Consider the following 49,363-nt stretch of genomic DNA (forward strand, 5'->3'; position numbering starts at 1 on the left):
TCCGCGTAGTCGGTGATCACGAGCGAGTTGTTGCCCGGGTTCACGTTGATGGTGTTGTTGGGCGGAATGAGCGGGCGCAGCACCGGCAGCAGGCTGTTCGGCGATTCGTAGTTGAGCCTGAAGATCTGCGTGACGATCTGGTTGCCGGCCACTGAACCCGCGCTGGGCGTGGCGGTGTTGACGGTCTGGGTCTGGAGCTTGGCGTCGGCCTCGGGCACCACCTTGTACAGGCCCTCGGCCTCCACCACGGCAAAGCCCTGCAGGCGCAGCGCCGAGGCGAACTGGTTGAACGCGGCGGCCGGCGCAATGGCTCGGTCGGTGACGAGGTTCATCGTGCCCTTGACGCGCGGATCGACCACCACGTCGCGGCCGGTGACCACGGCCATGGTGCGGGCCACGGCCTCGATGTCGGCGTTGGAAAAGTTGAGCGTGATGGGCTCGCCCCGGCGCGGCGCATCGGGACTGCCGGCTTGTGCGAATGCGGGCGGCACGGCCTGCATGAAGGTGGCGGCAATCAGCATCTGCGCTGCGAGTGCAACGATGCCGAGGCGGCTGCCGTGCGAAGTCAGTGGCTTCTTCATGATCAACCCAGGGTGATGATCGAACGCGCGTTCTCGCGCCGTCCGATGATGTTCAACAAATTGGAAAGTGCGTCTTCGCGGCCGGCTGCGGCGCTGGCTTCGCCGTTGAAGCGAAAGGCGGTGCCGTTCCAGCTGCCGCTGCCGTTCAGCTGCAGGCTGCCTTCGCGGGTGCTCAGCAGCAGGCTCGGCCGGCTGCCGCCTTCGAGCGTGAGGCGGTAGCTGCCCATCGGCTTCAGGGTCGAAAGGCTCGACGACACGTCGGTGGCGTCGAGTGTGGCCTGGCCTGCGATGCGCAGCACGGGGCCGTCCCACTGCATCGACAGGGCCTTGGTGGAAAGGTCGAGCGTGCCCTCGAGCTTGAGCGTGTTCCAGGGTGCGCCCAGGCCGGCCAGCAAGGTGGCGGGCCAGCGCGAACTGCCGTCGCCCCATTGCAGCTGCATGCCGTCCGCGCGCGGGCTGGCCTTGAGTTCGAGCGGCCGGGCCGTGCAGCAGGGCAGGTCGAGCACAGCGAACATGCCGTTCCAGGTGGGCCGCATGCGCCAGTTGAGCGATCCGGGCAGCGATACCGCCTCGGCGCCCCCGGCACCGCTTGCCAGCACCACCGCCGCCGCGCCGTTCCAGACCGTGCCGCGCGGGTTGACGAGCAGCAACCGGCCCTGGCTCCAGTTCGACAATGCCGCGGCCAGCCACCGGGCGGGCGCGAACAGCACGAGCGAGAGCAGCGCGCCGATCACGATGCCGAGAACGGCCCAGCGCCAGCCGCGGCGCGATGTGGGCTCGGAAAGAGAGGAGCGCGTCACCATGGCGGGCGTGCTCAGCGGGCCGCGGGCAGCGCCATCACCAGCGTGCCCTCCCAGCGCACCTTGGCGGGTTCCTGAGGGTCCTTGTTGCCTGCTGCGGGCGGCACGGCGGCCGAACGAGTCAGGTGGGCTTCGCGCGGGACGGCGTGGGCATTGCCGCGCGCCTGCGCGAGCCACTGGGCCAGGGCATCGGCAGGCACCGCACGCAGCGTGACGGTGGCGGCGCCGTCGCCGCTGGCGGTCATGAGCTGGGCGTTGCCGCCCAGGCTTTGGCGCACCGAGGTTTCGAGGCCGCGCAGCGCGTCGTCGCGATTGAGGCGGGGCTGCGCCTGCAGGGTCTTGGCGCGGTTCTGCAGAGTGGCCATTTGCTGCAGCTGGGCATCGAGCCGCGCGTGTTCGGTCCGTGCTGCGGCCAGCGTGCGCAGCGCCGGGGCAAGCCCGATCCACCACAGCAGCGCGAGCGCCACCAGCGCGGCAGCGATGGCAACCATGCGCCGCTCGCGCAGATCGAGGGAAGCCCAGCGGGCGCGGAGTTGTTCGGCGAAGTTCATCGCGAAACCTCGGCCTGCACCAGCAGCAGATCGCCTTCGGCGCGCACGCTGTAGCCGCGCGGTCCCATGGCGCCTGAAAGCCGCGTGAGCTCCGAAGGCTGCAGGGCCAGGCCGCGCAGGCGCAGTTGACCAGCGCTGTAGTCGATGGCGCTGGGCGTGCGGCCGGGCGGAAGGTTGGTGGCGAGCGCGCCGATCATCGGTTCGAAGTCGCTGCCCGCGACGTCGCCCACCGCCTGCTGCAGCGCGGCGACCTCGCGCGCCATCTGTACCGGCGCATCGACCACGAGTTTCACGGAAGGGAAGGTTTGGGTCAGCATGGTCTTGACGGCCTGGCGCTTGGACTCGAGTGCGTTGCGCTCCTTCCAGGCCCAGGCGTTGAGGCCGATCAGCTGCGTGAGCAGCAGGGCGATGACGCCCCAGCGCGCGGCGCGCCACTCGGGTGCGTAGCGCAGCGTCTGGAACACGGATGCGAATTTCTTGCCGGCGCGGGCGCGGCCCGTCACGGCAAGGTCGAACTGCGCAAGCTCCCAGGGCGAGCGCGCAGCCTGGAGCCAGCGCTGCGGCGCTTGCACGATAGGCAGGCGCCGTTCGAGCAAATGCTCGGCGGCTTCGGCGACGGCGGGTTCGGCGGAAATGACGGCGGTGTCGAGCGGCAGGCTGCCCGCGAGCGCCAGCCCCGCACCGGCCAGCGGCAGCGAGACGACGCCATCGGCATCGCACACGGTGAGCTGCGGCGCCTCGGCAACGCCCGTGACCTGCAGCAGAGGCGGGCTGTCGGCGGGCTGCGGCGCAAATTCGGGAACGATGCGCAGCACGCGCCGTCCCGTCGATTCGAGGCCCTGCACGAGGCTGCGCAACCAGATGCGATTACAGGCCGCCACCCAGACCGGCGCGCCGGCCTTGGCCTCGGGTTCTAGCGCGAAGTGCAAGGCTTCAGGCTCATCGAGCAGTTGCTCTTCGAGCAGGCCGTCGAGCACCGCGCGCAATTTCGAGGTGCTACCCATGCTGCCCTTGGGCAGCGTGACCCGGTGCCAGGAAAGCGCCGCGGCGGGAATGCCGAGCATGACTTCCGTGCTGGCCGGCAGCAGCGTGAGCAGCGCGCGGCCGTGGCTGCGCAATGCGATGCCGTCGTCGCCTGCCTGGGCCCAGTCGTACTCGCCGGCGGTGTCGGCCGGAGGGAGGGGGGCAATGAGCAGCAGCGGTGTCATTTCTATTTGGGAAAGGGCGGGTGATTGTAGGGTTGCGCCTGCTGGATAAGTGCTACTTTATTTGTAGCGTGTGACGTAGATGCGACGCGGGCCGGACGATTTTTTGGTGCAAGAAATTCGCGGAGGATGGCGCGACTCAGGGTTTAGCCGGAGGGGCGGCCAAGCCGGCGCCGCGGTTGCGCCAGATCGTCTTCACGGTAATGCCATCGCGCTGCAGCAGCGAGCGTTCTTCGACCCAAGTGCGATCGAGCCGCAGCCTGCCGTAGACCTCGAAGAACTGGGTGCTCACGCTGTGCTGGTTGGCGTTGAACTGGGTGCCGCCGTTCGGAAGGGCGGTGTTGGCGTCGGCAATCTGCTTGAAGAACGAGCGGGTGCGCTTTTCGACCACCTGGCGCGCATCGCTGATGCTCAGCGACGGCAGGCTGGCGCTGATCGCCTCGGCACTCGCGGTGTTGATGTTGAGCGGCGTGCGCACCGGAAGAATCGTGACGTAGGGTTCGAGGGCGGCCGCGGTCGAGGGCGAAAGGCCGAGCCACACCAGCTGCGAAACCTCCTGCGGCATCAGTGGCGCCGCGCCGGCATCGCCCCCGCCCGCGGCATCGGTTCCGGTGGCGAGCGCGCGCACGAGGGAAGCGGTCATCGCGCTGAGCTCCGAGGCCGGCAGGCCCAGGATGTTGAACAGCTTGGTGAAGGTGGCGACGCTCGCCGGCACCGGCTTGTTGCCGTCGACCAGCGACAGCACGTTGAGCTTGGATTGCGCATCGACGATGCGGCCCGAGAGGAATGCGTCGGGCAGTCCTTCGAGGTTGTCGCTGGCCACGTTCTTTTCGGCCGACAAAAAGCTGGCGAGCCTCGCTTCGGCGAGCGGCACGGCCCAGGGCTCGGCCAGGTGGTCGGGTCCGCCGGTGAGCGCGTCTTCACGCAGGATCAGGCGTGACCAGTCGAGCGCGCCGACCAGCACCCACGCCGCCTGCACGCGTCCGCGCTCGGCGGCCTCGACCTCGGACGCACGCCATTGCTGCCACAGCGCGGCGGCGGAAAAAGTGGCGACCAGCATCACGGTCAGCATGGCCGCGAGCAGCGCGGCGCCGGACTGCCGCCCGGTACTTGCACGCGGGCGGTTCGCAGAGAAAGGACGAGGTGCCGTCACGATCGCGGTGCTCCCACCGTCGGCTTGACCCAGTCGCGCGTGATGGCGCCCGCCAGCCCGTCGCCGGGCGACAGGTTCAGCACCAGGCGAACGCCGTCAGGCATGTTCACGATGGCGCCCGTGGGGTTGGCCGGGTTTGCCGGATTGGGCGTGCCGCTCGGCAGCTCGCCCGCCGGGCTCCAGGTGTTCTCGCGGAAATAGAAGAGTTGCCAGCCGTCGACCGGCATCAGCGCGGTTTCTCCGCCGCCGCCTTCCTGCGCCCAGGAAGCGGCCATGTTCCAGGCCTGCTGCCATTCGCCGCGCGTGGTGAAGGGCTGCGACTGCCAGCGCCGCCAGCGGGTGCCGTCGACGCCCGAGCGCAGCGTCCACGCCACCACCAGCATGGCCGGCGCGGACGCATCGCTGCCACGGCGCGTGAGCCGCAGCACGCGGCCGTTCCAGTCGATGGGGCGGGTCTGCGCGAGCGCGGTCACGGCGTCGAGGTCGGTGCTCCATTGCGAAAGCGTGGTCTGTAGCGTCAGCACCGCGTCGGCTCGCTGCTGGTTCTGCGCGGTGGCGCGCGACATGGCGTCGAGCCCGCGCCAGCTCATGATTGCCAGCAGCGCCATGACTGCAATGGCCACCAGCAACTCGATCAGCGTGAAGCCCCGGTAGGTTTGCCGGTTCGCGACGCGGCGCATCAGAAGCGGCCCACCACGGTCGAGATGCGCAGCACCGGCGCGTTGGCCTCATCGCGCACCTGCACGTCGACGCGCCGGAAGTTCGGGTTGAGCGTCGCGATGGTGGAGGTGGTGACGTTGAATGAAACGCCGGCCTGCACGCAGATGGAACCCGAATCGCCGACGGCCGGCATTTGCCGCGCGAGCCGCGCCTTGGCAAGTTCGTTTTCTGCGCACAGGTCGGCCAGCAGCAGATCGGACTGGCGCTGCGCATTGCGGGTGAGCGACATCGTGGCCTGCGATCCGGCGGCCAGCGCCAGGGCGACGATGCCGAGCGCGATCAGCACTTCGATCAGCGTGAATCCGCGGCATGCCGATCGGCGCCCGTTCGTCGTCATGGCGAGCTCACGGAGAAGGGCCGCAAGCCGTCGGTGGCAACGCGCAGCGAACGCGCGGGCGGGCCTTCGGAATAAAGGACGATCTGCTGCGCGGCAATGATCGGATCGGGCCCCAGCAGCACGGCGGGAATCGGCGCGCCGTTGGCCAGCGCAGCCTGGGCGCTGATGCCGCTGGTGGCCCAGCCGTTGGGCAGGGCGTCGGGCGGCAGGCCCTCGAACACGAAGCTGCCGCCTTCCACCAGGCGCCATCGCACCGCGACGCCGCTGGCGCGCGACTGGGCACGCGCCGATTCGAGCAGTGCCGCGAGCCGGTCGGCCTCGCGATCGAGCCGGGCCGCGCTGCTGTCGCGCATCGCGAAGGCCACGCTGGCGGTGGCCATCGCGATGATCGCGATCACCACGATCAGCTCGAGCAGCGTGAAGCCGCCGCTGCGCCTACTGCCAGCTGCCGATGTCGGCATTCTTGCCCTCGCCACCGGCCTGTCCGTCGGCGCCGAGCGAGAGCACGTCGATCTCGCCCTTGATGCCCGGGTTCATGTATTGGTAAGGGTGGCCCCACGGATCGTTGGGCAGTTTTTCGACGTACGGCTTCCAGTTGGGCGCGGCCGGGCCGGCGGTGGGGCGCACAAGCAGCGCCTGCAGGCCTTGCTCGGCGGTGGGGTAGCGTTGGTTGTCCAGGCGATAGAGCTTGAGCGCCTGCATCAGGTTGTTGATGTCGGTTTTGGCGGCGGTCACGCGGGCGTCGTCCGCGCGCTCGATCACGTTCGGCACGATCAGCGCGGCAAGCACGCCGATGATGACCAGAACCACCATCAGCTCGATCAGCGTGAAGCCGCGCTGGGCGGTGCGGGTGGCGGCGCGAAGGATTTTTTTCATAGCTTGGGTGACGTGATGCGGAAGGCGCGCTGCATGATAATCCGCGGCCATGACAAGTCCCTATTCCGCCGCGCGCTGGCACGCCCCCGTTGCAACCACGGGACTCTGGGCGCTGGCCGCTGGTGCGGCGGTGTTCTGGGGGCTTCGGCTCGCGAGCCCGGCGGAGCCCGTGGCCGCGGCGGCCACGATGCCCCGACCTTCGGTTTCAGCCGATGCGGATGCGGTGGCGCGGCTGCTCGGGGCGGTTTCGGCATCGGAAGCGGCACCCACGATGCCGGAGGCCGCCAGCCGCTTTGCGTTGTCAGGCGTGGTCGCGGATCCGTTCAACCAGGGGGCGGCCCTGATCTCCATCGACGGCAAGCCTCCGAGGCCGTTTCGCGTCGGTTCGCGTGTTGGCGACAACTATGTGTTGCAGTCGGTGGGGGTGCGCTCGGCGACGCTCGGCGCCAGCGCATCGGGGCCGGCGGCGTTCACGCTGCAATTGCCTGTGCGGGCGCCGATCAGCGTTGGCAGCCCGGTGCCGGTGGGCATGACGCCGTCGCCACGGCCCAGCGGCCTGTTCCCAGCCACGGCGCCCGCCGTCGTGGCGCCGCCTCCCGAGGCGGCTGCGCCGCAGCCGGTGCCGCCGCAGGCGCCCGTGCAGCAACCCCCCACGCAAGCTGCGCAGTAAGCGCAGGCGCGCGACTGGGTCAGGCCTGCAAGAACAGCCGGTACGCAGGGTTCGCGGTTTCCTCGACGTAGGGGTAACCCAGTGTCTCGAGGAAGGCATCGAAGGCCGCCGCATCGCTCGCTGGAACCTGCAAGCCAACGAGGATCCGGCCGTAGTCGGCGCCCTGGTTGCGATAGTGAAAGAGGCTGATGTTCCAGTTGGGCCGCATCAGGCTCAAGAACTTGAGCAGCGCGCCCGGGCGCTCCGGAAAGACGAAGCGCAAGAGCCGCTCGTCATGGGCAAGGCCCGTTCGACCGCCCACCAGATGCCGCAGGTGCTCCTTGGCGAGCTCGTCATGCGTGAGGTCGAGCGCGTCGAAGCCGTGGGCAATGAAGTTTTGCGCGATGGTGGTTGATTCGCCGCGGGTGGATGTGGTCAGGCCCACGAACACGTGCGCCTTGGCCGCATCGCTGATGCGGTAGTTGAACTCCGTCACGTTGCGCGGCGCGCCGCCGATCGAGGCGGTTTCCTTCGACTCGGTGGCCGGCATCTCTCCGACCAGTTCGCAGAAGCGCCTGAAGCTGCCGCGCTCTTCGGGAATGGTCACCGCGAACAGCGCCTCGCGTTCCTCGCCCACCTCTGCACGCTCGGCCACGAAGCGCAGCCGATCGAAATTCATGTTGGCGCCGCACAGGATGGCCGCGTAGGTTTCGCCGTGGCGACCATGCCCCGCCACATACTGCTTGATGGCGGCCACGGCAAGCGCGCCGGCCGGCTCGACGATGCTGCGGGTGTCGACGAAGACGTCCTTGATGGCCGCGCAAACCGCATCGGTATCGACCGCGATGTATTCGTCGACCAGGTTGCTGGCGATGCGGAAGGTCTCTTCGCCGACGAGCTTGACCGCCGTGCCATCTGAAAACAGCCCGACATCGGGAAGGCTCACGCGCTGGCGGGCGGCCACCGATTGCATCATTGCGTCGGAATCGTTCATCTGCACGCCGATCACCTTGATCTCCGGTCGCACCGCCTTGATGTAGTTGGCCACGCCCGAGATGAGCCCGCCACCGCCGATCGCCACGAAGACCGCGTCGAGCGGGCCCTGGTGCTGGCGCAGGATTTCCATGGCGATGGTGCCCTGGCCTGCGATCACATCGGGATCGTCGAACGGATGCACGAAGGTCAGCCCTTGCTGCGCCTGCAGCTCGAGCGCGTGAAGATAGGCATCGGAATAGCTGTCGCCATGCAGCACGACCTCGCCGCCGAAACCGCGCACCGCGTCTATCTTGAGCCTGGGCGTGGTCACTGGCATGACCACCACCGCGCGCGTACCCAGCTTGCGTGCGCCCAGCGCCACGCCTTGTGCGTGATTGCCGGCCGATGCGCAGATGACCCCACTTGCGAGCTGTTCGGGCGTGAGGTGCGCCATCTTGTTGTAGGCACCGCGCAGCTTGAAGCTGAACACCGGTTGCTGGTCTTCGCGCTTGAGCAGCACGGTGCAGCCAAGCCTCTCGCTGAGCGCGTTGGCTTTCTCCAGCGCCGATTCGACCGCCACGTCGTAAACGCGGGCGTTCAGAATTTTTCTGAGATAGTCGGCGGGCGATAGTGCCGGAACAGGGACGTCGCGCACGGTTTTTTCCAAGGGGAGTTTCAATTGATAAATGACGATGATAAGAGGCATCGGGATTGCATACGGGCCATGACATGGACACAAATGTCATAAACCTCATCCTGAGAGCCCCAGCGGCGAACGATTCCGGTTTTTCTGAGCGCGCCTATCCCGCGATCCATCCGTCCGCCAGTCAGTTAACAAATGAGCAAAATTTGTTATCAGTTTCTGTCAGCGACCTTTCCAAAGGACTGATGCAGGCAGAAGCGGCGCGCGTACAGCGCGGCGAAATTGGGCGACCCACCTGGCAGGTGATGGGCAACAGGTTGCGAGCCCATGTCGTCCCTTTGCTGGGTGCCGTTCAAGCACAGGCGTTTGCCACCGCCGATGCGCAACGCCTGATTGACCATCTTGGAGAGCAGGGCTTCACCAGCACGACGATCGCGCAATACCTTGTATTGCTGCGAAAGGTGGTGACGCATGGCGTCAACATTGGTGTGCTTCGCAATGCGCCGGCGTTTCCGAAGGTCAAGGTGCGAAGCCAGCCACGCGGCAGCTTCAGCGTTGCGGAGTACCGGGCGGTCGTGGCAGCTGCGCGCAGATTGCGCGGACAGTCGCACCCGGTGCTCGACCAGCTGGCAACCGGCGAGCGCTTCTGGATTGCGCGCGAGTTGCTCGTCATGCCGGAGGAACTGCCCTGGTTGATCCGCTGGATGGTGAACACCTTTGTTCGTCCGAGCGATATCAAGCTCATGAAGCACAAGCACATAGAAATCGTGCGCGGCAAGCACGTCTATCTGCGAATGAACTTGCCCGAAACCAAGCGTCACAGCCAGCCCATCGTGAGCTTGCGTCCTGCTGTGCGGGTCTATGAATGCTTGCTCGATCGTCGTCGCGAGCAAGGCTCTGGCGGGCCAGAAGACTACATCTTCATGCCGCAATTGAAGAACCGCGAGCACGCGCTTGCAGTGCTCAACTTTCTTTTCCATTGGGCGCTCGAGGTGACGGCGCTCGAGAAAGGTCCGCTCGGTCAATCGAGAACGCTCTATTGCCTGCGCCACACCGCAATCACGTTGCGGCTGCTGTATGGCCAGGGCATCGACATGCTGACCTTGGCGCGCAATGCGCGCACCAGCGTGAACATGGTCGAACGGTTCTATGCGTCGGTTTTGAACGGTGAAATGAACGTGGGCCTGCTGCAAAGCAGGCGTGGCCGCGCCAGTTGAACAAAGCCAAAAAGCCGCCCGGCTTGCGCTGGGCGGCTTGACACTGAATCGACTCGAACTGGCTGGAGCCAGCATCGGATCAGACCCGTGATCGATCAGAACGCGTGGCGGATGCCGAAGTCGTAGCCGGTCGAGTTCTTCGGGGTGAAGACGTTCGCGGCGTTGTTGGCGTACGGTTGATTGCCCACGGACAGCGCTGCACCGTTCTTGTTGCTCACGCGAGCGATCGTTGCGTACAGAGCCGTGCGCTTCGACAGGTTGTGAACGTAGCCGAGAGCCAGCTTGTTGGCCTTCGGGTTGTTGTTCTGGTCGTTGAAGAACAGGTCGTCGGTGGTGTTGCCCGTCTTGTACTTCACGGCCGAATAGGAAGCGCGGATCAAGCCGGCACCCACGGGGACCGTCACGCCCAGCAACCAACCGTTGAGCTTCGTGGATGGCACGGAAGCCGGCTGCGCCACAAAGTTGCCGTCGATGTTGGTCTTCAGCTTGGCCTGCGACAGTTCGCTGAAGAGTTTGACGGGACCGAAGTCATAGGAAACGCCAAAGTTCAGCGTGTTCACGTTGCCGGTCGTGCCAGCGTAGAAGTCGTCCGCGACAGTGCTTCGACCATAGGCCAGTGCAATGTCGAGCGGGCCATTAGCGTAGCCGAAGCGGCCACCGACATAGCGACCGGCACGCGAATTGTTCGCGACGTTAGGCGTAGCGAGGCCCGGATCGTAGTTGGTCTTCTCGTGGAACGCGTACATCAGTTGGCCATAGAAGCCACCGAGGTTCGGCGGCAGGAAGTAGCCAATCGAGTTGCTGGAGCGCGTGGAGTTGAGGTTGCCACCGAAACCGCCCGCGCCGCCCGTGGGGTTGAAGCCATTGGCCGTGGAGATCAGGTTGGTGCCAACGCCATTGGTGCCGAACGGATCGAACACGGTGTCGTTCCAGAAGCTGGGGGTGTAGTCGCGGCCAAGGCGAACTTCACCGAAACCACCCGACAGGCTCACGGTCGAACGGCGAGCGAAGGTCGAAACGCCGGTGGCGCCGTCGTCATTGGTGATTGGCGCTTCGAGCCAGAAGCTGGCTGCCAGGCCGCCGCCGAGGTCTTCGGTGCCGCGGAAGCCCAGGCGGCTGGAGTTGTAGCCCGAATTGGCCAAAACGGTCTTGCTGGTCTTGACGCTGCCCTGGTTCACATAGAACGGGTTGTAGACGGGAACACCGAAAGCGTTGTACGACACGCCGTTGTTCAGGTCACGCGATGTGGACGAGTAATGGCTGATCGACGCGTCGACCACACCGAAGAGCGTGACGGACGACTGAGCCGAGGCAACACCGGCGACAGCCAGGGCAGCCAGAGCAACTGCCCTTCCGCCACAAAAACTAGAGTGGATTCCATCCTCGACGGATCGGCGGCGCCGGAAAGAAAAAAGCCCCGAGCTTTGCAGCTCGGGGCTAAATCCACCAATTGGAAGGGTGGAGGAGACAACCGGTGCGCACAGGTTCGTGCGCGATGAAATAAAGTATATCGACTGTTTGTTGCGTTGCAACAAGCAAGTGACGCTTTTCCCACACACAAGTTGATTTCAGCGACTTTTTTTGCTGAATACCCTGATTGGACCTGACGAAGATGGAATGCACAGTAACTTGGACGGGGGACGCCGGCACCCGTTCGGCCATGGGTTTTGTGGCTGAAACCGGCAGCGGCCATGTCCTGACCATGGACGGCGCGCCGGACGCCGCAAAGCCCGAAAACGGCGGCCAGAACCTGGCTGCCCGCCCCATGGAAACCGTGCTCGCCGGAACCGGCGGCTGTACGGCCTATGACGTGGTCCTGATATTGAAGCGCGGCAGGCACCGCGTAGAGCGCTGCAGCGTCAAACTGACCAGTGAGCGCGCAGAAAAGGACCCTAAGGTCTTCACGAAGATCCACATGCACTTCACCGTGGCAGGCAAGGGAATTCCGGTGGCGGCCGTCGAGCGTGCCGTCGCCCTGAGCCATGAAACCTATTGCTCGGCCAGCATCATGCTCGCGAAGACGGCGGAGATCACCACCAGCTTTGATCTGATCGAAACCTGAACCCAGAAGGCTTTCAGATCCGGTGCGCCAGGGTGGTCATCACCCGGGCGGCGAACCGCATCAGAGCCTTGGCTGGAGCCGGCAACTCCGCGGCCCCGCCATCGATCGCCTGGGCGGCATGCCGCGCTTCATCGACCTTCATTTGCTCAACCACCGCCCTTGAGGCGATGTCGGCAGCCGGTAGCCGGCCCAAATGGCTGTCCAGGTGGGCTTCCACCTGGCGCTCCGTTTCCGCGACGAAGCCCAGGCTGAGCGGATCGCCCAGCCGTCCGGCAACCAGCCCCAGCCCGAAGGCGCCTGCATACCAGAGCGGGTTCAAAACCGAGGGGCGGGCGCCGAGATCATCCAATCGCTGGCGGGTCCAGGCGAGGTGATCTGTTTCCTCGTGTGAGGCTTCGAGCAGGCGCTTCCGGAGAAGGGGGTCGCGCGCTACCGCCGCCTGCGCGGTGTAAAGCGCCTGGGCGCACACCTCGCCCACGTGGTTCACCCGCATCAGTGCGCCGGCCTCGCGCCGTTCCGAGTCGGTCATTTCACCGGGCGCTTGAAGCGGGGCAGGCATGGCACGCGTGGCATGCGGTCGAGCAAAAAGGGTGCGCAATGCCGCATCCGCCGCGGTCAAGACGGGATCGAGCGAAGAAGTCATGCCTCTATTTGAACTTATGGTGAAAAGACCAGGCGAAACACTTGCTTCATTTCACATCGTGGTTCGTGACGCAGTCCAAGCCTTTGTTGCAGGACTGCAACGAAACGCACGGGCCACCCGACTTTTCGGGCGATTTGTTTTGCCCTGCCGCAGCGGCTCTGGTGCAATAGCATCAACTTCCCAAAAGGAGGTTGGCCCGGGGTCCGGTGGGAGCACTAAGTGCCAGTCACAGTGAGCCCTTCGCACCGGAGCCCTATGTTTAACCTTGGAGAAACTTGCAATGAAAAAATCTCTAGTTGCTCTGGCTGCCCTGGCTGTTGCCGGTGTTGCCTCGGCTCAGTCGTCCGTCACGCTCTTCGGTGTGGTCGACGCGTCGATCAGCGGCTACTCGAGCACCTCGCGTGACCTGAACGGTGCCACGCTCCTGAACCCGTTCTACCTGAACCAAGGTTCGGTCAAGACGAGCCGTCGTGAACTGGCGAACTCGGGCTACAACTCCAGCCGTATCGGCTTCCGTGGTACGGAAGACCTCGGCGGTGGCCTGGCTGCCAGCTTCTGGCTCGAAGCCCCGATCTCCAACGACGACGGCCAGCAAGGTATCGCGACGTTCGCTCGTCGTTCGACCGTGAGCCTGTCGGGTGGTTTCGGTGAAGTCCGCCTCGGCCGTGACTACACCCCGACCTTCTGGAACGACACCGTGTTCGATCCGTTCGGCACCAACGGCGTTGGTACCAACCTGATCTCGACGGCGAACACCGCCTTCGGCAACTTCCTGACCCCGGCTGCTTCGACCGCTCCGTTCACCAACGTTGCCAACAGCAACTACGTGCGCTCCAGCAACAGCATCGGCTACTTCCTGCCGCCGAACCTGGGTGGTTTCTACGGCCAACTCCAGTACGCCTTCAGCGAGAAGACCAAGTACGATCCGGGCACCGCTACGCCTAACGTCGCGAACAACTCGCGCGCTGGCCGTTACATCGGTGGCCGTTTCGGCTACGCAAACGGTCCTCTGGACGTTGCAGTTGCCTATGGCAGCAGCACGATCGGCGACCAGTTCTACGTCGGCACGACCACCAAGGTCAACACCCTGAACCTCGGCGCTTCGTATGACTTCGGTCCCGTGAAGCTCTTCGGTGAAGTGTCGCGCGCCAAGAACAAGATGGACTTCGAAGTTGAGCCGTTCGCTGGCGGCCGTCCTGACGTCGACCTGACCGGCTACCTCCTGGGTGTGACCGTTCCCGTCGGTGCTGGCCTGATCCGCGCTTCGTACTCGCGCGTCAAGACCGACTTCAACGCTCCTGAAGTGCTGTTCGCACCTTCCGTTGCTGACCCGAAGGCTAGCAAGCTGGCTCTGGGCTACGTGCACAACCTGTCGAAGCGCACGGCTCTGTACGCAACGATCGCTCGCGTGAGCAACAAGAACGGCGCAGCCTACACTGTTGGCGGCCCGGCCTTCATCAGCAACAGCGTCTTCACCCCGAAGAACTCGACCGGCTACGACTTCGGTATCCGTCACGCTTTCTAATTTGAGGCTGGCTTAAGCCAGCTTTGAATCGAAAGACTAAAAAGCCACTCGACGAAAGTCGAGTGGCTTTTTTATTTGGGGTTCGCTGGTGCATCGGCTCTGGCAATGCGCACCATCGGCGTGCACCCCCGGGGAACCCCCGTGCGGGCACGCACCTTGCACTGCTAGCATGCCGGTTCACTCTGTTTGTTGAATGATTGCATTTGTCCTGCGCCGCTTGATCCAAGCCGTGATCGTCATGATCGCGGTCGCGTTCATCGCCTTTCTTCTATTTCAATATGTAGGCGATCCTGTCGTCTTTCTGCTCGGCCAAGACGCCAAGCCTGAGCAGATCCGCGATCTGCGCGCCGCATTGGGGCTCGACCAGCCCTTCTTCGTGCAGTTCTGGCACTTTCTCGTCAACGCAGCACAGGGCGAATTCGGCCTGAGCCTGCGTCAGGGTGCGAAAGTCTCGCGCCTCATCGGCGAGCGCTTTCCGGCCACGCTCGAACTCGCGCTGGTGGCTGCCGTGCTGGCGCTGTTCATCGGCATTCCGATGGGCGTCTACACGGCACTGCGCCGAGGGACTTTCCTGAGCCAGGTTTTCATGACCGTGTCGCTGCTCGGGGTGTCGCTTCCCACCTTCCTGATCGGCATCTTGCTGATCCTCATCTTTGCCGTGCTGCTGGGCTGGTTCCCCAGTTTCGGACGCGGAGAGACGGTGCAATTCGGCTGGTGGAGCAGCGGTCTTTTCCGTGCCGACGGGTGGCATCACATCATCCTGCCGGCGGTAACGCTCGCGATCTTCCAGCTGACCTTGATCATGCGGCTCGTGCGGGCCGAGATGCTCGAGGTCTTGCGCACCGACTACATCAAGTTTGCACGTGCCCGTGGCCTCACGAACCGGGCCATTCACTTTGGCCACGCGCTCAAGAACACGCTGGTGCCGGTGATGACCATCACTGGCCTGCAGCTCGGCGGTCTCATTGCCTTTGCCATCATCACCGAGTCGGTGTTCCAGTGGCCGGGCATGGGGCTGTTGTTCATCCAGGCCGTGACCTTTGCCGACGTTCCGGTGATGGCGGCCTACCTGTGCCTCATTGCCTTGATCTTCGTGGTGATCAATCTGGTGGTCGACCTGCTTTATTTTGTGGTCGATCCGCGGCTGCGAGTCGGCAAGGCGGGAGGACATTGAGATGACGGGTGCCAACGCAGCCCCTCGGCTGCAAGCTTCCGGACGCGCATTTGCGCACATCGCGAGCTTCTATCCGGAGATCACGGCGTTTCGCCGCGACCTGCACGCCCACCCAGAGCTCGGTTTCGAAGAAATCTACACGGCCGGCCGCGTGCGCGAGGCGCTGCGTGCCTGCGGCGTGGACGAGATCCACGACGGCATCGGCAAGACCGGCGTGGTGGGCGTCATCCGCGGCAAGTCCACGGCAAGCAGGCGAATGATCGGCCTGCGCGCCGACATGGATGCGCTTCCCATGCGCGAAGACAACGACTTCGGCTGGCGCTCCGCCAACGACGGGCTGATGCACGGCTGCGGACACGACGGCCACACCGCCATGCTGGTCGGCGCCGCGCGCTACCTTGCCGAAACGCGCAGCTTCGATGGCACCGCGGTGCTGATCTTCCAGCCCGGCGAAGAAGGTTTTGCCGGCGCACGCGTGATGATCGAAGACGGCCTGTTCGACCGCTTTCCGGTGCAGTCGGTCTATGCGATGCACAACTGGCCCGGCATGCCGGCCGGCACGGTGGGCATCAACCGCGGCGCCATGATGGCCGCGGCCGACCGCGTCACTATCGAGATCAAAGGCAAGGGCGGGCACGGCGCCCATGCTTACCAGACCATCGACCCCGTCGTGGTGGCCGCGCACATCATCACGGCCGCGCAAACCATCGTCTCGCGCAGCGTGCGGCCCATCGACGCGGCGGTCGTCAGCATCTGCGCGGTGCAGGCCGGCGACCTGGGCGCGATGAGCGTGATTCCGGGCGAGGCCACGCTCGTCGGCACCGTGCGCACCTTCAGCGCGCGCGTGCAGGCGCAGGTCGAGCAGCGCCTGACCGAACTGTGCACGGCCATCGCCGCGGGCTTCGGCGCCACCGCCACCATCAAGTACGAGCGCATCTATCCGGCCACCATCAACACCGCCCCCGAGGCGATGTTCGCGGCCGACGTGGCCGAGTCGCTGGTGGGCGCTTCCAACGTCGATCGCAGCATGGAGCCCAGCATGGGCGCCGAAGATTTTTCATTCATGCTGCAGCAAAAGGCCGGTGCCTACCTGCGCATCGGCCAGGACGCGAGGAACGGCGCGTTCCTGCACAACAGCCGCTACGACTTCAATGACGAGATCCTGCCGCTTGGCGCCGCATTGCATGCGGGGTTGATCGAGCAGGGCATGCCGCTGGCTGCTACCCGCAGCGAGCAGCCAAGGAAAGACGCCGCTACCGCGGCGCCTTGATGTAATTCCGATTCCAACCCGAGGAGTGTTCCCAATGAGTTTCCAGAAGAAGAAGGCGGCCGCGGTCGCAGTTTTGTGCGTGCTGGGTGCCACCAGCCTGCTGGCCAATGCGCAGACCATCCGCATTGCGAACCAGGGAGATGCGCTGTCGCTCGACCCGCACTCGCTCAATGAATCGCTGCAGCTCAGCACCACGGCCAACGTCTATGAAACGCTGGTCGGCCGCAACAAGGATCTGAGCGTTGCGCCCCTGCTGGCCACCAGCTGGAAGCAGACCTCGCCCACCGTGTGGCGCTTCGAACTGCGCAAGAACGTCCAGTTCCACGACGGCACCCCTTTCACCGCCGACGACGTGCTCTTCAGCTTTGCCCGCGCCGCCGGCGAAGGCTCCGACATGAAGTCGAACACCACCGACATCAAGGAAGTCCGCAAGGTCGACGCCCACACCATCGAGATCGAAACCAAGGGCCCGTTCCCGATTCTTCCCGACGTCATCACCCAGCTCATGATCATGAGCAAGAAGTGGTGTGAAGAGAACAAGGCCGTCACGCCGGTAGACCGCCGCAAGGGCATCGAGAACACCGCTTCGTTCAAGGCCAACGGCACGGGCCCGTTCCGCGTGCGCGAGCGCCAGCCCAACGTACGCACGGTGTTCGTGCGCAATCCCACCTACTGGGGCAAGATCGAAGGCAACGCGCAAGAGATCGTCTTCACCCCCATTGCCAATCCGGCCACCCGCGTCGCGGCCCTCGTGTCCGGCGAAATCGACGTGATGGAGCCCGTGCCGGTGCAGGACGTGGCGCGCATCAACGCCAGCCCCAATGCACGCGTCATTTCCGGCCCCGAGCTGCGCACCATCTTCCTGGGCATGGACCAGAAGCGCGACGAGCTGCTGTACTCAAGCGTCAAGGGCAAGAACCCGTTCAAGGACAAGCGCGTGCGCCAGGCCTTCTACCAGGCCATCGACATCGTCGGCATCCAGCGCACCGTGATGCGCGGCGCCTCGCGTCCCACCGGCCTGATGGTCGGCCCCGGCATCAACGGCTGGACCGAAGCGCAGGACAAGCGCCTGCCCTACGACGTCGAGGCCGCCAAGAAGCTGCTGGCCGAAGCCGGCTATCCGAGCGGCTTTGAAGTGACGATGAACTGCCCGAACGACCGCTACGTGAACGACGGCCAGATCTGCCAGAGCGTGGCTTCCAACCTCGCAAAGATCGGCGTCAAGATCAATCTTGCCGCGGAAACCAAGGGCACCTATTTCCCCAAGATCCTGCGCCGCGACACCAGCTTCTATCTGCTGGGCTGGACCCCGACCACCTACGACTCGCACAACGCGCTGACCGCGCTGACGGCCTGTCCGGACGACAAGACCGGCGCCGGCCAGTTCAACCTGGGCGCTTATTGCAATCCCAAGGTGGACGAACTGACCAAGAAGATCCAGTCGGAAACCGACAAGCCCAAGCGCGACGCAATGATCAAGGAAGCCTTCGACCTGCACGCAACAGACGTCGGCCACCTGCCGCTGCATCAGCAGGCGCTGGCATGGGGCGTGAGCAAGAAGGTGGCGCTGACGCAGATGGCCGACAACTACATGCCCTTCAAGTGGATGAGCATCAAGCCGTGACCCCGCCGGCCGCCTAATGGGCGGCCCGACCATGGGCCCGCTTCTTGCGGGCCCATCCTTTTTCCTCACGATGAAAAAAACACTTGCCCGCTGGCTCGACAGCGATGTCGGCTACAGCTTTCGCACTTCGCCCGTCGCGATGGCGGCGGCGCTCATCGCGCTGGCCTGCCTGTTCTGCGCAGTCTTTGCAGGATGGGTCTCGCCGCACAATCCATTCGACCTTGCAACGCTCGAACTGGGCGATGCGCGCCTGCCGCCCGCGTGGAGTGCCGAAGGCTCCTCCAAATACCTGCTCGGCACCGACGACCAGGGCCGCGACATTCTCTCGGCCGTGATCTACGGCGCGCGCATCTCGCTGATCGTCGGCATCGTGTCGGTGATGCTGTCGATCACGGTCGGCGTGGTGCTCGGCCTGCTCGCCGGTTTTCTCGGCGGCTGGCTCGACTCGTTCCTCATGCGCCTGTGCGACGTGATGCTGTCGTTCCCGCCCATTCTGGTGGCGCTGCTGATTGCCGGTGTCGGCCGCGCGCTGTTCCCCAATGCGCACGAGTCGCTGGCCTTCGGCGTGCTCATCATCTCCATCTCGCTGACCGGCTGGGTGCAGTACGCGCGCACGGTGCGCGGCTCCACGCTGGTGGAGCGCAACAAGGAATACGTGCAGGCCGCCCGCGTGACCGGTGTGGCGCCGCTGCGCATCATGCTGCGCCACGTGCTGCCCAACGTGATGGGGCCGGTGATGGTGCTCGCCACCATCCAGGTGGCCACCGCCATCATCACCGAGGCGACCTTGTCGTTCCTGGGTGTGGGCGTGCCGCCGACCTCGCCATCGCTCGGCACGCTGATCAGCATTGGCAATCAATATCTGTTCTCGGGCGAATGGTGGATCACCGTGTTCCCGGGCCTGATGCTGGTGCTGATTGCGCTCAGCGTGAACCTGCTCGGCGACTGGCTGCGCGATGCGCTGAATCCGCGCCTGCGCTGAAACAAAAAAGGACAACGCCACCATGACGCTGCTCCAGGTCAAAAATCTCGTCGTCGAGTTTCCGCACCGCCGCGGCACGCTGCGCGCGCTCGACGGCATCTCCTTCGACATCGCACCCGGTGAAATCCTCGGCGTGGTCGGCGAGTCGGGCGCCGGCAAGTCGCTCACCGGCGCGGCCATCATCGGCTTGCTTGAGCCGCCGGGCCGCGTGGCCAGTGGGGAAATCATTCTCGAAGGGCAGCGCATCGACAACCTGGGTTTCGATGCCATGCGCCCCATCCGGGGCCGCAAGATCGGTGCGATCTTTCAAGACCCGCTGACTTCGCTGAACCCGCTCTACACCGTCGGCCGGCAGCTGGTGGAAACCATCCGCGCCCATCTGCCGGTGACTGACGCCGAGGCACGGCGCCGCGCCATCAGCCTGCTGCAGGACACCGGCATTCCCGCCGCCGAGCAGCGCATCGACCATTTTCCGCACCAGTTTTCGGGCGGCATGCGCCAGCGCGTGGTGATTGCACTGGCGCTGGCGGCCGAGCCCAAGCTCATCGTGGCCGACGAGCCGACCACCGCGCTTGACGTGTCGATCCAGGCGCAGATCATCCAGTTGCTCAAGCGCATCTGCAAGGAGCGCGGGGCCGCGGTGATGCTCATCACGCACGACATGGGCGTGATCGCCGAAACCTGCGACCGCGTGGCCGTGATGTACGCGGGACGCATCGCCGAGATCGGCCCGGTGCACGAAGTGATCCATCAGCCGGCGCATCCCTACACCTCCGGTCTGATGGCGTCGATTCCCGACATGACGATTGACCGCGAACGGCTCAACCAGATCGACGGCGCCATGCCGCGGCTCAATGCCATCCCGAAGGGCTGCGCCTACAACCCGCGCTGTCCGCGCACCTTTGCACGCTGCTTGGAGGAACGGCCCGAACTCATGCACGCGGGTGCCACGCGCGCCGCCTGCTGGCTGCACGATGCCGCCGATCCGCACCGGGGCCAGGCTGAACTCGCGGCGCGGCACCACGATGCGCAGCGTGCCGGCGAACGCGCCACGCCCGACGCAGCCGCACCGCTCGCCGAGGTGACCCGATGAGCGCCGTGATCGAACCCCGTAAAACACTAGAGGGCGAGCCACTCGTGGTCGCCCACGACCTGGCCCGCACCTTCGACGTTTCGCCGCCGTGGCTCAACCGCGTGCTCGAGCGCAAGCCGCGCGTGCTGCTGCATGCAGTGGATGGCGTGAGCTTTTCCATCGAGCGCGGCAAGACGCTGGCGCTGGTGGGCGAATCGGGCTGCGGCAAGAGCACGGTCGCGCGCCTCTTGGTCGGCCTCTATGCACCGACGCGCGGCGGGCTGCAGTTCGACGGCCAGGACGCGCATGCCGCGTTCAAGACCGCCGAAGGCCGCAAGCTGCGCCGCCGCATCCAGATGATTTTCCAGGACCCTTACGCGAGCCTCAACCCGCGCTGGATCGTCGAGGACATCATTGGCGAGCCGCTGCGCGAGCACGGCATCCTCAAGGACAAGGCCGAGCTGCGCGAGCGTGTGGGCGAGCTGCTCAAGTCCGTCGGCCTCTCGCCGCTGGACATGAGCAAGTACCCGCACCAGTTCTCGGGCGGGCAACGCCAGCGCATCTCGATTGCGCGCGCGCTCGCCACAGAGCCCGAGTTCCTGGTGTGCGACGAGCCCACTTCCGCGCTCGACGTCAGCGTGCAGGCGCAGGTGCTCAACATCATGAAGGACCTGCAGCGCCAGCGGGGCCTGACCTATCTCTTCATCTCGCACAACCTCGCGGTGGTGCGGCACGTGGCCGACCAGGTCGGCGTGATGTATCTCGGCCGGCTTGTCGAGGTAGCCGACAAGCAGAAGCTCTTCGCCGAGCCGCAGCATCCGTACACGCGCATGCTGCTGGACGCAATTCCGCAGATGAAGCACACCGGCCGCTCGCGCACGCCGGTGCAGGGCGAAGTGCCGAATCCACTGAATCCGCCGACCGGTTGCGCGTTTCATCCGCGCTGCCCGCACGCGAATGCGCGCTGCTCGGCCGAGCGGCCGAAGCTGTTGAGCATCAAGGGCGTGCAGGTGGCCTGCCATGCGGTGGAAGAAGGGCGCATCGGCTGAAAAGCGTGCGCAAACGCACTGAAGCGCGCGGGAAACCGGTGCAGAGTGCGGTGATGACGATGAAGAAGCCCCCACGCGCAGACGGCACAGACAGCAGCCACACGATCCGGCAGGAGCTCGGCCGCCGAGGCTTTCTCATGGGCTCCGCGCTCGGGGCGACCGCAACGCTGGCCTCGCTGTGTTCGCTGTCGCACGCCGCCGCCGGTGCCTCCTCGCAGCGGATGCCGGTCATCTTCATCGGCCATGGATCGCCCATGAACGCGCTGGCCGACAACGCCTTCACGCGTCGGCTGTCCGTATGGGGACAGGAGCTTCCGCGGCCCTCGGCGATCCTGAGCGTTTCAGCCCATTGGCTAAGCCGCGGGGCCACCGGCGTCGGAATGCAGGAGCGGCCCAAGACGATCCACGACTTCGGTGGCTTTCCGCAGGCGCTTTTCGACATCGAGTATCCGGCGCCGGGCCATCCTGCGCTCGCGCGCGAAGCCTTGGGCGCAGTGCGGCAGACCTCGGTGATCGGTACGGAACAGTGGGGCCTGGACCACGGAACCTGGACAGTGCTCAAGCACCTCTACCCGAAGGCCGACATCCCCGTTTTCCAGCTCAGCATCGACTACGACAAGCCGGCAGCTTTTCACTATGCCGTCGGCCGCGACCTTGCGGCGCTGCGCGACAAGGGCGTGCTCGTGATGGGCAGCGGCAACGTGGTGCACAACCTGCGCGCCACAGACCGCGGCACGCCCGATGGGCTCAAGGCCAGCCGGCCGTGGGCGCAATCGTTCGACGATGCTGTGAAGGCCGCGCTCGCGGGCCGCGACGACCGGGCACTGATCGCCTACGAAAAGCTCGAGGGCGCCGCCACCGCGGTTGCGATGCCGGACCACTACTTTCCGTTTCTCTACGCCCTGGGGGCCGCAGGGTCGAGCGAGCGTGCGAAAACAGTCTACGAAGGCTTTCAATCAGGCACGCTGAGCATGCGCTGCCTGCAGTTCGGTTGACGGCCTACTGCTCCTCGCCCCACGAGAAGCCGTCGCGCGCAATCATCGCGCTCGATGCGCTCGGACCCCATGTGCCGGCGGCGTACGGCCGCGGTCCACCGTCCGATGCCCAGCTGTCGATCAGCGGCTCGACCCAGCGCCAGGCTTCTTCCTGCTCGTCGCTGCGCACGAACAGATTCAGCCGGCCGTCGATCACATCGAGCAGCAGCCGTTCGTAGGCGCCAACGCGCTCAGCGCCAAAGCGTTTGTCGAAGTCGAGGTCGAGCTGCACCGGCGCCAGCTGCGCGGCGCTGTGGCCGTTGCGCTGACGGTTGTCCTGCGCCTGCGCAAGCATGTGAAGCTCCAGGCCGTCCTTCGGCTGGAGGTTGATCACCAGCTTGTTGACCGCCCCGGAGGGCGCGCGATAGATCGCGTGCGGCGTGGGCCTGAAGTTGACCTCGATCCGCGCATCGCGCGACGCCAGCCGCTTGCCGGTGCGAATGTAGAGCGGCACGCCGGCCCAGCGCCAGTTGGCTATTTCGGTGCGCAGCGCCACGAAGGTTTCGGTGCGGCTCTCGGGGTCGACGCCGGGTTCGTCCCTGTAACCCGGCACGCGCTCGCCGTAGGCAGTGCCCGCCGTGTACTGGCCGCGGATTGCATGCAGCCCGAGCGTTTCGGAGGTCCAGGGCTTGAGCGCGCGCAGCACCTTGAGCTTCTCGTCGCGGATGGCATCGGCATGCGAGTTGATCGGGGGCTCCATGCCGATGGCGCAGACCAGTTGCAGCGCATGGTTCTGCACCATGTCGCGCAGCGCGCCGGTCTGGTCGTAGAAGGCGCCGCGCTTTTCCACGCCCAGGTCTTCCGCGATGGTGATCTGGATGTTGGCGATGTGTTCGCGGCGCCAGATCGGCTCGAACAGTGCATTGCCGAAGCGCATCGCGAACAGGTTCTGCACCGAAGGCTTGCCCAGGTAATGATCGATGCGGAAGACCTGCTTCTCATCGAGCACCTTGCACACCGCGGCGTTAATGGCGCGGTTGGAGGCCAGGTCGTGGCCCAGCGGCTTCTCGAGCACCACCCGCGTCGACGGGCCGTTGAGCCCTGCCGCGGCAATTTGCTCCACCACCTGGGTGAAGAGCGCCGGCGCCGTGGCCACGTACATCACCACCGTATCGGCGTTGCGCTGCTTCAGCAGGTCGGCAAGCCGCGCGTAGTCGGCCGGCTTGGACAAGTCCATGCGCAGGTAGTAGAGCATCGAGGCGAACTTCTCGAACTCTTCGGCCGAAGGGCGCTTGGCGCCTTCGACCGCATTGAAGCGCGACTGGATCAGTTCGCGGTACTGGTCGTCCGAGAGGTCGTCCCGCGCCACGCCGACGATGCGTCCGTCTTTCGGCAGGCTGCCGTGCCTGAAGGCTTGGAACAGCGCCGGCATCAGCTTGCGCCATGCAAGATCGCCAGTACCGCCGAACAGAACGAGATCGAAGCTCATGTGTCGAATTTCCTTTTGTCTTGGTGCCGAGTGGGCTTGTTTCAACCGAATGGTACTTGTACCAATTCATGAAACCTGTACGAAAGCTACGCTCCACCCCGGCCGGAAGGCCTATTTTTGTTTTCGAGGCGAGGTTTTCACATGAAGAAGCTATTTACTGCAGCGGCCTTGTTGGGTTTGTCGGCCGCCGCATCGGCCCAGGGCACGGTCAACGTCATCTGCTCGGTCCAGGCCGAATGGTGCAACGTGATTGCCACCGTGTATGCGCGCACCACGGGGACACGCATCAACATGTCGCTCAAGGGCTCGGGCGAGGCGCTGGCCCAGCTCATTGCCGAGAAGGACAACCCCAAGACCGACGTCTGGTTCGGTGGCACCGGCGATCCGCACTTGCAGGCGGCCGAACAGGGCCTCACGCTCGAATACAAGTCGCCCACGCTGGCGCAGCTTCACCCCTGGGCCCAGCAGCAGGCCAAGCAGTCGGGCTACAAGACCGTGGGCATCTATTCGGGCCCGCTGGGCTTCGGCTACAACCCCGAACTGCTCGCCAAGAAGAAGCTGCCGGTGCCCAAGACTTGGTCCGACCTGCTCAAGCCTGAATACAAGGGCGACATCCAGGTGGCCAACCCCGCGTCCAGCGGCACCGCCTACACCATGATAGCCACGCTGGTGCAGCTCATGGGCGAAGACAAGGCCTTCGACTATCTGAAGGCGCTGCACAAGAACGTGGGCCAGTACACCCGCTCCGGCACCGGCCCCATCAAGGCGGTGGCGCGCGGCGAAACGGCGGTGTCGATCAGCTTCGTGCATGACGGCCCGGGCGAGAAGATGCAGGGCTTTCCGGTCGAGACCATCACGCCCAGCGATGGCACGGGCGCGGAGATCGGCTCCATGAGCATCATCAAGGGCGCGCGCAACCTCGAGGCCGCGAAGAAGTTCTACGAATGGGCGCTGACGCCCAGTGCGCAGGAGCTCGGCGCCGCCAACAAGCAGTTCCAGCTGCCGAGCAACAGCACAGCCAAGCTCGACCCGCGCATTCCCGACTTCAAGAAGATCAAGTTCATCAACTACGACTACGCCAAGTACGGCGCCAGCGCCGAGCGTCGGCGCCTGATTGCGCGCTGGGAAAAAGACGTCAACTCGCTGCCGCGCTAAGTGGGCACCGTCGCTGCTGCCGGCGCCGTGCCGTTCAATCCGGCCGCCGCGGCTTCGGCCCGGCGCTCGCAGCGCTGGATCTGGGCATGGGTGGCGCTTGGCTTCGCGGCCTACCTCGTGCTGCCCTGGTATGCGATTCAGGATGCGACCTGGTACGAGGCCGTTCCGCAGGTGTTCGGCCAGGCCGAGGGCGCCAACGGCTTGATGCAGGCGGCCACGCAAGGCCGCAGCTGGCTCTTCATCGGCCTCGCGGGGTTGGCGATGTGCGCGGTCGGCGCCTGGCTGCCGGCCGGCCGGGCGCAGGGGCGCTGGCTGCTGGCGGGCGGCGCCATCGGCGCCATCGGCCTTGCCGTTGCAGGCTTTGCCATCGGCGCGCGCGGCTGGAGCTTCGCGGCACTCAACACGCAGTTCGGCGAACTCGCTGTCAACCAGTTCGGTATCGGCGCGGGCGGCTTCATGGCGCTCACCGCGCTCACGCTGCTAGCGGCCTTCGGCATTGCGCGGCTCGGGCTGTTCAAGGGCGACCTGTTCGTGGCTGCGGCGGTCATTGGCTGCGGCGTGCTGATGGCGCTGTTCATCGCTTACCCGGTGAGCAAGGCGCTGGCCGGTGCATTCTTTGACGAAGACGGGCGCTGGTCGGTCACCGCGTTCATTGCGCGCGTGTTCACCGAGCGCATCTGGGGGCTGGGCTGCATTGCGGGCGGGGTGCGCTGCGGCGTGGCCTGGAATACGCTGGTGCTGGCCTTGCTCACGGCCGCGGGCACAACCTTTTTAGGCACGCTGATGGCGCTGATGGCCGAGCGCGGCAGCAAGCGCGGGCAGGGCGCGCTGCGGGTGCTGGCCTTACTGCCGATCATCACGCCGCCCTTCGTGGTGGGCCTGGGCCTCATCCTCTTGTTCGGCCGCGCGGGCATCGTCAACCAGCTGCTCGAGAACGTGTTCGGCATCGAGCCGACGCGCTGGTTCTACGGCATGCCGGGCGTGCTGGTGGCACAGCTCTTCGCCTTCACGCCCATTGCCTTCATGATCATGCGCGGCGTGGTGCAGGGCATTGCGCCCAGCCTCGAAGAAGCCGCACAGATGCTGCGCGCCGACCGGCGCCGCACCTTCTTCACCATCACGCTGCCGCTCCTGAAGCCCGGGCTGGCCAATGCCTTCCTGGTGGGTTTTATCGAGAGCATTGCGGACTTCGGCAATCCGGTGGTGGTGGGCGGCCAGTTCTCGGTGCTGTCGACCGACATCTTTTTTGCCATTGTCGGTGCGCAATACGACCAGGGCCGCGCGGCCTCGCTGGCATGGGTGCTGACGATCTTCGCGCTGGGTGTTTTCGCGCTGCAGCGTGGCGTGCTCGGCAAGCAGAACTACACCACCGTGAGCGGCAAGGGCGATGCGGGCATCGCCATGGCGCTGCCCGACGGCGTGCGCCGCACCATCCAGTGCATCGCATTGCCATGGATCGCGTTCACCGCCGTGGTCTATCTGTTCGCCTTCGCGGGCGGCTTCGTGCAGACATGGGGCCGCGACTACACCTTCACGCTCAATCACTTCAAGAACGCCTTTTCGCTCGAGTGGGGACAGTTCGGCCTGGTCTGGGCCGGCACGGCGTGGAACTCGCTGATCACCACGCTCAAGCTCGCAGGCATCTCGGCGCCGATCACCGCGGCGCTCGGCCTGCTCATTGCCTGGCTGCTGGCGCGCAACGAGTTCAAGGGGCAGGGCGTGTTCGAGTTCGGCGCGCTGCTGGCCTTTGCCATTCCGGGCACGGTGCTCGGCGTGAGCTACATCCTGGCCTTCAACGTGCCGCCGTTCGAGCTCACGGGCACCGGGCTCATCATCGTGCTGTGCTTCATGTTCCGCAATCTGCCGGTGGGCGTGCGGGCCGGCACGGCGGCCTTCAAGCAGCTTGACCGGTCTCTGGACGAAGCCTCGCTGATGCTGCGGGCTTCCACGTCGCAGACGCTCTTCAAGGTGGTGCTGCCGCTGCTCAAACCCGCGCTGGTGGCCGCGCTGGTCTACAGCTTCGTGCGCGCCATGACGACGGTGAGCGCGGTGATCTTCCTGGTCACAGCCGAGAACGAACTGGCCACCACCTACATCATCGGCCGCGTGGGCAACGGCGACTACGGCATTGCGCTGGCCTACTGCACGGTGCTCATGATCCTGATGTCGCTGGCGATTGCGCTGGTGCAGTTTGTAGTCGGGGAGCGGAAGCTGGGGCGGCGAGGGGTCACGCCCCCGCATCAGGGACATCACAAAATGGAAAGCCTGGCAGCATGAGCCGCCGGGCCGCTCCCAAGTCGGATATCGCAGTGCGGCGCACGGAGACAACTGAATGAACGGCATCGAATTCCGCAACGTCACCAAGCGCTACGGCACCGACAAGAACGGGCCCCTGGCGGTCAAGGGCATCAGCTTCGAGGTGCCGGTGGGCACGCTCACCACCATCCTCGGGCCTTCGGGCTGCGGCAAGACGACCACGCTGCGCATGATCGCGGGGCTCGAATCGCCGACCTCGGGCTCGATCCTGATGGGCGGGCGCGACGTCACCACGCTGGGCCCGGCCGAGCGCAATGTGAGCATGATGTTCCAGAGCTACGCGCTGTTCCCGCACATGAACGTGATCGAAAACGTGGGCTACGGCCTGCGCATGAGCGGCGTGAAGAAGGACGAAGCCACCTCGCGGGCGCGCGAGGCGCTCAAGGGCGTGGGACTGGTCGGCTTCGACGAGCGCCTGCCGAGCGAGCTTTCGGGTGGCCAGCAGCAGCGTGTGGCACTGGCGCGCGCGCTGGTGCTGGAGCCCGCGGTGCTGCTGTTCGACGAGCCGCTGTCCAACCTCGACGCCCGCCTGCGGCGCGAAATGCGCGAGGAAATCCGCGCGCTGCAGCAACGGCTGAAACTCACGGTGGCCTACGTCACGCACGACCAGAGCGAGGCCCTGGCCGTGAGCGACCAGATCATCGTCATGGACCACGGCGTGATCGCCCAGCGCGGCACGCCCGAGCAACTCTACGGCCGGCCCGAGAGCGAATTTGTCGCCGGCTTCATGGGCGAGGCGATGGTTTTTCCGGCCATGGCGCAAGCCGACGGCAGCGTCATCTTCGGCCCGCTGCGCCTGCAGCCGCGCCATGCGGTGGCACCCGGCGCCGTGAAGGTCGCGGTGCGCCCCGAAGCCTGGAACATCGGTGCCGCCGAGGCCGCCCAGGGGCTACCTGCCACATTGCGAAAGGCGGCCTACCTCGGTAGTTTCTACGAATACGGCTTCGACACCCCGATCGGTCCCGTCTTCGTGGTTTCGACCGATCTTTCGCGTCCCCTGGCCGCGGGCGCGCAGGCCACGCTGTCGCTGGCGGCGCACGGCGTGAGCGTGGTGCCCGGCGCATGAAACAATGGCGCCATGAACGTGGTTTTCGATCTTGGCGCCGTGCTCCTGGCATGGGAGCCCACCCGGCTGGTGCAGGTCCATCTTCCCGAACACGCCCCGACTGAGCTTGCCGCAGCGGCGCTGGGCCGGGCGCTTTTTCACCATGACGACTGGATGTGCTTCGACTGCGGCACGCGCTCGCTCGAAGATGCGATTGCGCGCATGGCCCAGCGGCTCTCGCTTCCGCCCGCGCGGCTCGACGAAATGCTCGGCAACCTGGGCGAGCGCCTCGAGGCTATTCCCGTCACGGTCGACCTGCTCGAAAGCCTGTTCGCGCGCCGCGATGCCGGCGAGGCGCTGCGCCTTTATTACCTCTCGAACATGCCTTCGCCGTATGCACGCGCCCTTGAGCACCGCCACGGCTTCCTGCGGCGTTTCGATGGCGGCGTCTTCTCGGGCGACGTGAAGTTCATCAAACCGAATCGCGAAATCTACGAACTTCTGGCGGTGCGCCATGCGCTCGACCCGCAGCAGACGGTGTTCATCGACGATTCGGCCGCCAACGTGGAGGCCGCGCGCGCCTTCGGCTGGCATGCCATCCATTGCACTCACCCCGCCGCACTGGCGGCGCAGCTGGCGCGCTACCTACCGGCTGTTTCGTCTATCGGCCGGTGAGCACCACCTTGGATGTGTCGAACCCGAGGCTGGCGGCGTAGTCCAGCTCGGCCTGCAACGCGTCGTCTTCCAGGCGCGGCGCACGTGACAGAACCCACAGGTACTCGCGGTCTGGCGTACCGACCAGTGCCACCTGGTAGTCGCGGTCGAGCTTCAGGATCCAATAGTCGCCCCACACCATCGGCAGCCAGCTAAGCCATGAGGGCGCAAAGCAAACCTCGAGCCGGCCCGCGCCGGGCTGTCCCGCGACCGGCACCACGCGCGCCGTGCCCACAGCTTCGTCGAAGTTGCCATCGGGACGCACGCAGCGGTTGCGCACCTGCACCGTGCCGTCGGGCTGGGGGAGGTACTCGGCGGTGACAGGGCCGTCGCACTGCTTCTGGAAACGGTTCGGCAAGCGAGCCTGCTCGTGCCAGGTGCCGGCATAGCGCTGGATGTCGACGGGCGCCACCACCTGCAGCGGCGCGCGCATCAGCGGCGCGCCATCGGCCGGGCCGGCCAGCTGCGCGCGCGCAGTGCGCCCCGCGCCCATGGCGATCCAGGTTGCCACGCCGCCGACGACGAAGGCGGTGGCCAGCGTGCCGATGGCGGCGCTGGTGCGGCGGTCGTCAAAAGGCGCGCGGTTTACTGCAGCGGCGGGCGCTGCGGTGCGACGTCGGCAAGGCATGGAAGGGCACTCCTGTGGTCGAAAGCATCAAGGCGGGAAGCCGCAGGCTAGCCCGCCAACGGGAATGCCGCCGTCAGCGGTGGACCACAGCACTTGTAGGGCGGCGAGGCGGCGTACGACGCTGCCGCTTACAGGCCGACGCAGTGGGGGCGAAAACCCGTGCTACGGTGCGCATGAAAACATCGGCCTCAGCGCAACTGCGTGCAGGACTTGTCATCACCCGCACAGGATAATCTTCGACATGAATCAACTCGATGCTCTCCGCCAATGGACCACCGTGGTCGCCGATACCGGCGACTTCAAGCAACTCGCCATTTCCAAGCCGCAGGACGCGACCACCAACCCGTCGCTCATCCTGAAGGCGGTGCAGAAGCCCGAATACCGGCCGCTGCTGGACGAAGCCGTCAAGAACCATGCGGGCAAACCGCTGGACGAGGTCATCGACCGCCTGCTGGTGCGCTTTGGCGCTGAGATTCTCTCGATCATTCCGGGCCGCGTGTCGACCGAGGTCGACGCCCGCCTCTCGTTCGACACTGCCGCCACCATTGCGCGCGGCGAGCGCATCGTGGCGCTCTACAAGGCTGAAGGCATTGACACGAGCAAGCGCCTGCTGATCAAGGTGGCCTCCACTTGGGAAGGCATCCAGGCGGCACGTGCCCTGGAGCAGAAGGGCATCCGCACCAATTTGACGCTGCTGTTCTCGTTCGCGCAGGCGGTTGCCTGTGCCGACGCAGGCGTGCAGCTCATTTCGCCCTTCGTGGGCCGCATCTACGACTGGTACAAGAAGTCAGCTGGCGCCAAGTGGGACGAGGCCGCCAGCGCGGGCGCAAACGATCCGGGCGTCAAGTCGGTGCGCGAAATCTTCAACTACTACAAACAGCACGGCATCAAGACCGAGGTGATGGGCGCGAGCTTCCGCAATGTGGGACAGATCCAGGCCCTGGCCGGCTGCGACCTGCTGACCATCAGCCCTGAACTCCTGGCCGAACTGGCCGCGAACGACGCGCCGCTCGAGCACGCGCTCGACGCGAAGAAGGCCGCCGCAACCGCGACCATGGAGAAGCTGAGCTACGACGAGGCGGGCTTCCGCTTTGCGCTCAACGAAGACGCCATGGCCACCGAGAAGCTGGCCGAAGGCATCCGCGCCTTTGCGGCCGACGCCGTGAAGCTCGAAAAACTCATGCAGGAAAGCGGCAAGTAAACATGGCCATGACCCTTCGCTGCGACCGCGCGCCCGCCTGGGCGCAACTGCAGAGTTACTTCGAAACTGCAGGCCGGCAGTTCGACGTTCGCCATGCCTTCGTCGACGACGCGGGGCGCTTCGAGCGCTTCAGCCAGGAGGCTCCGCATGTCTTTGCTGACCTGTCGAAGAACCTGATCGATGCGCGCACCGAAGAACTGCTGCTGGAGCTGGCGACCGAGTGCGGGCTCGAAGCGCACCGCGACGCCATGTTTGCCGGCGAGCACATCAACAACACCGAAGACCGCGCCGTGCTGCACACGCTGCTGCGCGCGCCGGCCGGCGCCGCAGTGGGCAACACCGCGGCCGAACTGCGCGAAGTGCACGCCACGCTCGACGCAATGCTGGCCTACGCCGAGACGGTGCGCAGCGACCACACCATCACCGACGTGGTCAACATCGGCATCGGTGGCTCGGACCTCGGCCCGCAGATGGCCGTGCTAGCGCTGGCCGAGTTCGCGGCGCCGGGCAAGCGCTTTCACTTCGTCTCGAACGTCGATGGCCATGAGCTGGCCGGCGTGCTGCGCGACCTGGCGCCCGAGCACACGTTGTTTCTGATCGCGTCCAAGACCTTCACCACCGCCGAGACCATGACCAATGCGCTCTCGGCCAGGCGCTGGTACGAGCAGTCGGGCGGCACCGACATTGCCGGCCACTTCGCAGCGCTCACCACCAACGTCGAGGCCGCGAAGCAATTCGGCATCGACACCACCTTCGGCTTCTGGGACTGGGTGGGCGGGCGCTATTCGCTCTGGTCGGCCATCGGCCTGCCGATTGCGCTGGCCATCGGAGCCGATGGGTTCCGCCGGTTGCTGGCGGGTGCGCACGCCATGGACGAGCACTTCCGCACCGCGCCGCTGGCGCAGAACCTTCCCGTGCGGCTCGGCCTGCTCGACGTCTGGTACCGCAATTTCCACGGCTTCACGAGCCGCGGCATCGCGCCGTACCACAGCGCCTTGAAGCGCCTGCCGGCTTATATGCAGCAGCTCGAGATGGAGAGCAACGGCAAGCAGGTCGATGCCAGCGGCGCGCCGTTGCCCGCCGGCCTGGGCACCTCGCCCGTGCTTTGGGGCGAGCCCGGCACCAACGGCCAGCACGCCTACTTCCAGATGCTGCACCAGGGCACCGACGTGATTCCGCTCGAATTCGTGGCGGTGCGCGATGCGGCCCACGACCTGGACGGCCATCACCCCAAGCTGCTGGCCAATGCGCTCGCGCAGGCGCAGGCGCTGATGGTCGGCAAGCTCGATGCCGGCGGCCACAAGAATTTTCCGGGCAACCGGCCGAGCACTTTCTTCGTGTTCGATACGCTCACCCCCGAATCGCTCGGAGCCTTTCTGGCGCTGTACGAGCACCGCGTGTTCACCAGCGGGGCGCTGTGGGGCATCAACAGCTTCGACCAGTGGGGCGTGGAGCTGGGCAAGGTGCTCGCCAAGGACATCGAGCCGCGGTTGGCGTCCGGCGATGTCACGGGGCTCGACGCCTCGACGGCGGGGCTGTTGAAACGGCTGGGCCCCCGGGCCTGATTTGCCGAAGGGCGAGGCAATAGGCCGTTGGTTTGAGAACCAATGGCCGAATTTGCAGTTGAAAGACCCGTCGATATGATCGGCTCGGGGAAGTTTCCCTGGGAACAATCAAGAGGAGTCGATCAATGGACTTTCAAACAGCGGTCAAGACCTGCTTCAGCAAATATGCCGATTTCAGCGGGCGTGCATCGCGCTCGGAGTACTGGTGGTTCGTGCTGGCGGAGGTCGTCGTGCTCATCGTGGCGAGCCTGATCCATGAGTACGTGTACCTCATTGCGGCGCTGGGCTTTTTGGTGCCCGCCCTGGCCGTGGGCGCACGCCGCCTGCATGACATCGGCAAGAGCGGCTGGCTCCAGCTGCTGATGATCATTCCAATCGTCAACCTCGTGCTGATCTACTTCTACGTGCAGCCCTCGCAACCGGAGAGCAACCCGCACGGAGTGCCTGCCACCTGAACTTGCCCGGGCGCCTGCTGCGCCAGAGAACAATCACCCAAGGGCCGCGCATGCGGCCCTTTTGCATGACGCCTTACATGCTGTATTGCGTGAACTAGGGAATATCCTAGCCAATTGGTGCATGAAAGTACCATTGCGACCTGACGCAGTACCAAAGCCGCAAGCGTGTTTCTCCAGAATCCAGGCCACGGCGACCCGACACAGGGCGTCGCTCACCTCTAGGAGACAACATGAAGCGTTTTCTGAAAGCGGGCCTCGTCCTCGCACTCGCCGGCACGGGGCTCCTGTCCCAGGCCGCCACCGAACTCGTGATTGCGACCGTCAACAACGGCCACATGATCGAGATGCAGAAGCTCACCCCTTTCTTCGAAAAAGCCAACCCCGACATCAAGCTCAAGTGGGTCACGCTGGAAGAAGGCACGCTGCGCCAGCGAGTGACGACCGACATCGCCACCAAGGGCGGCCAGTTCGACGTGATGACCATCGGACTGTACGAGGCGCCGATCTGGTCCAAGAAGGGCTGGCTCCAGCCCATTGCCACCGACGCCGCCTACGACGCCGACGACCTGCTGCCCGCCATCCGCGCCGGCTTGTCGTATGAAGGCAAGCTCTACGCCGCGCCGTTCTACGGCGAGAGCTCGATGCTCATGTACCGCAAGGACTTGGCCGACAAGGTCGGCTTCCAGATGCCCGAGCAGCCCACCTGGGCGCAGGTGAAAGAGCTGGCCGGCAAGATCCACGACCCGAAGGCCGGCGTGTACGGCATGTGCCTGCGCGGCAAGCCGGGCTGGGGCGACAACATGGCGTTCCTGACCACGCTGGTGAACACTAACGGCGGACAGTGGTTCGACATGCAGTGGAAGCCGCAGATCGACACCAAGCCCTGGAAGGACGCGATCAATTTCTACGTCGACCTGATGAAGTCCTATGGCCCACCCGGTGCCTCGGCCAACAGCTTCAACGAGAACCTCGCACTTTTCAACGAGGGCAAGTGCGGCATGTGGGTGGATGCCACCATCGCCGCCTCGTTCATCAGCGACCCGAAGCAGTCGAAGGTGGCTGACAAGGTGGCTTTTGCCCAGGCCCCCGTGGCTGTGACCCCCAAGGGCGCCAACTGGCTGTGGACCTGGAACCTCGCCATTCCGGCCAGCTCGACCAAGGGCGCGGCCGCGCAGACGTTCGTGAAGTGGGCAACCTCCAAGGAGTACGTCAACCTGGTCGCCAAGGAGCATGGCTGGGCCACGGTGCCCACCGGCACGCGCAAGTCGACCTACGCGAACCCCGAGTTCCAGAAGCTCGCCAAGTTCGCCGCGGCAGAGAAGAAGGCCATCGACACCGCCAACCTCAGCGACAGCACCTTGCCCAAGTCGCCGTACGTCGGTGTGCAGTACGCGGCCATTCCCGAGTTCCAGGCCATCGGCGTGGCGGTGGGGCAGCAGATGAGCGCGGCGCTGTCGGGCAAGGTCACGGTCGACCAGGCGTTGAAGACCTCGCAGACGGCGGCTGAGCGCGAGATGAAGAAGGCTGGGTACTACAAGTAGCAAGCCGTCTTTCCCCTCTCCCCTCGGGGAGAGGGCAGGGTGAGGGGGCGGCGTGCCCATGAGCACCGTCGCACGCCCTCACCCCAACCCTCTCCCGCAAGCGGGAGAGGGGGCAACAGCCTGAGAGGAACAAAAGATGAACCGACTCCTGCCCCGGGCCCTGATGGCGCCCGCCGTGCTCACGCTCCTGATGTGGATGATCGTGCCGCTCGCGATGACGTTGTACTTCTCGTTCGTGAACTACAACCTCATGCAACCCGGCGAGCGCACGTTCGCGGGCATCGAGAACTTTCATTACTTCGTCACCGATCCGGACTTCTGGCCCGCGACCTGGAACACGCTGATGCTGATCGGCAGCGTGATCGTCATCACGGTGGTGTTCGGCGTGCTGCTCGCCCTCTTGGTGAATGAACCCTTTCCAGGCCGCGGCATCGTGCGGGTGCTGCTCATCTCGCCGTTCTTCGTCATGCCCGCGGTCAACGCACTGCTGTGGAAGCACATGATGATGAACCCCATCTACGGCATCCTGGCCGACGTGTGGCGCTTCTTCGGCGCGCAGCCTGTCGACTGGCTGACCGACGTGCCGCTGTTCTCGGTGATCGTCATGGTGGCCTGGCAGTGGCTGCCGTTTGCGTGCCTGATCTTCATCACTTCGCTGCAGTCGCTCGACCGCGAGCAGATGGAAGCCGCGCGCATGGACGGCGCGAGCGCATTCCAGCGCTTCTTCTACCTGACCATTCCGCACCTCGGCCGGCCGATGGCAGTGGTGATCATGATCGAGATGATCTTTCTGCTCAGCGTGTTCGCCGAGATCGCCATCACCACCAATGGCGGCCCGGGCAACGAGAGCACCAACATGACCTACCTGATCTTCAAGCAGTCGCTGATGAATTTCGACGTGGGCGTGGCTTCGGCCGGTGCGCTGTTCGCGGTGGTACTGGCCAACATCGTGGCCGTGTTCCTGATCCGCATCATCGGCAAGAACCTGGATTAACGACCATGCAACCCAGCAATTTTCTCCCGCAACTGCTGCGCACCGCGGGCGCGTGGGCCGCAGCGCTGCTGCTGTTCTTCCCGCTCGGCTGGCTGTTCCTCACGGCCTTCAAGACAGAGCTGCAGGCCATCCACGTGCCGCCTCTCTTCATCTTTGAACCCACGCTCGACAACTTCAGCGAAGTGCAGCGCCGAAGCGACTACCTGCTGTATGCGCGCAATTCGCTCATCACCAGCCTGGGCTCGACCATCATCGGCCTCTTGATCGCGGCGCCCGCCGCGTACTCGATGGCGTTCTTTCGCACGAAGAAGACGCGCGACATCCTGATGTGGATGCTCTCCACCAAGATGATGCCGGCCGTCGGCGCGCTGGTACCGATCTATGTGCTCGCGCAAACCGCGGGCCTGCTCGACTCGCTCACCGCGCTGACCATCGTGTTCACGCTGTCGAACCTGCCGATCATGGTGTGGATGCTCTACAGCGCCTACAAGGACATTCCGAACGAGATCCTCGAGGCCGCGCGCATGGACGGTGCGACCCTGTGGACCGAGTTCCGCCACGTCGTGCTGCCGCTGTCGGTCGGCGGCCTCGCATCGACCGGACTGCTGTGCCTGGTGCTGAGCTGGAACGAGGCCTTCTGGGCGCTCAACCTCAGCTCGGCCAAGGCCGGCACGCTGGCCACGCTCATCGCCTCGTACTCCAGCCCCGAGGGCCTGTTCTGGGCCAAGCTGTCGGCCGCCTCGCTGATGGCCATTGCGCCCATCGTCGTGTTCGGCTGGTTCAGCCAGAAGCAACTGGTGCAAGGCCTGACCTTCGGCGCCGTCAAGTAAAGAAAGGGAGACATCTCATGGCCTACCTGCAACTCAACGACATCAAGAAGAGCTTCGGCGACGTCAACATCATCAAGGGCGTCGATCTCGAGATCCAGAAGGGCGAGTTCATCGTCTTCGTCGGTCCTTCGGGCTGCGGCAAGTCGACGCTGCTGCGCCTCATTGCGGGGCTCGAGCCCATCACCAGCGGCAACCTGCTGCTCGATGGCAAGGACATCACCTGGGCGCCCTCGGGCAAGCGCGACCTGGCGATGGTGTTCCAGAGTTACGCGCTCTATCCGCACATGAGCGTCTACGACAACATGTCCTTCGCGCTCAAGCTCGCGGGCGTTTCGAAGAGCGAGATCAAGACCAAGGTCGAGTACGCGGCCAAGACACTCAACCTCACGCAATACCTCGACCGCACACCCAAGGACTTGTCGGGCGGGCAGCGGCAGCGCGTTGCCATCGGCCGCGCCATCGTGCGCGCGCCCAAGGTGTTCCTGTTCGATGAGCCGCTGTCCAACCTCGATGCGGCGCTGCGCGGCAACACGCGCGTCGAGATCCACAAGCTGCACCGCTCGCTCGGCGCCACCACCATCTACGTGACGCACGACCAGGTCGAGGCCATGACGCTGGCCGACCGCGTGGTGGTGCTCAGGGACGGTCTCATCGAACAGGTCGGCACGCCGCTCGAACTCTATGACCATCCGGCCAATCAGTTCGTCGCGCAGTTCATCGGCATGCCGTCGATGAACATGGTGGCGGCGAGCGCGATCTCGAGTTTTTCCGCTGCCACTGGCGGGCGCCTGCCGAACGACGGTTTCCTGGGTGTGCGGCCCGAAGGCCTGCGCGTGCATCCGAAGCAGGACGCTGCTGCGGGTGTGCCGGGCCGTGTCGAACTGATCGAGGCGCTGGGCGCCGACACGCTGATTCACGTCGACGTGGGCGGCGTGCCGCTGATCGCGCGCCAGAACGAGCGCACGCCGCTCAATGCGGGCGATGACGTGGCAGTCGAACTCGATCCCTCGGTGCTGCATCTGTTCAACCGCGAAGGCCGCGCGGTCTCGGCTTGATTCTTCTTTTTCTTACGGACATTTCCCGTGACCCTTGCAGCAGCGCCCGTTGATGGGCCAACTCCGCCATCTCCTTCCGAGTTCACGGTGCTACACCTTGGACTCGGCTCGTTCCACCGGGCCCACCAAGCCGTCTACCTTCAGCGGTTGATCGACGCGGGCGATATCCGCTGGTCGCTTTCGGGCGCCAACATCCGGCCCGATATGGCCGACGTGGTTGCCGCCTTGCAGGCGCAGGGCGGCCGCTACACGCTCGAAACTGTGTCGCCCGCAGGCGAGTACCGCTACGAGCAGATCGAAGCCATTCGCGAAGTGCTGCCATGGGAGCCCTCGCTGGCCGCAGTGATCGCGCGCGGCGCCGCGCCCTCCACGCGCATCGTGTCGTTCACCGTGACCGAGGCGGGCTATTACCTCGACACCAAGGGCAATCTGGACATGTCTTTCGGCGATCTTGCGGCCGACATAGAGCGAGCCCGCCGAACCGAGGCTGGCGGCGAGGGCGTGACCATCTACGGCGCCGTCTGCGCGATCCTGCGCGCTCGCAAGGCCGCTGAGGCCGGCCGGGTCACGCTCCTCAACTGCGACAACCTGCGCCACAACGGCGACCGTTTTCGTGCCGGCTTGCTCGAGTTCATCGAGCGTGCCGGCGATGCCGACTTGCTCGCATGGGTGCAAGCGAATACCGCCTGCCCCAACGCGATGGTGGACCGCATCACGCCGCGCCCGCCGCCCGAATTGCGCGCGCGCGTGAAGGCCGCCACCGGGCGCGACGATGCGGCCGCGATCACCGGCGAGAGCTTCATCCAGTGGGTGATCGAAGACAACTTCGTAGCGGGTCGTCCCGACTGGGGCCGCGTGGGCGTGGAACTGGTGGAGTCGGTGCAGCCTTACGAGGAAGCCAAGATCCGCATCCTCAATGCCACGCACAGCTGCATCGCCTGGGCCGGCACTCTGATCGGGTTGAACTTCATCCACGAGGGCACGCACCACGCGGCGATCCGAAAGATGGCCTACGACTACGTGACTGACGACGTGATCCCGTGCCTCAGCCCAAGCCCGATCGACCTCGCGGCCTATCGCGACGTGGTGCTCGACCGCTTCGGCAACCCCGCGATCCGCGACACCAACCAGCGCGTGGCGGCCGATGGTTTCTCGAAGATCCCGGGCTTCATCGCGCCCACGGTGCGCGAGCGGCTCGCCGCCGGGCAGCCGATCGACAGCGTCGCAATGTTGCCCGCGCTGTTCCTTGCCTTCCTGCAACTCTGGCATCGCGGGGCATTGCCCTATGCCTACCAGGACCAGGGCATGGACGAGGCCGTGGCGCACGCCATCTGCGATGCCGCCGATCCGGTGCTCGCGCTGTGTTCGGACGCCGGACTTTGGGGCCCCGTCGTGGGCGACGTGCGGCTGATCGACGCCGTGCGCGGTGCGAGCGGGCGTGTGGAAAATTTTGTGAATCCAGGAGCAACGATATGAGCGAACGTCTGAAGAACCGCCATGTGCTGCTGACCGGCGCCGGTGGCGGCATCGGTCTGGCCGTGGCCGAGGCCTGCATTGCCGAGGGCGCGCGCTGCAGCGTGGTCGACCGCGCGGTGGCGGCACCCGAGGCGGTGCGGGCGCTGCAGCAGCAACACCCCGACAAGCTCGCCTACATCGCGGCCGACGTGACCGACACGCAGGCCATCGCGCACATGCTGGCCGAGGCGCAGGTCGCCTTCGGGCCCATCCACACGCTGTTCAACAATGCCGCGGTGTTCGACCTTGCGCCGCTGCTCGACAGCGATGAGGCTTCCTTCGACAGGCTCTTTGCCGTCAACGTGAAGGGCATGTTCTTCGTGATGCAGGCCGTGCTGCGCCACATGGTCGAGGCCGGCACGCAGGGCGCCTCGGTCATCAACATGGCCTCGCAGGCCGGGCGGCGCGGCGAGGCGCTGGTGTCGCACTACTGCGCCACCAAGGCGGCGGTCATCAGCTACACCCAGAGTGCCGCGCTGGCCATGGCGCCGCACGGCATTCGCGTCAACGGCATTGCACCGGGTGTAGTCGATACGCCGATGTGGGACCATGTCGACAGCCTGTTCGCCAAGGCCGAAGGGCTGCCGCCCGGTGAGAAGAAGCGGCGCGTCGGCCTCGAGGTGCCGCTCGGCCGCATGGGCGTGCCGGCGGACGTTGCGGGTGCTGCGGTGTTTCTAGCCAGCGACGAGGCGCGCTACATCACGGCGCAGACCTTGAATGTCGATGGCGGCAATGTGATGAGCTGAGATGAAGTTTGCTGTGCATGAGGTGCTGCGTTCAGGGCGCGCTCCCGCCGACGGGGTACCTTTCTCCGCGAATGTCCCCCGGCCTGCGGCCTCCTCCTTTATTTCGCTGCGCAAGGCACCCCGCCAGCGTGAGCGTTGGTCAGAGCGGTCGTTGATCAGCGGGACACCAGCAGCGTGCCCCAGTGCACAGGGCGCCGGGTGCTCCCCGCAGCGAAATAAAGGAGGAGCCGAAGGCGGGGGACATTCGCGGAGGGGAGTACCACCGCTGCTTTTGAAGCAACCAATTCATGAACCAAGACTTTCATCTGTACCTCGACAGCGCCGACCTGGCCGAGCTGAAGACGTGTCTCCCGCATCCGGTCGTGCACGGCGTGACGACCAATCCCACGCTGCTGCGGCGCGCCGGCATCGGCCGCAACGAATTGCCCGGCTTGCTGAAACGCTGCATAGAAATGGGCGCGCGGCAGGTACAGGCGCAGGTGTATTCGAGCGAGGTCGACGGCATGCTCGAAGACGCGCGCGCCTTGCTGTCTCACTTTGACCCGGGCCAGCTGGTCGTGAAGATTCCCGCCACGCGCCAAGGCATGGATGCCGGCGCCCGGCTCATCGCGCAGGGAGTGCCGGTGACGTGGACGGCCGTCTATGCGCCCGAACAAGCGCACTTCGCGTCGCAACTGGGCGCGGCGTATGCGGCGCCTTACCTGGGGCGCCTCGAAGATGCCGGCATCGACGGGCTGGCGCTGATCGCGCAGATGCAGAGGCTGGTCGCTAAGCGGCCCTCGTCCGGCACGCGCCTCCTGGTGGCGAGCATCCGCTCGCGCGAGGCGTATCTTTCGTTGCTGGAACTGGGCGTTGGGGCCATTACGATTCCGCCGCGCCTTTTTGCCGAACTGCTCGATCATCCTGCCACGCTTGACGCCGAGCGCGGCTTCCTGGCCGACGCGCACGCCTTGCCTTGAAAGAAGAGAATCCGAGAACCATGCGCATTGCACTCACGGGCGAAGCCCTGATCGATTTCACCGCCAGCGAGGCCGGCACGCTCGCGTTCCTGGGCCACGAGGGCGGCTCGCCGCTCAACACCGCCGTGGCCTGCGCGCGCCTGGGCGAACCCACCGGCTTTCTCACCCAGCTGTCGACCGACCTGTTCGGCGAACGCCTGTTGCGCTTTCTCGAGCGCAACGGCGTGGACACGAGCTTCATCCTGCGCAGCGATGCGCCGTCGACCCTTGCCTTTGTCGAGCGCACGCCGCAAACCAACCGCTATGCGTTCTACACGCGCGCCAGCGCCGACGCGACCTGGGCGCCCGAGCCGCTGCCGCAGCTCCCGGCGGACTGCCGCTTTCTGCACTTCGGTTCCATCTCGCTGCTGCAGGAGCCAGCGGCCTCGCGCATTGCCGACCTCGTCACGGCCAACGCGGGGCGGCGCGTGATCGTGTTCGACCCCAACGTGCGGCCCAGCCTGATTCCCGACATGGCGGAGTACCGCGTGCGCGTCATGGACTGGTTTGCAATGGCCGACCTCGTCAAGCTCAGCGACGAGGACGCCGAACTGCTGGCACCGGGCCAGCCGGTCGATGCGCTGGCGGCGGAGTGCCTGCGAGCCGGCGCGCATGCGGTGATCGTCACGCGGGGCGGCGCGGGCGCCACGCTCTGGCGCACGGGGCACGACCCGCTCACCGTGGCGGCGCCGCGCATCGAGGTGGTCGACACCATCGGCGCGGGCGACACTTTCACGGCGGGGCTATCGGTCGCGCTGCTTGCGCAGGGCGTTGAGCATCCGGCGCAACTCGGCCAACTGGCCGATGAAGCCTGGCGTCAGGTGATGCGCTTCGCGGCCACGGCCGCTGCCCTGAACTGCACCCGCGAAGGGGCCGATCCACCCACGCTCGAAGCGGTTCGCGCCGCGCTGGCGCAGCAAGACGATGGGCCCGCCCTATCCCAGTCCTGACCCCCGTGCTGCCATGACCACGATCACACGCAAGCGCTCGATTCCCCGTCAGCGCCAACCCGAACTGGAGCGCGACATTGCGCGCTCCCCATCGCTGGGCTACGAGGCACCCGAAACCGGCCTGGTGCGATGCCTTGCGCACGGCTTTCCGAGCCCGCTGGTGCGATGGCATTTCCATGAAGACTACGAACTGCACCTGATCACCGAGACCTCGGGCAAGGCCTTCATCGGTGACTGGATCGGGCCGTTCCAGCCCGGCCACCTGGTGCTCTGCGGGCCGCGGCTTCCGCACAACTGGATCTCTCTCGAAGTGCCCGAAGGCGGCGCTGCGGGGCGCGACCGGGTGATCCAGTTCCGCCACGAGCCCATCGAACGCGCGGCAGAGGAGATTCCCGAGTTGCGCGAGGTGATGCAGCTGTTCGAACGAGCGCGGCACGGCATCGAGTTCTTCGGCATGTCGCAGCAGGCGCTAACGCACTGGGACAACATCAAGGCCGCGCGCGGCATGCGCCGGCTCGGCCTGTTCTTCGAGTTCATGGCCGACCTGGCGCAATGCACCGACTACCGGCTGCTGTCGAGCGTGCAGATGCAGGGCGCGCAGGGCGCCGATGGCGATGCGCAGGTCGACCAGATCAACGGCATCGTCAATCGCATCACCGCGAACCTGGCGGAGTCCATTTCGATGTCCGACGTGGCGGCCGAGCTCGGCATGAGCGAGAGCCGCTTCAGCCGCTTCTTCCGGCGCTCCACCGGCAACAGCTTTACAGACTTCGTCAATCGCGTGCGCATCAACAGCGCCTGCCATCTGCTGATGCAGACCGACCACTACGTGACCGACATCTGCTATCAGGTCGGCTTCAACAACGTCGCCAACTTCAACCGGCGTTTCCTTGAAATCAAGGGCATGACCCCGAGCGAATTCCGGCGGCAGGCCGACACCCGATTCGGCTGAGGTCGAGACGCCCCGCTTTCAAGGCGCAATCAGGGAGCACCATCTTGTATCTGGGACTCGACCTCGGCACGTCCGAGCTCAAGGCGCTGCTGCTTGCCGACAATCACAGCATCGTCGGCGTGGCACGCGCACCGCTCACGGTCGATCGGCCGCAACCGCTCTGGTCGGAGCAATCGCCGAGCCAGTGGTGGCAGGCTCTCGAACGGGTCATGGCCGAACTGCGGCAGGCGCATGCCGAAGCGCTCTCTGCCGTGCGTGCCATCGGCCTCTCGGGCCAGATGCACGGCGCCACGCTGATCGATGCGGCGGACGAGGTGCTGCGTCCCGCCATCCTCTGGAACGACGGGCGCAGCGGCGCGCAGTGCGAGGCGCTCACCCGCGCCGTGCCGCGCCTGGGAGAGATCGCGGGCAACCTGGCGATGCCGGGGTTCACCGCGCCCAAGCTGCTGTGGGTGCGCGAACACGAGCCTGAAATCTTCAATCGCACGGCGCGCGTGCTGCTGCCGAAAGACTGGCTGCGCTTCATGCTCAGCGGCGAGGCCGTGAGCGAGATGTCCGACGCCGCCGGCACCCTGTGGCTCGACGTCGGTGCGCGAGACTGGTCCGACGAACTGCTTGCGGCCACGGGGCTCACGCGCGACCACATGCCGCGGCTGGTCGAGGGCAGCGAAGTGTCGGCGCAGCTCAAGCCCGAACATGCGGCGCGCTGGGGCGTCGGCAGCGGCTCTCCAGTGCGCATTGCCGGTGGCGCAGGCGACAACGCCGCGAGCGCCGTCGGCATGGGGCTGGTGGAGCCGGGGCAGGGCTTCGTCTCGCTTGGAACCTCGGGCGTGGTGTTCGTCTCGACCGACCGCTTTCTGCCGAACCCGGCGCAGGCCATGCATGCGTTCTGCCACGCGCTGCCCAAGCGCTGGCACCAGATGTCGGTGATGCTTTCGGCCGCAAGCGCAGTGAGCTGGGCCGCCAGGACATTCGGCTTTGCCGACGAGGCCGCGCTGCTCGAAGCGGCCGCGTCGGTCGAGCTGTCACGACGCCAACGGTGCCCGTTGTTCCTGCCGTACCTGTCGGGCGAGCGCTCGCCGCACAACAACCCCCATGCGCAGGGCGCGCTGTTCGGATTGACGCATGCGCATGGACCGGCGGAGATCGCCTATGCCGTGGTCGAAGGCGTGAGCTTCGGGCTGCGCGACGGATTCGACACCCTGCGCTTGCCTGCCGACATGCCGCTGCGCGAAGTCGCGCTGGTCGGCGGCGGTGCACGCAGCGTGTGGTGGGGCCAGTTGCTGGCCGACATCTTCCAGGTGCCGCTCACGCTGTACGCGGGCAGCGAAACGGGCGGCGCGCTTGGCGCGGCGCGCCTTGCCTGGCTGGCCGATGGCGGCACCGTTGCCGAGGTGTGCACGCTGCCGCCAGTGAGGCAGCAGCTCGTGCCGTCGGCGGTTGATGTGGATTTGCACAGCTCGCGGCATGCGCGATTCCAGGAGCTGTACGTCGCGCTGCAAAGCCAATTCCAGTAATACGACGGGCAATAAAAAAGGGCCGCTTTCGCGGCCCTTCTTGTTGGTGAGCAGTGCTCAGCCGGGCATTACATGCCCATGCCGCCCATGCCGCCCATGCCACCCATGTCGGGCATGCCGCCGCCGGCACCGGCTTCGTCCTTCGGTGCGTCAGCGACCATGGCTTCGGTCGTCAGCAGCAGCGAGGAGACCGATGCTGCGTTTTGCAGCGCGGTGCGGGTGACCTTCGTCGGGTCCAGGATGCCCAGCTCGAGCATGTCGCCGTACGTGTCGTTGGCAGCGTTGAAGCCGTAGTTGCCCTTGCCTGCGAGCACAGCGTTCACAACCACCGAGGCTTCGCCGCCGGCGTTGTTCACGATTTCGCGCAGGGGTGCTTCGATGGCCTTGAGCACCAGCTTGATGCCGGCGTCCTGGTCGGCGTTTTCGCCCTTGATCGAGTCGCCCACGGCTTGCTTGGCACGCAGCAGAGCCACGCCGCCGCCAGCCACAACGCCTTCTTCCACTGCAGCGCGGGTGGCGTGCAGGGCGTCTTCGACGCGAGCCTTCTTTTCCTTCATTTCGACTTCGGTGGCAGCGCCAACCTTGATCACTGCAACGCCGCCGGCCAGCTTGGCCACGCGCTCTTGCAGCTTTTCACGGTCGTAGTCGCTCGTGGCTTCTTCGATCTGCACGCGCACTTGCTTCACGCGGGCTTCGATGTCGGCAGCAGCGCCCGAACCGTCGATGATGATGGTGTTTTCCTTGCCCACTTCGATGCGCTTGGCTTGGCCGAGGTCAGCCAGCGTCACCTTTTCGAGCGTCAGGCCCACTTCTTCAGCGATGACCTTGCCGCCCGTCAGGATGGCGATGTCTTCGAGCATGGCCTTGCGGCGGTCGCCGAAGCCAGGAGCCTTGACAGCCACGACCTTCAGGATGCCGCGGATCGTGTTCACGACCAAGGTAGCCAGGGCTTCGCCTTCGACTTCTTCGGCAATGATCAGCAGGGGACGGCCAGCCTTGGCGACTTGTTCCAGCGTGGGAAGCAGGTCACGGATGTTGCTGATCTTCTTGTCGAACAGCAGCACGAAGGGGTTGTCGAGCAACGCCGATTGCTTCTCGGGGTTGTTGATGAAGTAGGGCGACAGGTAGCCGCGGTCGAACTGCATGCCTTCGACGACGTCGAGTTCGCTGTCCAGCGACTTGCCGTCTTCGACGGTGATCACGCCTTCCTTGCCGACCTTGTCCATCGCGTCAGCGATGAGCTTGCCGATGGTTTCGTCGCTGTTGGCCGAGATCGAGCCGACTTGAGCGATTTCCTTCGAGGTGGTGGTGGGCTTGGAAGCCTTCTTCAGCTCGGCGACCAGGGCCGTGACAGCCTTGTCGATGCCGCGCTTCAGGTCCATCGGGTTCATGCCGGCAGCCACCAGCTTGAAACCTTCGCGAACGATGGCTTGTGCCAGCACGGTCGCGGTGGTGGTGCCGTCACCGGCGTTGTCCGAAGTCTTGGAAGCCACTTCCTTCACGAGCTGGGCGCCCATGTTCTGGAGCTTGTCCTTGAGTTCGATTTCCTTGGCGACCGACACACCGTCCTTGGTGACGGTGGGGGCGCCGAACGAGCGCTCGAGCACCACGTTGCGGCCCTTGGGGCCCAGGGTCACTTTGACTGCGTTGGCCAGGATGTTGACACCCTCGACCATGCGTGCGCGGGCTTCACCGCCGAAGACTACGTCTTTTGCTGCCATGTTTTATTTCTCCGAATGGGGATGGATGGATTACTTCTCGACGACCGCGAACAGGTCGTCTTCCTTCATGACCAGCAGTTCGTCGCCATCGACCTTGACGGTCTGGCCGCTGTACTTGCCGAACAGGACGCGGTCGCCGACCTTGACGGTCAGTGCGGTCAGGTCGCCCTTGTCGGTGCGCTTGCCCGGGCCCACGGCCAGGACTTCACCCTGATCGGGCTTTTCGGCGGCTGCGTCGGGGATGACGATGCCAGAGGCGGTCTTGGTTTCGCTGTCAACACGCTTGACGATCACGCGATCGGCCAAAGGACGAAGTTTCATTGCATCTCCTGAATAAGAAACGGGGTTGTGGTCGGGTGCCGGGCGGGGGAGACCGGCAGCCCATCGACTGGTCGAGGGCTTGTTAGCACTCATCTACAGCGAGTGCTAATCATAAGGGCAATCGGCAGACTTTCAAGGCCGGGAGGCCGGCCAGCAGTTGCGGAACGACACTGGTCATTCAACTCTGCGCCACTCGACATGCAACTCTTCAAGGTTCTGGCTAGGAGCCCGGCAGCCGACCCTTGTCTGGTTTGATCTCGACGAGAGGCGGTTCTCAGCTAAGCTAAAACTGCACGATCGTTCGCTTTTCATTGAGGCAATGTAGAGGTCTCTCCAGAGTTCCGCGTTTCGTGGTGACTACTCCATATCGCCGATTTCGAGGTCTTGCTGTTCGGATTGAGCCCCGATCGACACTTCTCTACTGGATGCAGCCGTCGAGCACGTTGCTACTGGTCCCATCTAGGGCTGCTGCCTGTGACGATCGCCTTGCCCTCTCTTTATCAATTGCTGCGCGTTTTTGCTCAAGTCGTCGATCGCGTTCTTCCCTCTCAATTGCTTCGATCTCAAGCGCTTTGGACATTGCGCGGTCCATGGCGCCTCCCAATTTTTGCACTAGGGCCGCGATCCAACCAGTACCGAGAGCCACGAGGCCGGCGATCGGCTCAAATGCCGCCTTTTCGGTTGCGATCCACGCTCCAAGAAGAGAAACCGTTGCAAGGGATCCAACCACTAGTGCAGCGACGGCGGTGCCGCGCACACCTGTTCGCGCATAGCCGCCTTCCAGTCGTCGGCTTCGGTCTTCAAGTATCGCAACTCGGCGACGGTCTCTCCACATCGGCGCCATCAAACCTGAGCTTGCACGGCTATAGACGATGAAATCGCGCAGCATTGACCGAATCACCGCATCGCTTAAATCGGCAGGTCCCGCTAAGGCTCGCCATATCACTTTCGGCTTGGATAGGCGCAGGTTGAACGACTCGAAGGGAAAGAAGAGCACGATCACTCCGCCGCGTGAATCTTGCGACACGACGAGCGAGGCACCCACTTCTTTGTCGTGCTCCACGATGCCTTGTAAGTCATGCACGCCGTAGAACAGACTCACTCCCCTTGCGCTGTGCGCGCGGTGCACGTATAGCTGCTCCCATGGCATCGTCGCGGCCGCTTCTATGGCCGCACACCTAAAGCGTTCCTCCAGTTTGTCAGCGACGATTGCCCAGCTTACTCGTCGATAAAACCGCCAATTCCAAGCCCAATCGGTTGCCAACACTTGTCGACGCAGCACGCGTTCGATCCCGCGGACTTGGGACCGCTCGTAAGCCGCATGTTGTGGATGACTTCCCTGCTGTTGTTGCATAGTCTGTCGCGTTTGCGCATTATTGTAAAAAACGGCATAATTGTGTTTTCTGGCGCCGCCGGATGTCACACTAGGATCACGCATGAATGCCCCAAACGACGCCCCTGGGGGGGGCCACCTTAACCTTCCCGCTTCCGCGAAAGCACTCTTCACTTTGCGGACCTTCTTAAATCTTTCTACAACAGCGGCAGCGCGTACGCTTGCTCTCGCATCACGTCGGTCATGGGAACGGTGGGAGGCCGGGGCGCCCGTTCCCCCTGCCACCATCGCTTTGATTCAGGAGAAACTTCGAGGTGAATACGCCCCCACGATGCGTGACTTGGTAGTTGTGGTGGCACTCGATGAAGGCGGGCTCCCAAGAGCGGTGGATACGGTGGCGGCTGACACCTTTGTGGATCTGACAGACATCGGCGATGGGACGGCTGTCATTCGGAGCTTGGCGGTCGAGCCGGTAACCCTCGTTCCGTATGTCCGAGTGACAACTTTTCCGATAGCAGAGAACGCGCATGTCTGTGACAAGGCTAGGCAGTGGAAGTCTCTTTCGGAGAGACTCAACTAGGGGTGAAGCTTCAAGCGCCCGATGAGTGAGCCAAGCTGATCAACGCCGACCTCAGCGCCCCAAGGGGGATCCGGCGAGTCGCTAATGGTTTCTCATTTCTTGCCGCCGCGCGAAGCTAGCGCGACCCCGAACGTGAGGCGACCGTCGTAGGTCCATCGTCTTGTTTTCACGGCGGTGATCCTTCCTGCGTCGGCGTGCCGCGGATTGATGAGCACATTTGTCTCTTCGGGCACGATCGCTGAGGGCACTTCGAAAAGCGCGGTGCGATTGCTTCGCAACCATCCATCGCCAATGTCCAGTGACACTTTTCCCGCTGGGAGGACGTCCCAGCCGACTGCGAGCAGGTTGACATCGCCGTTCGTGCGCATAAACCAGACGTCATCTGGAATGTCGATTCGTACAAGCAAGCGGTTTAATGGGAGTGCCCCGGCATTGAGGTGGACCACCGTCTCGAGCGCAGCCAACGCGATGTTGGTCGCGCTATAGACCATTGGCATGCCCGGTCGGTTCCAGCGCCCGCCCGTGATTTCAGCGCCTTTGCCACCTAGGCCCTCGGCCGTGTAGTCCGGTGTCTCCGATGCGATCCGCCAGACACTGACCGTCATACGTACGCGCCACTTTGCAGTCGCCCGAGCAACTGTGACACCATAGCTTGGCCTTCTGCCGTATCCATCAAGTCTCCCGGCCGACGCCCATTCAAGGCGGGCAGCGGTTGATCCAACCATTGGGCGACCCATGTCGCCGCATCAAAATCCTCTGGTGCGCCCGACTCTTCCACCATGGCCTGCGCTTGGCCAATGAGCTTGCTCACGCCCATGACCCGAGAGGATTCCTCGCTCGACAACGCTGTCTGCTGGCTGCTCTTCCGCTGTATCGTTGCCCTAGCTAAGCCTAGCGTGCCGATCAGCTTCTCCTTTGGCATCTGCATCGAGGCGGCGAGGACGTCGACCATGCGTGCATTCACCCCTCTTTTGACGATGTTGACTTGCTCTAGAGGATCGGCCTCGTAAAACTTGCGGAAGTCGACGATGACGAAACTATTCCCGCCAAAGTCCAAAATCTCAACACCGCGGCGGTGGCCGCTGACCTGCCGCGCGCCGAGCGCTTTGGTCCCAATGCGTTTCCCAGTGGTGAACGCGTGATGTAGCCACTCGAAATCGTCGTTTGGTTTCTCGAGCGGGAACGAGCCCGGCAACTCTTTCGTGGCTTCCGTGCTGGACATGGTGGCTCCTTTGAGCTGACATTTTGCCTCGTTCGAGGCGAGCGAGTCGTTCGAGGGTAAGGCACTGATGAATTCCTGCTCGCGATGGCGTCAAATCATCGCGATCAAGTTCAATCAGCTGAGCCCATATCCTCTTTGCCACGTCGAAGCGACAGAACTCAACTTATTTAGCGCGTAAACGTCTGCCTCGGTAGAACTCGTATTGATCCGCTTTTTTCATGTGACTTGACCCAGCTGATGCATGCCACGTCATTGCACACAGGGGCCGCGGAAACGGGGCAAGGGTGGATAAAAATTCTTTCCTTATTTGGCTCAAATTTGGATGAAAAACACGTCCCATGTTGATTGCCACCGAAAATTGACCCGGCTAACGCACTAATTTCCGTCTAAGACTGACCCACGTAAAACTCTACCCTGCTCATTTTTAAGGCAGGGGAT

General features: G+C 64.9%; 47 protein-coding genes. 28 read left to right on the top strand and 19 right to left on the bottom strand.

Going from position 1 to position 49,363, the window contains the following annotated elements; all coding sequences use genetic code 11:
• The 9 genes from ASC78_RS13690 to gspG all read right to left on the bottom strand — a co-directional run.
• Positions 1-581 (bottom strand): secretin N-terminal domain-containing protein (locus ASC78_RS13690; RefSeq protein ID WP_327198124.1); only part of this gene is annotated, 581 nt, incomplete at its 3' end.
• A gap of 2 nt (positions 582-583) precedes the next feature.
• Entirely contained in the window at positions 584-1,384 is an 801-nt protein-coding gene (gene gspN / locus ASC78_RS13695; RefSeq protein ID WP_055802216.1) for a type II secretion system protein N, read from the bottom strand.
• An 11-nt stretch (positions 1,385-1,395) separates the two neighbouring features.
• The gene (gene gspM, locus ASC78_RS13700; protein WP_055802219.1) at positions 1,396-1,932 is read right to left on the bottom strand and encodes a type II secretion system protein GspM; all 537 of its coding nucleotides are present in this window, start codon (positions 1,930-1,932) and stop codon (positions 1,396-1,398) included.
• Entirely contained in the window at positions 1,929-3,140 is a 1,212-nt protein-coding gene (gene gspL, locus ASC78_RS13705; RefSeq protein WP_055802221.1) for a type II secretion system protein GspL, read from the bottom strand. Before gspL ends, gspM begins: the two co-directional genes overlap by 4 nt.
• A 136-nt stretch (positions 3,141-3,276) precedes the next feature.
• On the bottom strand, positions 3,277-4,293 hold the full coding sequence (gspK, locus tag ASC78_RS13710; RefSeq protein ID WP_443082721.1) for a type II secretion system minor pseudopilin GspK: 1,017 nt from the start codon (positions 4,291-4,293) through the stop codon (positions 3,277-3,279).
• Positions 4,287-4,970: a PulJ/GspJ family protein gene (locus tag ASC78_RS13715; RefSeq protein WP_055802225.1), complete on the bottom strand. Its 684-nt coding sequence runs from the start codon at positions 4,968-4,970 to the stop codon at positions 4,287-4,289. Before ASC78_RS13715 ends, gspK begins: the two co-directional genes overlap by 7 nt.
• Positions 4,970-5,347 carry a type II secretion system minor pseudopilin GspI gene (gene gspI / locus ASC78_RS13720; RefSeq protein WP_055802227.1) on the bottom strand — a complete coding sequence of 126 codons (378 nt, stop codon included), beginning with the start codon at positions 5,345-5,347 and terminating at the stop codon, positions 4,970-4,972. Before gspI ends, ASC78_RS13715 begins: the two co-directional genes overlap by 1 nt.
• Entirely contained in the window at positions 5,344-5,808 is a 465-nt protein-coding gene (locus ASC78_RS13725; protein ID WP_055802229.1) for a GspH/FimT family pseudopilin, read from the bottom strand. The genes gspI and ASC78_RS13725 overlap by 4 nt, the downstream gene beginning before the upstream one ends.
• Positions 5,783-6,223, bottom strand: a complete 441-nt coding sequence (gene gspG, locus ASC78_RS13730; RefSeq protein ID WP_055802231.1) for a type II secretion system major pseudopilin GspG — start codon at positions 6,221-6,223, stop codon at positions 5,783-5,785. Before gspG ends, ASC78_RS13725 begins: the two co-directional genes overlap by 26 nt.
• A 49-nt stretch (positions 6,224-6,272) precedes the next feature.
• Between gspG and ASC78_RS13735 the strand changes: the two genes are divergently transcribed.
• A complete protein-coding gene (locus ASC78_RS13735; RefSeq protein ID WP_055802233.1) occupies positions 6,273-6,893 on the top strand; it encodes a type II secretion system protein N in 621 nt (206 codons plus the stop codon).
• Between the two features lie 19 nt (positions 6,894-6,912).
• Here ASC78_RS13735 and ilvA read toward each other — a convergent pair whose 3' ends face one another.
• Positions 6,913-8,526, bottom strand: coding sequence for a threonine ammonia-lyase, biosynthetic (ilvA, locus tag ASC78_RS13740; RefSeq protein WP_055802297.1), 1,614 nt, complete (start codon positions 8,524-8,526; stop codon positions 6,913-6,915).
• 50 nt (positions 8,527-8,576) lie between these two features.
• On the opposite strand from ilvA, the gene ASC78_RS13745 reads away from it, so the two are divergent.
• Entirely contained in the window at positions 8,577-9,707 is a 1,131-nt protein-coding gene (locus ASC78_RS13745; RefSeq protein ID WP_055802235.1) for a hypothetical protein, read from the top strand.
• Positions 9,708-9,802: 95 nt separating this feature from the next.
• Here the strand turns inward: ASC78_RS13745 and ASC78_RS13750 are convergent, their stop codons facing one another.
• Positions 9,803-11,047, bottom strand: coding sequence for a porin (locus ASC78_RS13750; protein WP_055802300.1), 1,245 nt, complete (start codon positions 11,045-11,047; stop codon positions 9,803-9,805).
• Between the two features lie 272 nt (positions 11,048-11,319).
• Between ASC78_RS13750 and ASC78_RS13755 the strand changes: the two genes are divergently transcribed.
• Positions 11,320-11,769, top strand: coding sequence for an OsmC family protein (locus ASC78_RS13755; protein WP_055802302.1), 450 nt, complete (start codon positions 11,320-11,322; stop codon positions 11,767-11,769).
• A gap of 13 nt (positions 11,770-11,782) precedes the next feature.
• Here ASC78_RS13755 and coq7 read toward each other — a convergent pair whose 3' ends face one another.
• Entirely contained in the window at positions 11,783-12,412 is a 630-nt protein-coding gene (coq7, locus tag ASC78_RS13760; protein ID WP_055802237.1) for a 2-polyprenyl-3-methyl-6-methoxy-1,4-benzoquinone monooxygenase, read from the bottom strand.
• Between the two features lie 280 nt (positions 12,413-12,692).
• On the opposite strand from coq7, the gene ASC78_RS13765 reads away from it, so the two are divergent.
• The 8 genes from ASC78_RS13765 to ygiD all read left to right on the top strand — a co-directional run bounded on the left by ASC78_RS13765 (position 12,693) and on the right by ygiD (position 22,103).
• Positions 12,693-13,937, top strand: coding sequence for a porin (locus ASC78_RS13765; protein WP_055802239.1), 1,245 nt, complete (start codon positions 12,693-12,695; stop codon positions 13,935-13,937).
• 193 nt (positions 13,938-14,130) lie between these two features.
• The gene (locus ASC78_RS13770) at positions 14,131-15,111 is read left to right on the top strand and encodes an ABC transporter permease (protein ID WP_055802241.1); all 981 of its coding nucleotides are present in this window, start codon (positions 14,131-14,133) and stop codon (positions 15,109-15,111) included.
• 1 nt (position 15,112) lies between these two features.
• Entirely contained in the window at positions 15,113-16,381 is a 1,269-nt protein-coding gene (locus ASC78_RS13775; RefSeq protein ID WP_055802242.1) for a M20 aminoacylase family protein, read from the top strand.
• 34 nt (positions 16,382-16,415) lie between these two features.
• Positions 16,416-18,005, top strand: coding sequence for an ABC transporter substrate-binding protein (locus ASC78_RS13780; RefSeq protein WP_055802245.1), 1,590 nt, complete (start codon positions 16,416-16,418; stop codon positions 18,003-18,005).
• Positions 18,006-18,075: 70 nt separating this feature from the next.
• Positions 18,076-18,987, top strand: coding sequence for an ABC transporter permease (locus ASC78_RS13785; RefSeq protein WP_055802303.1), 912 nt, complete (start codon positions 18,076-18,078; stop codon positions 18,985-18,987).
• A gap of 22 nt (positions 18,988-19,009) precedes the next feature.
• Complete coding sequence (locus ASC78_RS13790; protein WP_055802247.1) at positions 19,010-20,080, top strand: ABC transporter ATP-binding protein; 1,071 nt, start codon at positions 19,010-19,012, stop codon at positions 20,078-20,080.
• Positions 20,077-21,108 (top strand): ABC transporter ATP-binding protein, encoded by a 1,032-nt coding sequence (locus ASC78_RS13795; protein ID WP_055802249.1) that lies wholly within the window; start codon positions 20,077-20,079, stop codon positions 21,106-21,108. The genes ASC78_RS13790 and ASC78_RS13795 overlap by 4 nt, the downstream gene beginning before the upstream one ends.
• A gap of 53 nt (positions 21,109-21,161) precedes the next feature.
• Complete coding sequence (ygiD, locus tag ASC78_RS13800) at positions 21,162-22,103, top strand: 4,5-DOPA dioxygenase extradiol (RefSeq protein WP_082517530.1); 942 nt, start codon at positions 21,162-21,164, stop codon at positions 22,101-22,103.
• A gap of 4 nt (positions 22,104-22,107) precedes the next feature.
• Here the strand turns inward: ygiD and zwf are convergent, their stop codons facing one another.
• The gene (gene zwf / locus ASC78_RS13805) at positions 22,108-23,571 is read right to left on the bottom strand and encodes a glucose-6-phosphate dehydrogenase (RefSeq protein WP_055802251.1); all 1,464 of its coding nucleotides are present in this window, start codon (positions 23,569-23,571) and stop codon (positions 22,108-22,110) included.
• 141 nt (positions 23,572-23,712) lie between these two features.
• Between zwf and ASC78_RS13810 the strand changes: the two genes are divergently transcribed.
• The 4 genes from ASC78_RS13810 to ASC78_RS13825 are packed head-to-tail and all read left to right on the top strand — an operon-like array spanning position 23,713 to position 28,762.
• Complete coding sequence (locus ASC78_RS13810; RefSeq protein ID WP_055802253.1) at positions 23,713-24,726, top strand: ABC transporter substrate-binding protein; 1,014 nt, start codon at positions 23,713-23,715, stop codon at positions 24,724-24,726.
• Positions 24,727-27,003 (top strand): ABC transporter permease, encoded by a 2,277-nt coding sequence (locus ASC78_RS13815; protein WP_055802255.1) that lies wholly within the window; start codon positions 24,727-24,729, stop codon positions 27,001-27,003.
• A 55-nt stretch (positions 27,004-27,058) separates the two neighbouring features.
• On the top strand, positions 27,059-28,108 hold the full coding sequence (locus tag ASC78_RS13820; protein ID WP_055802257.1) for an ABC transporter ATP-binding protein: 1,050 nt from the start codon (positions 27,059-27,061) through the stop codon (positions 28,106-28,108).
• A 12-nt stretch (positions 28,109-28,120) separates the two neighbouring features.
• Entirely contained in the window at positions 28,121-28,762 is a 642-nt protein-coding gene (locus ASC78_RS13825) for an HAD family hydrolase (protein ID WP_055802259.1), read from the top strand.
• On the opposite strand, the gene ASC78_RS13830 is transcribed toward ASC78_RS13825, so the two are convergent.
• The gene (locus ASC78_RS13830) at positions 28,749-29,429 is read right to left on the bottom strand and encodes a lipocalin family protein (protein WP_055802262.1); all 681 of its coding nucleotides are present in this window, start codon (positions 29,427-29,429) and stop codon (positions 28,749-28,751) included. The genes ASC78_RS13825 and ASC78_RS13830 overlap by 14 nt on opposite strands.
• Positions 29,430-29,670: 241 nt before the next feature.
• On the opposite strand from ASC78_RS13830, the gene tal reads away from it, so the two are divergent.
• The 13 genes from tal (at position 29,671) to xylB (ending at position 43,748) form a co-directional block, all read left to right on the top strand.
• On the top strand, positions 29,671-30,630 hold the full coding sequence (gene tal, locus ASC78_RS13835; protein ID WP_055802265.1) for a transaldolase: 960 nt from the start codon (positions 29,671-29,673) through the stop codon (positions 30,628-30,630).
• Positions 30,631-30,632: 2 nt separating this feature from the next.
• Positions 30,633-32,195 (top strand): glucose-6-phosphate isomerase, encoded by a 1,563-nt coding sequence (gene pgi, locus ASC78_RS13840; protein ID WP_055802267.1) that lies wholly within the window; start codon positions 30,633-30,635, stop codon positions 32,193-32,195.
• Positions 32,196-32,320: 125 nt separating this feature from the next.
• Positions 32,321-32,650 carry a DUF805 domain-containing protein gene (locus ASC78_RS13845; RefSeq protein ID WP_055802270.1) on the top strand — a complete coding sequence of 110 codons (330 nt, stop codon included), beginning with the start codon at positions 32,321-32,323 and terminating at the stop codon, positions 32,648-32,650.
• A gap of 230 nt (positions 32,651-32,880) precedes the next feature.
• A complete protein-coding gene (locus ASC78_RS13850) occupies positions 32,881-34,191 on the top strand; it encodes an ABC transporter substrate-binding protein (protein ID WP_055802271.1) in 1,311 nt (436 codons plus the stop codon).
• A gap of 136 nt (positions 34,192-34,327) precedes the next feature.
• Positions 34,328-35,185, top strand: a complete 858-nt coding sequence (locus ASC78_RS13855; protein ID WP_055802273.1) for a carbohydrate ABC transporter permease — start codon at positions 34,328-34,330, stop codon at positions 35,183-35,185.
• Between the two features lie 5 nt (positions 35,186-35,190).
• Entirely contained in the window at positions 35,191-36,015 is an 825-nt protein-coding gene (locus ASC78_RS13860) for a carbohydrate ABC transporter permease (RefSeq protein WP_055802275.1), read from the top strand.
• Positions 36,016-36,032: 17 nt separating this feature from the next.
• Complete coding sequence (locus ASC78_RS13865; RefSeq protein WP_055802277.1) at positions 36,033-37,070, top strand: ABC transporter ATP-binding protein; 1,038 nt, start codon at positions 36,033-36,035, stop codon at positions 37,068-37,070.
• 87 nt (positions 37,071-37,157) lie between these two features.
• Positions 37,158-38,546, top strand: a complete 1,389-nt coding sequence (gene dalD / locus ASC78_RS13870) for a D-arabinitol 4-dehydrogenase (protein WP_055802279.1) — start codon at positions 37,158-37,160, stop codon at positions 38,544-38,546.
• A complete protein-coding gene (locus ASC78_RS13875) occupies positions 38,543-39,331 on the top strand; it encodes an L-iditol 2-dehydrogenase (protein ID WP_055802281.1) in 789 nt (262 codons plus the stop codon). The genes dalD and ASC78_RS13875 overlap by 4 nt, the downstream gene beginning before the upstream one ends.
• A gap of 287 nt (positions 39,332-39,618) precedes the next feature.
• Entirely contained in the window at positions 39,619-40,290 is a 672-nt protein-coding gene (locus ASC78_RS13880) for a transaldolase family protein (protein WP_055802283.1), read from the top strand.
• A 20-nt stretch (positions 40,291-40,310) separates the two neighbouring features.
• Positions 40,311-41,279 (top strand): carbohydrate kinase family protein, encoded by a 969-nt coding sequence (locus ASC78_RS13885; protein WP_055802285.1) that lies wholly within the window; start codon positions 40,311-40,313, stop codon positions 41,277-41,279.
• Between the two features lie 13 nt (positions 41,280-41,292).
• Complete coding sequence (locus ASC78_RS13890; RefSeq protein WP_200934312.1) at positions 41,293-42,231, top strand: AraC family transcriptional regulator; 939 nt, start codon at positions 41,293-41,295, stop codon at positions 42,229-42,231.
• Between the two features lie 44 nt (positions 42,232-42,275).
• On the top strand, positions 42,276-43,748 hold the full coding sequence (xylB, locus tag ASC78_RS13895) for a xylulokinase (RefSeq protein WP_055802289.1): 1,473 nt from the start codon (positions 42,276-42,278) through the stop codon (positions 43,746-43,748).
• A gap of 68 nt (positions 43,749-43,816) precedes the next feature.
• Here the strand turns inward: xylB and groL are convergent, their stop codons facing one another.
• The 5 genes from groL to parS form a co-directional block, all read right to left on the bottom strand.
• Positions 43,817-45,469 carry a chaperonin GroEL gene (groL, locus tag ASC78_RS13900; protein WP_055802291.1) on the bottom strand — a complete coding sequence of 551 codons (1,653 nt, stop codon included), beginning with the start codon at positions 45,467-45,469 and terminating at the stop codon, positions 43,817-43,819.
• Between the two features lie 30 nt (positions 45,470-45,499).
• Entirely contained in the window at positions 45,500-45,790 is a 291-nt protein-coding gene (locus ASC78_RS13905) for a co-chaperone GroES (protein WP_018907465.1), read from the bottom strand.
• A gap of 418 nt (positions 45,791-46,208) precedes the next feature.
• Entirely contained in the window at positions 46,209-47,144 is a 936-nt protein-coding gene (locus ASC78_RS27450) for a hypothetical protein (protein ID WP_157634451.1), read from the bottom strand.
• 651 nt (positions 47,145-47,795) lie between these two features.
• Complete coding sequence (locus ASC78_RS13915; RefSeq protein ID WP_055802296.1) at positions 47,796-48,308, bottom strand: RES family NAD+ phosphorylase; 513 nt, start codon at positions 48,306-48,308, stop codon at positions 47,796-47,798.
• Positions 48,305-48,925 carry a type II RES/Xre toxin-antitoxin system antitoxin gene (gene parS / locus ASC78_RS27055; RefSeq protein ID WP_082517527.1) on the bottom strand — a complete coding sequence of 207 codons (621 nt, stop codon included), beginning with the start codon at positions 48,923-48,925 and terminating at the stop codon, positions 48,305-48,307. The genes ASC78_RS13915 and parS overlap by 4 nt, the downstream gene beginning before the upstream one ends.
• Positions 48,926-49,363: the final 438 nt, after the last annotated feature.

The sequence above is a fragment of the Variovorax sp. Root318D1 genome, assembly GCF_001424835.1.
In the GTDB taxonomy this organism is placed as follows: Bacteria; Pseudomonadota; Gammaproteobacteria; order Burkholderiales; family Burkholderiaceae_C; genus Variovorax.

Bases quoted from the DNA above. Each gene is read 5' to 3' on its own strand.
- gspN (WP_055802216.1), bottom strand. From the start codon at position 1,384: ATGGTGACGCGCTCCTCTCTTTCCGAGCCCACATCGCGCCGCGGCTGG.
- gspM (WP_055802219.1), bottom strand. From the start codon at position 1,932: ATGAACTTCGCCGAACAACTCCGCGCCCGCTGGGCTTCCCTCGATCTG.
- gspL (WP_055802221.1), bottom strand. From the start codon at position 3,140: ATGACACCGCTGCTGCTCATTGCCCCCCTCCCTCCGGCCGACACCGCC.
- ASC78_RS13715 (WP_055802225.1), bottom strand. From the start codon at position 4,970: ATGCGCCGCGTCGCGAACCGGCAAACCTACCGGGGCTTCACGCTGATC.
- gspI (WP_055802227.1), bottom strand. From the start codon at position 5,347: ATGACGACGAACGGGCGCCGATCGGCATGCCGCGGATTCACGCTGATC.
- ASC78_RS13725 (WP_055802229.1), bottom strand. From the start codon at position 5,808: ATGCCGACATCGGCAGCTGGCAGTAGGCGCAGCGGCGGCTTCACGCTG.
- gspG (WP_055802231.1), bottom strand. From the start codon at position 6,223: ATGAAAAAAATCCTTCGCGCCGCCACCCGCACCGCCCAGCGCGGCTTC.
- ASC78_RS13735 (WP_055802233.1), top strand. From the start codon at position 6,273: ATGACAAGTCCCTATTCCGCCGCGCGCTGGCACGCCCCCGTTGCAACC.
- ASC78_RS13745 (WP_055802235.1), top strand. From the start codon at position 8,577: ATGGACACAAATGTCATAAACCTCATCCTGAGAGCCCCAGCGGCGAAC.
- ASC78_RS13755 (WP_055802302.1), top strand. From the start codon at position 11,320: ATGGAATGCACAGTAACTTGGACGGGGGACGCCGGCACCCGTTCGGCC.
- coq7 (WP_055802237.1), bottom strand. From the start codon at position 12,412: ATGACTTCTTCGCTCGATCCCGTCTTGACCGCGGCGGATGCGGCATTG.
- ASC78_RS13765 (WP_055802239.1), top strand. From the start codon at position 12,693: ATGAAAAAATCTCTAGTTGCTCTGGCTGCCCTGGCTGTTGCCGGTGTT.
- ASC78_RS13770 (WP_055802241.1), top strand. From the start codon at position 14,131: ATGATTGCATTTGTCCTGCGCCGCTTGATCCAAGCCGTGATCGTCATG.
- ASC78_RS13775 (WP_055802242.1), top strand. From the start codon at position 15,113: ATGACGGGTGCCAACGCAGCCCCTCGGCTGCAAGCTTCCGGACGCGCA.
- ASC78_RS13780 (WP_055802245.1), top strand. From the start codon at position 16,416: ATGAGTTTCCAGAAGAAGAAGGCGGCCGCGGTCGCAGTTTTGTGCGTG.
- ASC78_RS13785 (WP_055802303.1), top strand. From the start codon at position 18,076: ATGAAAAAAACACTTGCCCGCTGGCTCGACAGCGATGTCGGCTACAGC.
- ASC78_RS13790 (WP_055802247.1), top strand. From the start codon at position 19,010: ATGACGCTGCTCCAGGTCAAAAATCTCGTCGTCGAGTTTCCGCACCGC.
- ASC78_RS13795 (WP_055802249.1), top strand. From the start codon at position 20,077: ATGAGCGCCGTGATCGAACCCCGTAAAACACTAGAGGGCGAGCCACTC.
- ygiD (WP_082517530.1), top strand. From the start codon at position 21,162: ATGACGATGAAGAAGCCCCCACGCGCAGACGGCACAGACAGCAGCCAC.
- zwf (WP_055802251.1), bottom strand. From the start codon at position 23,571: ATGAGCTTCGATCTCGTTCTGTTCGGCGGTACTGGCGATCTTGCATGG.
- ASC78_RS13810 (WP_055802253.1), top strand. From the start codon at position 23,713: ATGAAGAAGCTATTTACTGCAGCGGCCTTGTTGGGTTTGTCGGCCGCC.
- ASC78_RS13820 (WP_055802257.1), top strand. From the start codon at position 27,059: ATGAACGGCATCGAATTCCGCAACGTCACCAAGCGCTACGGCACCGAC.
- ASC78_RS13825 (WP_055802259.1), top strand. From the start codon at position 28,121: ATGAACGTGGTTTTCGATCTTGGCGCCGTGCTCCTGGCATGGGAGCCC.
- ASC78_RS13830 (WP_055802262.1), bottom strand. From the start codon at position 29,429: ATGCCTTGCCGACGTCGCACCGCAGCGCCCGCCGCTGCAGTAAACCGC.
- tal (WP_055802265.1), top strand. From the start codon at position 29,671: ATGAATCAACTCGATGCTCTCCGCCAATGGACCACCGTGGTCGCCGAT.
- pgi (WP_055802267.1), top strand. From the start codon at position 30,633: ATGGCCATGACCCTTCGCTGCGACCGCGCGCCCGCCTGGGCGCAACTG.
- ASC78_RS13845 (WP_055802270.1), top strand. From the start codon at position 32,321: ATGGACTTTCAAACAGCGGTCAAGACCTGCTTCAGCAAATATGCCGAT.
- ASC78_RS13850 (WP_055802271.1), top strand. From the start codon at position 32,881: ATGAAGCGTTTTCTGAAAGCGGGCCTCGTCCTCGCACTCGCCGGCACG.
- ASC78_RS13855 (WP_055802273.1), top strand. From the start codon at position 34,328: ATGAACCGACTCCTGCCCCGGGCCCTGATGGCGCCCGCCGTGCTCACG.
- ASC78_RS13860 (WP_055802275.1), top strand. From the start codon at position 35,191: ATGCAACCCAGCAATTTTCTCCCGCAACTGCTGCGCACCGCGGGCGCG.
- ASC78_RS13865 (WP_055802277.1), top strand. From the start codon at position 36,033: ATGGCCTACCTGCAACTCAACGACATCAAGAAGAGCTTCGGCGACGTC.
- ASC78_RS13875 (WP_055802281.1), top strand. From the start codon at position 38,543: ATGAGCGAACGTCTGAAGAACCGCCATGTGCTGCTGACCGGCGCCGGT.
- ASC78_RS13880 (WP_055802283.1), top strand. From the start codon at position 39,619: ATGAACCAAGACTTTCATCTGTACCTCGACAGCGCCGACCTGGCCGAG.
- ASC78_RS13885 (WP_055802285.1), top strand. From the start codon at position 40,311: ATGCGCATTGCACTCACGGGCGAAGCCCTGATCGATTTCACCGCCAGC.
- ASC78_RS13890 (WP_200934312.1), top strand. From the start codon at position 41,293: ATGACCACGATCACACGCAAGCGCTCGATTCCCCGTCAGCGCCAACCC.
- groL (WP_055802291.1), bottom strand. From the start codon at position 45,469: ATGGCAGCAAAAGACGTAGTCTTCGGCGGTGAAGCCCGCGCACGCATG.
- ASC78_RS13905 (WP_018907465.1), bottom strand. From the start codon at position 45,790: ATGAAACTTCGTCCTTTGGCCGATCGCGTGATCGTCAAGCGTGTTGAC.
- ASC78_RS27450 (WP_157634451.1), bottom strand. From the start codon at position 47,144: ATGCAACAACAGCAGGGAAGTCATCCACAACATGCGGCTTACGAGCGG.
- ASC78_RS13915 (WP_055802296.1), bottom strand. From the start codon at position 48,308: ATGACGGTCAGTGTCTGGCGGATCGCATCGGAGACACCGGACTACACG.
- parS (WP_082517527.1), bottom strand. From the start codon at position 48,925: ATGTCCAGCACGGAAGCCACGAAAGAGTTGCCGGGCTCGTTCCCGCTC.